The 46,303-nt window shown below is 44.0% G+C and carries 40 protein-coding genes and 1 tRNA gene; 9 read left to right on the top strand and 32 right to left on the bottom strand.

The genetic code is table 11. The annotated features are described in order from the left end of the window. Window positions 1-207 (top strand): hypothetical protein (locus tag AB4512_RS13125; RefSeq protein WP_206361182.1); only part of this gene is annotated, 207 nt, incomplete at its 5' end. A gap of 12 nt (window positions 208-219) precedes the next feature. On the opposite strand, the gene AB4512_RS13120 is transcribed toward AB4512_RS13125, so the two are convergent. The 7 genes from AB4512_RS13120 to dusA all read right to left on the bottom strand — a co-directional run bounded on the left by AB4512_RS13120 (window position 220) and on the right by dusA (window position 7,371). Further along, the gene (locus AB4512_RS13120) at window positions 220-996 is read right to left on the bottom strand and encodes a phosphoadenylyl-sulfate reductase (RefSeq protein WP_017059954.1); all 777 of its coding nucleotides are present in this window, start codon (window positions 994-996) and stop codon (window positions 220-222) included. Further along, the gene (gene cysI, locus AB4512_RS13115; protein WP_372175012.1) at window positions 989-2,716 is read right to left on the bottom strand and encodes an assimilatory sulfite reductase (NADPH) hemoprotein subunit; all 1,728 of its coding nucleotides are present in this window, start codon (window positions 2,714-2,716) and stop codon (window positions 989-991) included. The genes AB4512_RS13120 and cysI overlap by 8 nt, the downstream gene beginning before the upstream one ends. Then, window positions 2,716-4,581, bottom strand: a complete 1,866-nt coding sequence (locus tag AB4512_RS13110; RefSeq protein WP_136981990.1) for an assimilatory sulfite reductase (NADPH) flavoprotein subunit — start codon at window positions 4,579-4,581, stop codon at window positions 2,716-2,718. Before AB4512_RS13110 ends, cysI begins: the two co-directional genes overlap by 1 nt. Before the next feature lie 123 nt (window positions 4,582-4,704). Continuing rightward, window positions 4,705-4,935 (bottom strand): hypothetical protein, encoded by a 231-nt coding sequence (locus AB4512_RS13105; protein ID WP_004735813.1) that lies wholly within the window; start codon window positions 4,933-4,935, stop codon window positions 4,705-4,707. 202 nt (window positions 4,936-5,137) lie between these two features. After that, a complete protein-coding gene (locus tag AB4512_RS13100) occupies window positions 5,138-5,803 on the bottom strand; it encodes a TIGR04219 family outer membrane beta-barrel protein (protein ID WP_372110812.1) in 666 nt (221 codons plus the stop codon). 135 nt (window positions 5,804-5,938) lie between these two features. Continuing rightward, complete coding sequence (gene pspG / locus AB4512_RS13095; protein ID WP_017059950.1) at window positions 5,939-6,160, bottom strand: envelope stress response protein PspG; 222 nt, start codon at window positions 6,158-6,160, stop codon at window positions 5,939-5,941. A gap of 206 nt (window positions 6,161-6,366) precedes the next feature. Then, entirely contained in the window at window positions 6,367-7,371 is a 1,005-nt protein-coding gene (dusA, locus tag AB4512_RS13090) for a tRNA dihydrouridine(20/20a) synthase DusA (RefSeq protein WP_019822275.1), read from the bottom strand. Between the two features lie 104 nt (window positions 7,372-7,475). Here dusA and AB4512_RS13085 point away from each other — a divergent pair, with 104 nt between their 5' ends. Continuing rightward, window positions 7,476-8,558: a tyrosine-type recombinase/integrase gene (locus AB4512_RS13085; RefSeq protein WP_372175011.1), complete on the top strand. Its 1,083-nt coding sequence runs from the start codon at window positions 7,476-7,478 to the stop codon at window positions 8,556-8,558. An 11-nt stretch (window positions 8,559-8,569) separates the two neighbouring features. On the opposite strand, the gene AB4512_RS13080 is transcribed toward AB4512_RS13085, so the two are convergent. The 5 genes from AB4512_RS13080 to AB4512_RS13060 all read right to left on the bottom strand — a co-directional run bounded on the left by AB4512_RS13080 (window position 8,570) and on the right by AB4512_RS13060 (window position 16,085). Further along, window positions 8,570-10,141 carry a hypothetical protein gene (locus AB4512_RS13080; RefSeq protein ID WP_372175010.1) on the bottom strand — a complete coding sequence of 524 codons (1,572 nt, stop codon included), beginning with the start codon at window positions 10,139-10,141 and terminating at the stop codon, window positions 8,570-8,572. Between the two features lie 456 nt (window positions 10,142-10,597). Beyond that, on the bottom strand, window positions 10,598-12,961 hold the full coding sequence (locus AB4512_RS13075; RefSeq protein WP_102398012.1) for a hypothetical protein: 2,364 nt from the start codon (window positions 12,959-12,961) through the stop codon (window positions 10,598-10,600). Window positions 12,962-13,004: 43 nt separating this feature from the next. Then, a complete protein-coding gene (locus AB4512_RS13070) occupies window positions 13,005-14,480 on the bottom strand; it encodes a glycerophosphodiester phosphodiesterase (protein WP_017065767.1) in 1,476 nt (491 codons plus the stop codon). 216 nt (window positions 14,481-14,696) lie between these two features. Continuing rightward, window positions 14,697-15,851: a hypothetical protein gene (locus tag AB4512_RS13065; protein ID WP_017059943.1), complete on the bottom strand. Its 1,155-nt coding sequence runs from the start codon at window positions 15,849-15,851 to the stop codon at window positions 14,697-14,699. Window positions 15,852-15,875: 24 nt separating this feature from the next. Continuing rightward, on the bottom strand, window positions 15,876-16,085 hold the full coding sequence (locus tag AB4512_RS13060; RefSeq protein WP_372158703.1) for a hypothetical protein: 210 nt from the start codon (window positions 16,083-16,085) through the stop codon (window positions 15,876-15,878). Between the two features lie 433 nt (window positions 16,086-16,518). Between AB4512_RS13060 and zur the strand changes: the two genes are divergently transcribed. Together zur and AB4512_RS13050 are read left to right on the top strand one after the other, a co-directional pair. Further along, entirely contained in the window at window positions 16,519-16,977 is a 459-nt protein-coding gene (gene zur, locus AB4512_RS13055) for a zinc uptake transcriptional repressor Zur (protein WP_017059941.1), read from the top strand. Between the two features lie 17 nt (window positions 16,978-16,994). Continuing rightward, window positions 16,995-17,456, top strand: a complete 462-nt coding sequence (locus tag AB4512_RS13050; protein ID WP_017059940.1) for a chemotaxis protein CheX — start codon at window positions 16,995-16,997, stop codon at window positions 17,454-17,456. A 153-nt stretch (window positions 17,457-17,609) separates the two neighbouring features. On the opposite strand, the gene pgi is transcribed toward AB4512_RS13050, so the two are convergent. Next, entirely contained in the window at window positions 17,610-19,262 is a 1,653-nt protein-coding gene (pgi, locus tag AB4512_RS13045) for a glucose-6-phosphate isomerase (protein ID WP_017071572.1), read from the bottom strand. Between the two features lie 326 nt (window positions 19,263-19,588). Here pgi and AB4512_RS13040 point away from each other — a divergent pair, with 326 nt between their 5' ends. Beyond that, on the top strand, window positions 19,589-20,008 hold the full coding sequence (locus AB4512_RS13040; protein WP_372175009.1) for a secondary thiamine-phosphate synthase enzyme YjbQ: 420 nt from the start codon (window positions 19,589-19,591) through the stop codon (window positions 20,006-20,008). Window positions 20,009-20,125: 117 nt separating this feature from the next. Here AB4512_RS13040 and AB4512_RS13035 read toward each other — a convergent pair whose 3' ends face one another. From AB4512_RS13035 to AB4512_RS13025, 3 genes are read right to left on the bottom strand one after another with little or no spacing between them, the layout of a single operon-like run. Then, complete coding sequence (locus AB4512_RS13035; RefSeq protein WP_017063184.1) at window positions 20,126-21,331, bottom strand: BamA/TamA family outer membrane protein; 1,206 nt, start codon at window positions 21,329-21,331, stop codon at window positions 20,126-20,128. A gap of 23 nt (window positions 21,332-21,354) precedes the next feature. Then, window positions 21,355-22,440 carry an alanine racemase gene (gene alr, locus AB4512_RS13030; RefSeq protein ID WP_017063183.1) on the bottom strand — a complete coding sequence of 362 codons (1,086 nt, stop codon included), beginning with the start codon at window positions 22,438-22,440 and terminating at the stop codon, window positions 21,355-21,357. Window positions 22,441-22,446: 6 nt separating this feature from the next. Continuing rightward, a complete protein-coding gene (locus AB4512_RS13025; protein ID WP_016767560.1) occupies window positions 22,447-23,838 on the bottom strand; it encodes a replicative DNA helicase in 1,392 nt (463 codons plus the stop codon). Window positions 23,839-24,014: 176 nt separating this feature from the next. Here AB4512_RS13025 and AB4512_RS13020 point away from each other — a divergent pair, with 176 nt between their 5' ends. Continuing rightward, window positions 24,015-24,899 carry a DUF481 domain-containing protein gene (locus AB4512_RS13020; protein ID WP_372175008.1) on the top strand — a complete coding sequence of 295 codons (885 nt, stop codon included), beginning with the start codon at window positions 24,015-24,017 and terminating at the stop codon, window positions 24,897-24,899. 180 nt (window positions 24,900-25,079) lie between these two features. Here AB4512_RS13020 and rplI read toward each other — a convergent pair whose 3' ends face one another. The 5 genes from rplI to rnr all read right to left on the bottom strand — a co-directional run bounded on the left by rplI (window position 25,080) and on the right by rnr (window position 30,007). Further along, the gene (gene rplI, locus AB4512_RS13015; RefSeq protein WP_010434182.1) at window positions 25,080-25,532 is read right to left on the bottom strand and encodes a 50S ribosomal protein L9; all 453 of its coding nucleotides are present in this window, start codon (window positions 25,530-25,532) and stop codon (window positions 25,080-25,082) included. 38 nt (window positions 25,533-25,570) lie between these two features. After that, window positions 25,571-25,798, bottom strand: coding sequence for a 30S ribosomal protein S18 (gene rpsR / locus AB4512_RS13010; protein ID WP_000090472.1), 228 nt, complete (start codon window positions 25,796-25,798; stop codon window positions 25,571-25,573). 112 nt (window positions 25,799-25,910) lie between these two features. After that, complete coding sequence (rpsF, locus tag AB4512_RS13005; RefSeq protein WP_004741278.1) at window positions 25,911-26,300, bottom strand: 30S ribosomal protein S6; 390 nt, start codon at window positions 26,298-26,300, stop codon at window positions 25,911-25,913. Window positions 26,301-26,577: 277 nt separating this feature from the next. Beyond that, a complete protein-coding gene (gene rlmB, locus AB4512_RS13000) occupies window positions 26,578-27,318 on the bottom strand; it encodes a 23S rRNA (guanosine(2251)-2'-O)-methyltransferase RlmB (RefSeq protein WP_017063180.1) in 741 nt (246 codons plus the stop codon). 187 nt (window positions 27,319-27,505) lie between these two features. Next, entirely contained in the window at window positions 27,506-30,007 is a 2,502-nt protein-coding gene (gene rnr / locus AB4512_RS12995) for a ribonuclease R (protein ID WP_017063179.1), read from the bottom strand. A 247-nt stretch (window positions 30,008-30,254) separates the two neighbouring features. Here rnr and AB4512_RS12990 point away from each other — a divergent pair, with 247 nt between their 5' ends. Beyond that, the gene (locus tag AB4512_RS12990) at window positions 30,255-31,664 is read left to right on the top strand and encodes an amidohydrolase (protein WP_017063178.1); all 1,410 of its coding nucleotides are present in this window, start codon (window positions 30,255-30,257) and stop codon (window positions 31,662-31,664) included. 143 nt (window positions 31,665-31,807) lie between these two features. On the opposite strand, the gene motX is transcribed toward AB4512_RS12990, so the two are convergent. Both motX and AB4512_RS12980 read right to left on the bottom strand, forming a co-directional pair. Then, the gene (gene motX / locus AB4512_RS12985) at window positions 31,808-32,443 is read right to left on the bottom strand and encodes a flagellar protein MotX (RefSeq protein WP_017063177.1); all 636 of its coding nucleotides are present in this window, start codon (window positions 32,441-32,443) and stop codon (window positions 31,808-31,810) included. Between the two features lie 298 nt (window positions 32,444-32,741). Further along, window positions 32,742-34,058, bottom strand: a complete 1,317-nt coding sequence (locus AB4512_RS12980) for an adenylosuccinate synthase (protein WP_010434108.1) — start codon at window positions 34,056-34,058, stop codon at window positions 32,742-32,744. A 172-nt stretch (window positions 34,059-34,230) separates the two neighbouring features. Here AB4512_RS12980 and AB4512_RS12975 point away from each other — a divergent pair, with 172 nt between their 5' ends. Then, entirely contained in the window at window positions 34,231-34,419 is a 189-nt protein-coding gene (locus AB4512_RS12975; protein WP_010434105.1) for a DUF2065 domain-containing protein, read from the top strand. Window positions 34,420-34,609: 190 nt separating this feature from the next. Here AB4512_RS12975 and hflC read toward each other — a convergent pair whose 3' ends face one another. The 8 genes from hflC to tsaE form a co-directional block, all read right to left on the bottom strand. Next, the gene (hflC, locus tag AB4512_RS12970; protein ID WP_017059930.1) at window positions 34,610-35,587 is read right to left on the bottom strand and encodes a protease modulator HflC; all 978 of its coding nucleotides are present in this window, start codon (window positions 35,585-35,587) and stop codon (window positions 34,610-34,612) included. Window positions 35,588-35,589: 2 nt separating this feature from the next. Continuing rightward, on the bottom strand, window positions 35,590-36,792 hold the full coding sequence (gene hflK, locus AB4512_RS12965; protein WP_017063176.1) for an FtsH protease activity modulator HflK: 1,203 nt from the start codon (window positions 36,790-36,792) through the stop codon (window positions 35,590-35,592). Between the two features lie 27 nt (window positions 36,793-36,819). After that, entirely contained in the window at window positions 36,820-38,127 is a 1,308-nt protein-coding gene (hflX, locus tag AB4512_RS12960) for a ribosome rescue GTPase HflX (RefSeq protein WP_017059928.1), read from the bottom strand. 44 nt (window positions 38,128-38,171) lie between these two features. Then, window positions 38,172-38,435, bottom strand: a complete 264-nt coding sequence (hfq, locus tag AB4512_RS12955) for an RNA chaperone Hfq (protein WP_017059927.1) — start codon at window positions 38,433-38,435, stop codon at window positions 38,172-38,174. Between the two features lie 192 nt (window positions 38,436-38,627). Further along, a complete protein-coding gene (gene miaA / locus AB4512_RS12950; protein WP_017059926.1) occupies window positions 38,628-39,560 on the bottom strand; it encodes a tRNA (adenosine(37)-N6)-dimethylallyltransferase MiaA in 933 nt (310 codons plus the stop codon). 97 nt (window positions 39,561-39,657) lie between these two features. Next, window positions 39,658-41,862 carry a DNA mismatch repair endonuclease MutL gene (gene mutL, locus AB4512_RS12945; RefSeq protein WP_372175007.1) on the bottom strand — a complete coding sequence of 735 codons (2,205 nt, stop codon included), beginning with the start codon at window positions 41,860-41,862 and terminating at the stop codon, window positions 39,658-39,660. 102 nt (window positions 41,863-41,964) lie between these two features. Continuing rightward, on the bottom strand, window positions 41,965-43,680 hold the full coding sequence (locus tag AB4512_RS12940) for an N-acetylmuramoyl-L-alanine amidase (RefSeq protein WP_017063174.1): 1,716 nt from the start codon (window positions 43,678-43,680) through the stop codon (window positions 41,965-41,967). Further along, entirely contained in the window at window positions 43,674-44,138 is a 465-nt protein-coding gene (gene tsaE / locus AB4512_RS12935; RefSeq protein ID WP_017059923.1) for a tRNA (adenosine(37)-N6)-threonylcarbamoyltransferase complex ATPase subunit type 1 TsaE, read from the bottom strand. The genes AB4512_RS12940 and tsaE overlap by 7 nt, the downstream gene beginning before the upstream one ends. A gap of 240 nt (window positions 44,139-44,378) precedes the next feature. Between tsaE and queG the strand changes: the two genes are divergently transcribed. After that, window positions 44,379-45,557, top strand: coding sequence for a tRNA epoxyqueuosine(34) reductase QueG (gene queG / locus AB4512_RS12930; protein WP_017059922.1), 1,179 nt, complete (start codon window positions 44,379-44,381; stop codon window positions 45,555-45,557). A gap of 633 nt (window positions 45,558-46,190) precedes the next feature. Here the strand turns inward: queG and AB4512_RS12925 are convergent. Next, window positions 46,191-46,266, bottom strand: a tRNA-Gly gene (locus AB4512_RS12925). Window positions 46,267-46,303 lie beyond the last annotated feature (37 nt).

The raw sequence follows: 46,303 nt of genomic DNA, 5'->3' as shown, positions 1-46,303 counted from the left end.
AGGCGGCATTATAGAGATGTTCATCACATTGGCAAGTGTTTATTAAAGAAAGATGCAAAAATAACGATTACATGGCGAATAAACACTCAAAGCCTCATTTGTGCAAGTTTAACTACAGAGTACTTACAAAATAACCACAGACTTATCCACAATTGCTCTGATTTTCATCCTAGAAAACAAAAAAGCTGCCTCATGGCAGCTTTTTAAATGGCAACGAGTCTAAATCCCAGAACCATATTGCTCTCCATCATCTTCATGGAGACCACATTCGCGTTTCAACCCATTAAAACGAGTTTCCTCTTCAGTCATACCCGGTTCCCACTTCTTAGTTGTATGTGTATCTCCAACAGAAAGGTAACCCTGCTCTCGAAGCGGGTGATAACCGAGACCATGCTCTTCTAGGTAATAGTGAACATCTTTATTCGTCCAATCGATTACCGGCAAAAATTTAAACACACCATTTTGGATAGATAAGATTGGCAAATTTGCACGCGATTGAGATTGCTCTCTTCTTAAACCGGAAAACCATGTCCCAGCCTCGAGCTCATCCAACGCTCTTCTCATCGGTTCAACTTTATTAAGCTTGTTGTACTTCTCTATCCCTTCTATACCTTGATCCCAAAGTTTTCCATATTGCGCTTCTTGCCAATTAGGGCTCTGTTGGGCGCGAAAGACTTGAAGGTTTAGAGTCAACTTCTGACTTAACTCATCAATAAAGCGATAGGTCTCCGGAAATAGATACCCTGTGTCAGTCAAAATAACCGGAATATCTGGTTTTGCTTGGGTCACTAGGTGCAACATCAATGCTGCTTGGATTCCGAAACTAGAAGACACAACATGTGTCCCTTCTAAATTATCTAAAGCCCACTTAACTCTTTCTAATGCGGTTAGCTGCTCTAACTCTGCGTTGATTTGTCCAAGACGAAGTATTTGCTCCGTCTTAGTCAATGCGAGTAGCTCTGCTAACTTCAATTTTGAAGCGACAGAATTATGCATGCAGATCCCTCTTGGAAATGATCACCTCTTCGATGATGCCAGCTCGGATTGTAAAATCACCGAACCCTTCTTTGTCGTTGCGTTCTATAGCCCAACGTCCCACCAGCGCATCAATCTCTTCTAAGATCTGAGCTGATGTGATGTTCTCTTTATACATCTTAGGGATACGAGTTCCGGCCTTGTTGCCACCTAGGTGCATGTTGTAACGCCCCGGAGCCTTACCCACCAAACCAAGTTCAGCCAACATTGCACGACCACAACCGTTTGGACAACCTGTGATTCGAAGGATGATGTTATCTTCTTCTGGTAATCCATGTTTTTTCAGAATGTCTTCAACATCCGTTACAAACTCAGGAAGAAAGCGCTCAGCTTCTGCCATTGCTAAAGGACATGTTGGGAAAGCCACACACGCCATTGAGTTTTTACGTTGCTCTGAAACAGCATCATCCATCAAGCCATATTGACGCGCCAGTTTTTCAATCTTGGCCTTTTGACTCGTCGACACACCCGCAACAATTAGGTTTTGGTTTGCAGTCATGCGGAAGTCACCTTTGTGGATCTTCGCTATTTCAGCAACACCTGTTTTCAGAGCTTTACCCGGAAAATCAAGTAAACGACCATTCTCGATGAATAACGCCAAGTGGTGCTTACCATCAATGCCTTCCGCCCAACCAATGCGATCACCACGGCCAGTAAACTCATAAGGACGGCTTTCAGAAAATTCTACGCCTGCACGCTTTTCTACTTCTGCTTTGAATACATCAATACCAACACGGTCTAGTGTGTATTTGGTTTTTGCATTCTTACGGTTTGAACGGTTACCCCAGTCACGCTGAGTTGTTACCACCGCCGCTGCTACATCTAACGTTTTATCTAATGGCACAAAACCAAAGTCGTCAGCTTTACGTGCATAAGTAGAGGTATCACCATGTGTCATAGCAAGACCGCCACCGACTAACACATTAAAGCCCACCAGCTTTCCGTCTTCAGCAATAGCAACAAAGTTAAGATCGTTAGCATGGACGTCCACATCATTTTGCGGAGGAATGACAACCGTCGTCTTGAACTTACGCGGTAGGTAGTTGCTACCAAGGATAGGTTCTTCATCCGTTGTTTCTAGTTTTTCACCATCTAACCAGATTTCTGCATAAGCACGAGTCTTCGGTAATAGATGTTCACTGATCTTTTTCGCCCACTCGTAAGCTTCTTGATGAAGTTCAGATTCAACCGGGTTTGTCGTACATAGAACATTTCGGTTTACATCACCCGCTGTCGCAATTGAATCAATGCCAATGCTATTTAGCGTTTGGTGCATCAACTTAATGTTCGGCTTCAAGACACCGTGGAACTGAAACGTTTGACGAGTTGTTAGACGAATTGAACCGTAAGAGGTACTTTCGTCTGCGAACTTATCAATCGCCAACCACTGCTTAGGGGTAATGATGCCACCAGGCATACGAGCACGAAGCATGACGTTATGTAACGGTTCGAGCTTTTGTTTGGTACGTTCGTTACGAATATCACGGTCGTCTTGTTGATACATACCGTGGAAACGAATCAACTGAAAGTTATCAGCAGTAAAGCCACCTGTTATGCGGTCTTGGAGATCTTGTTCAATCGTACCGCGTAGGTTATTACTTTCACGCTTAAGACGCTCATTGTCAGCCAAAGGTCCAAGTACTTGACCTAGCACTTCTTGCTCTATTACTTGCTTGCTCATTAGTACACATCCCTTTGGTAACGTTTCGCTTTACGTAAATCATTAATATATTGTTCAGCTTGCTCGCGGCTCTGGTTGCCATGCTTTTCCGCTATCGAAACTAACGCTTCATGAACATCTTTAGCCATTCGAGTCGCATCGCCACAGACATAGAGGTACGCGCCCTCTTGCAGCCATTGCCACACCTGCTCTGCTTGTTCGATTAAACGGTCCTGAACATAAACCTTTTCTTTTTGGTCACGGCTAAAGGCAACATCGAGCTTAGTTAGCGCGCCAGACTTGAGGTACTTTTGCCATTCAACTTGGTATAAGAAATCTTGAGTAAAGGTACGGTCACCAAAGAACAACCAGCTTTTTCCTTCAGCATCATTGTTTTCACGCTCTTGAACAAAACTGCGGAACGGTGCGATACCGGTACCCGGGCCGACCATGATGATTGGTGTATTGTCGTCTTGTGGTAATTTGAAGTTATTGTTGTTCTCAACAAACACCTTCACTTCACCACCCTCTTCAAGACGTTGAGCTAAGAAGCTAGAAGCTCCGCCTAAACGAGACTCTTCGCCTTTTTGGTATTCAACCAAACCAACCGTCAAGTGAACTTCTTCATCTACTTCTGCTTGGCTTGATGCAATAGAATAGAGACGCGGTGTCAGCTTACGTAACAGGCCAATTAACTCATCAGCCGATAGCTTAGTTTTCTTCTCAGCTAAAACATCGACAACTTGAGTATTACCCGCGTATTCACGAAGCTTGTCTTTATCTTCCACCAGCTTGATTAACTTCTTGCTGCCCGATAACTCAGCAAACTTAGTCACAAGTTGAGGGTTTGAAGTGGTAATCTCAAATTTACTCACTAGCGCACTATGGATAGATAGATTCTCACCATCGACATCGACACTTTCGATACCCGATAACCCAACCTTAGAAAGAATCTGATTTGCGAGTTCTGAACTGTTTTCATACCATACGCCTAGCGCATCGCCGGGTTGGTAGGTAATGCCCGACTCATCAAGATCAATCTCGATATGACGAACATCTTTACCCGAGTCACGACCCGTGATCTTTTGACTGGTTAATAGTGTCGCTGTATATGGATTTTGTTTGGTGTATTGCGAATGACCGGCGGCCGCTTGACCGACTGGTAATTGAACCACATCGGCTTCAGTGCCTGTCGATAGCGTCTCTTTTACTTGCTCTAATGCTTTAGCGCGCCATTCCGTTGCTGATTCTTCGTAATCAACATCACAATCAAGACGGTCGACAAACGATTTAGCACCAAGCTTAGCGAGGAAGCTATCGAAGTCTTTAGCCGTTTGGCAGAAGAACTCATAGCTTGAGTCACCTAAACCAATCACACCGTATTGTAGGTTTGATAATTTTGGCGCTTTCTTCGATTGTAGGAATTCATGCAACTCAATAGCGTTATCAGGGGCTTCGCCCTCACCATTGGTTGAAGCCACAAAAATGACGTGTGTCTCTTTGGCTAGGTTCTTACCTTTATAATCACTTGCATCGAAAAGCTCGACAGCAATACCTAAGGCTTTTGCTTCTGCCTCGAGCGATTCAGCGACGCCTTTAGCATTACCGGTTTGAGAAGCGAAGATAATGCTGAGCTTACCCGCTGGCTTAGCCGCTACTGCAGCGGCCGCTTGAGCGATTGGCGCAGCAGCACCGACAGGCTGAGCTTGGCTCACTCCCCAAAGGTATCCACTGACCCATGCCAGTTGCTGTGAAGACAGTTCAGAAACAGTTTGCTGAAGATGACCTAATTGTTGGTCATTAAGTGGTGCTGCTAGCCCAGGTAACTCATTAGCCCCAGACTGTGCATTATTGTTTTGTGAAGACTCTTTCTTATTTAAAGACATGGTCACGACATCCCTAATCATTGCGTGACGATAGATTAACCACTCCTTTTAATAACAAGAAAGAATAGAAAAGTATGTTTTATAACTTTTTGGAAGTAAAAACCGATTGAAACGTAAATTGTCTTACTGGTTTTCAATGCGTACTTGCTGAAAGCCAACCGCCATTGCCGACTTAGATGCCAAGTCTAAATCCGCGTAATGACATTCTTCACCATGAACATCAGTAAGCAGAACGAAGCCACCACCCATATGACGAAACTCCACAACCCAAGACCCTTCTTGAATTGAGGGCTCTATGATGGCTTCAACTAACAGGTTTTCTCTATATAAATTTCTCAATTCATTGAGTGTCATATTCCATCCCTTGCTTTGACCTCACTACATAGACCTTATAAGAATAGACGCAAATTAGCTCTCTGTATTAAGGATGGTCGAAAGTGATGAATGTGCTAACTAATTCCAGAAAGATATATACTCAAGTAACCAATAGATATAAAAAAACGCCACTTAATAAAGTGGCGTTCTTAAAATTCGTTCTAAATTTGCTTTATATGGCCTAGAAGCGCACTTCAGCACCAGCAAACCAACCATCGACCATGACAAAGCTCTTGCCTAGTTCTGAGCTAAAGAACTCATCCGAATCTAAATCGATAACACGGTAACCACCACGCAGGGCAATCTCAGATTCTGCTACTGGAATTCGGTACTGAACACCCGCCATCAAGTCAGTGCTCTTAATACCACTGCTATCACCAAACTCGATGGTACCAATGATATCGAAGTTGGTGTCAGGAACGTTGATCTCTGCGTTACCGTAGAAGCTCCAAGTAAATTCATCAAAGGTTGCTTGAGTACTCGTTTTAGGCTCAATGTAGTTAGAGTTTGAGTACTGAGTGAACGTCACACCTGCATCAAAGTTCATCAGCTTGTGATCTAACAACGTGTAATAGAAGGTGTAATCGTACTTATCGAAAGCCAATGAATCTGCATCAACAGAAGTATAGCGAAAGCTAGCGTTTGGTAGCATCGGGGCATTATGCTCAAATGCGAAATACAACGAAGGTGAGTTAGAGTCATCATCTTGTCTAACTTCGTTTAGCTTTGTACTTCCCCACCACATATCGGCACCGACTTTAGCCGTGTAAGAAAACTCTTCTTCAGCAGACACTGCCGAGCTTAAAGATAGCATTCCCACTAAAGCAATTAATGGCATTTTATTCATTTGAGATAGCTCCAATTCCATATCGTTGTGCTAATTGTATGCACATTCATAGATTATTGGGGAAAATTCTATCACACATCTTAAATTCTCAAACGATAAACCGCTGACGATCAAAGATTTGACGACACCATGATCTTAGTAACGTCTTTGGTTAGAACTGTGTACAAAGTTTTTGAAAAACCACACACCGATTGCAATCACGATCAACCAAGGCAGTAACTTAAACACGACGCCCATCATACCTAAGACCAACATGACTAATAACGCCACTCCGGTTGCAGCCAATACCGTCATAAACGTGATACCAGTGACAAGTAGAGTCGCAACGAAAATAAGAACAAATATTAATTCAAACATAATGGTCTCCCTAATGAGTTAATGACCTATCTTTCCTACTTTCTAACATTGCAGCTTCCATACCAAGTGTGCCAAACCAATAAAACCCTTATTTATCAGATAAATAAAAAGCCACACATCTTCATGCGTGGCTTTTCAGAAACTTACAGTGGTAAATTTAGCCTCTAGTGGCGAATTTAACCTTAAGTTTTTAACTTAGAGGGAGCTTAAACATTTAGCTCTTTAGGGATCTTAGCCAATGCTGTTTGCATCACTTCAATACCTGCACCTTTCTTATGCGCATTCTCACTGATGTAACGACGCCATTGTCTTGCGCCCGGCATGCTTTGGAATAAACCAAGCATATGACGAGAGATGTGCCCTAGGCTTGCACCGTTTGAAAGTTCACGTTCGATGTACGGATACATCTCTTCAACTACTTGTGAGCGCTTCTTAATTGGCGTATCCAAACCAAAAATCTGTTGATCAACTTCAGCCAAGATAAACGGGCTATGATAAGCCTCACGACCGATCATCACACCATCAAGGTGTTGCAAGTGCTCTTTAGTTTGCTCAAGAGTAGTAATGCCACCATTCACAGCAATCACAAGATCAGAGAAGTCTTTCTTGATTTGGTATGCACGATCGTAATCTAGCGGTGGGATCTCGCGGTTCTCTTTCGGGCTAAGGCCACTCAACCATGCTTTACGAGCATGAATAGTAAATTGCTCACAGCCGCCTTTTTCAGAAACCGTCGAAACAAACTTAGTCAGAAACTCATAAGAGTCTTGGTCATCGATACCAATTCGCGTTTTCACAGTAATTGGAATATCAGTCACTTCTTTCATCGCCGATACGCAATCTGCCACCAGCTCAGGTTCAGCCATCAAGCATGCACCAAAACGACCATTCTGAACTCGGTCTGAAGGACAACCTACATTTAGGTTTACTTCATCATAGCCACGCTCACCAGCAAGCTTGGCACAAGCTGCTAAATCAACAGGGTTTGAGCCGCCAAGTTGAAGAGCAAGAGGATGTTCTTGCTCGTTATATTCTAGAAAGTCACCCTTACCATGTAAGATCGCACCTGTGGTTACCATTTCCGTGTACAGAAGCGTCTGCTGAGAAAGCAAACGGTGAAAGTAACGACAGTGGCGGTCAGTCCAATCGAGCATGGGTGCAACAGAAAGTCGGTTACTAGCGTATTTACTGGTTTTATTAGTGTTTGTCATGATTCAGTCTCAATTAATACTGTACAAACATACAGTGAATTACCTAGAATTAAACGGAATTACTTCCTGTAGTACCCCTCAAGTACCCCTTTAGGAGTTGGACAATGGCAAGTTATACCATCGAGACCAGAAAGCTAAAAAGCGGTGAACCAAGGTTCAAGGTAACAATCATCGTTAAAAAGAATTCGCGCATTATACACAGGGAAAGCAAAACTCTAAAAAAGAAAGCACTCGCTAAAGCTTTCGGTAAAAAAAGGGTAGCTGAACTAGAAGCTCAAGGGGTACTCAATCAGCCAAAAACTGTACCCCTTTCGGTACTCCTCGATTTGTTCATGGCAGAGCGTGACCTTTGGGACAATACAGGCCGAACAAAACGCTATGTGATCAAAATGCTTAGGGATTGCGACATCGCCCAAGTTGAGAGTAATCAGCTACGAACTAGCGACTTAATCGAGCACTGTAAAAACAGAAGAGGCGCAGGAGCAAAACCCGCAACGATTTATCATGATATTGCTTACCTGCGTTCTGTAATGAAAAAGTCTAAGCCTGTCTTCAACATCGACACCAATCACCAGATATTTGATGAAGCCGTACCCGTTCTTATTGATATGGGGTTAGTCGGTAAGAGTCAGAAACGAACACGTCGCCCTACTTCTGAAGAGCTGAAGCTTTTAAAGCTTGGATTAGAGCAACGTGAGTCTTTCAGACCAAACGGCAAAACTCGAATCCCATTCACTGACATTTTAGAGTTCAGCATTCTCACTTGTATGCGAATTGGTGAAGTCTGCAAACTGCGTTGGGAAGACCTCAACCAAGAACATAAAACGATACTCGTTAGAGATAGAAAAGACCCAAGAAAAAAAGAGGGTAATCACATGATTGTTCCGTTACTTGGTGAATCATTCGAGATCGCACTCAAGCAACCCAATAAAGGTGATCTGATTTTTCCGTACAATTCACGAAGTGTCAGCGCAGGCTTTCAGCGAGTACGAAACGAATTAGGTATTGAAGATTTGAGGTACCACGATTTGAGAAGAGAGGGAGCAAGTAGATTGTTTGAAAAGGGCTACTCAATTGAAGAAGTAGCCCAAGTAACTGGCCATCGGAATTTGAACATTCTGTGGCAAGTTTATACGCAGCTATTTCCGCATAAGCTGCACATGAAGAATACAGTTAAGTCGATATAAAAAACTTAAATTTAATTATCTGCAAGAGACAAACTTGAAACCACCTTTGAATCTTTATTTGGTACATAATTTAACTTTACTAGCTCGTCTTCAACTATCGCATCTAACTCCAAATCAAAATAGGTGCGTTCAAACTCTATCGACTTTAGGTCTAGCCCAAAACTTTCAGGAAGGAAGCCTCTCTTTGTGATTTTTACTTCATTGGGGCTACCATCTTTCAGGCTTTCCAATATTTTTTGGTACTCCTCCAAGCTGACATCATACTTGAAAGGTACAATATCGTTACCCAACACAATTTCTTCTCCATCAAGCAAGCTTGTAACGTAGGTCAACGTTTCATATTCATCAGCTGATAATTCAAAGTCACTGAAGATCGGCTGTGGAAGAGCGAATTTTTCTGATATTTTTTTATAGCAATCAAGAATATGAATAACGTCTCCGAATTCTCTGAAAAACTTTAAAAGGTCTTGTTTCTCGTCCCCAAGAGACATTGGTCCTATAGACTCACCACATCTAAGCTCTAACCCAATACTTAAAGCTCCACCCGATTGAAGAATCTCTTTGGCCATTAATAGCTTATTAAAAAACGGAATTCGATTAACACGTTTACCATTCCACAACGAAGTCTTAATGACATAATTGCATGTCACTTTAGGCTCTTGAGTATCTGAAAGGTCATAAAAACACGATATATGAATCAGCTTATTAAACGCAAAAGCTTCAAACTTTAAGCCGTTTTTCAATCGAAACTGCTTCCCTTTAAAGCTTCCAAGAAAGACTTGCTGTGATTGTGAAACAGCATAAAGGTCAACAGTAACCTTACTTGATGCAGGTTTTATAACTAGCTCTTTATCCCCACTGACATTATTACCTATTGTTTCAAACAGTTTCGAGCCGGTAAATTTAAAGCTTTCATTGGATAGCCTTACTGGTTTACCGGTTTCTCTCATCATATCCATATTAGATTCAAATTCTTCTCCATCAGACTTGCTCATTGATATTGAAAAACTTGCATCATGAGTTAGAGGCGTAATACGTCTAAGTGCTGTGCCATTGATTATATTAGTTTGAACTGAAAATCGATCGTCTAACTGGTTAAGGTGATCGTCAATAAAACCAACCATCTTTGATGGTACATCAGCAGAAAAGATGGTGTCCTTACCAGATACATAATCCAATGTGTTTTTTAGTGCTTTTGATTCAATTTCTTCTTTAGGGAGGAGTTGCTTACCAAGGCTATTTCTTGCAAAGATTAACGTTTGCTTCTTCCAATCACGTAAGAGCTCTTCAGAGTAAGAACCATCATCAACATCGATAAGCCTAGAACAAGTAGTGCATAACCAAATACCATTGTCATAATGCTTTCTTTCTGCTTCTGTTTGCTCTTTCTTATAACGAGGTCCTCCAGGTGCAGCTGCACAAATATGAGCTGCGACCCCCACGTTCGATAATGAACAGTTATCAATTTTAGACGCTAAGGTAAGAACTCTACAGTCGGGTTTTGAACATAAGTTCGCAACGTGCTCTCTTAACAAGCGTTTAGTCGATTCAAGAAAATCATGCCTTTTATGAATTGGAGCCATTCACTACAACCTATGAAGTTAACATTGAAGAAACAGCAACACTCTATCCCTTAACTGCATAAAACGACAAGGTATTATTGTGGATCCTTGTTTGTTTTCTCTAGCTCGATAACTCTTACTTTCAATTCGCCTAATCCAATTTTGAGCCAATCAATATCAACTCTAATCGCAGCGACTGTAGCCATACTTGAGACGCACCCTGTAGCAACCGCGACTATTAGTGTTTGATACTCAGCCATTTACTTAAACTCATTACGCAGGGTTTCCCATAGGCCAAATACTATGGGAGCACTTGCGCCAATAATGCCACCGAATTGAACACCGTCTGCCGATATGCTCGCGGTGATAAGTTCAGGGTGACCAGCTACTAAAGCAGCTCCCGCACCAAGTAACGCTAAACCCTTTTTAGTGGAAGGAGCAGATCATTTTCTTCTGTTCACTTTCTATGACGCGGACTTAAATAACCAACTTTTCAAGTTCGATTCGGTGAGAGGCTTTTCCTTTACTGTGCTTTACCCATAAACGCTTTGGTTGGTATCCATTGGCACGGACCTCAACATCATAATTACCCTCTGGCAATCGCATACCGGCTTGGTACCTAGGCTTAATATTCATTATTCGAACCTTAAAACCCGGTTGGTTCTGTGCATTTGAATTGATGTACATAGGAAACTCCGTTTGGGCTTCATTATTGTTTTTAGCTGAACTCACCGGTTCGCTCTCAGCACGCTGAGTTAAATAACGAGCAAAAACACCATCCAACTCCGCTACCGAATGCTCCAAAGAGGTAGAAAACCCATCAGTAATACGCATACTTTTGTCTATTTGAGCGCCAAGTGGATGAATCAACGGTTGAGTATGTATCACCCAACGAACGGCATAAGAAGCCGACGGAGATAGTGTGTCACTGACTTGCTCTAAGAAAAAGCCAATCGTTGAGTCCGTTTGAGTGTACTTGGATGAAAATACATTCACAGGCACAACAAGAATAACGAATATGACGATAAACGAGCTGCCTATATTCAGAGCCTTGCTCTTCAAGTTCGGTGCTGGCCGTGGTTTATGGTAATTCATCAACACGATAAATTTTCCTGGCAGCTTAAACACCGTTAGGACAACGAGAAATAGCGATAGTCCCATTGATATTGGCGGCACAATGATAGAACGCAATGCCGCTTTGCCTTGTTCAGCATAAGGGCCATCATCAGCAAACTGAGCGCGTGACGCCTCAATATAACCTAGCCAATAATCTCTCTCACGCCTCACATTTGGAACAATAACCTGTTGGTAAAATTGCTTATTATTCCACGTCGCCATCATGGGCTCGACGTAATAACGTTCGCCCATACGATTCTTTATTTGTTGCTGAACTTCGGCTACTTTTTGAAAATCATTCCAAGATAAGTTCGGTTCAATGTCGTAACCCCGCTGCTTTGCCTCGGCATGCCAACGAGCTTTGGTGTCCTTCATAACTTTGTTTCTGACTGCATTTTTAAACACGCTAATTTGGTTTATTTGCCAATTGGAGTCTAAATGGATCCCCTTTCGATGAACTTGAGTACGAACCTTACTTGCTGTTGTAGAGTGGGAGCGAAACTCCGACATAGAGTCGATTCCCATAGGATAACCGGTCTCTTTTAAGAACTGTTTTTGCCACACTGCCAGTATTCGTGGTGTGTAATGAGCGACACTATTGGTATACGTTTTATCTTGAATGGCTTCTCCAGCTTGCCCTGTCGCCTGCTCAATACCGGCTTGGATAACTGATAAGCCTAGAGAACCGAATGCTTCCCCCCAAGATGTTTCACCTTTCGTTCGTCGAAAGGTTTTCTCTAACCAATAATCCATCGGTTGGTGGGGAATCGAGTTATCTTTTAATAAGCGTTCATAGCGATCTTCAATGCGGCTGATACAATTGGCTCTTGAGCTTCCTTTGCGTTTATAACAGCGTTCTTTATCATCAAATAGGTCAAAAATAGGTTGTGCAACTCTTTGTGCTCTCGCCTCTGCTCTCGTTAAATAGGCCTTACTCGCCTGTTGATAATCACGATACCCCGTCGCGACGGTCGACTCGACCTCTTCCCACGCTTGATTGGCCTTTTGATGGCGAGACTCTACCGTCTGATTATACGCCCCAACATGTTTTTGATATTGATGCCACGATTGCTGAACTTCACTCCGTAATACTTTATAGTTCGCATAGTGCTCATCGAAATTGGCGTTTGCTCGATTTTGAATATAACGATCCAAAATTTGAACTTTCTTATCATCAATATGACTTAAGAATGCATCATTGCTGTAAACCAACCCACCGATCAAAGCGAGAAAAGTCATTTCTGACGACTCGGTACTCGCCTCTGAGTTATAAGGGATCCCTTCGATATTAATCGCATTCATCGCTAAACTAGATCGCAGTACAGAGGAAAAGAAAGCCTCCTGTCTCTGCTTTGCACTACTCGGTTCAATCAACCATTTATCTATGACTGCCTTTTGACCAAAAAACACCGTTGGCCAAACCAAAGCTGTAATCACGACCAACGATGAAATAGCGCGAAACTTCGTCGTGGTCAGCCATCCTTTAAGTAGAAAATCCGCAACAATTAAAGTCACCCCGATCCCTGAGATGGTTCGGCCAAATAGCTCCGTTTTATGTAATTGAGCATCACTAACATCGATTCCACCCGCAATTTCAACCAACTTGGCGTTGAAAGCGACTTCAGGAAAAAGATAAAGAAGTGAACAAAAAAACAACAAAATAGCCAACCATTTCGGCTTCTTATTATTTGTGGTTATTACGTCCTGGCTAGGAACTGGTTTCATCTTAACGCTTCCAAAATTTGTCTATCCCTGTTCTCATCAAACATCATTTTTCTGTCGGCATCGAAATGCTGATCGCATCGTTACTTAAATTTAAATCTTCATCTTGAATATCAAACAGCACTGCTGGCTTCGCGCTCTGCGTTGTTTGCGTTCTTTTTTTCACACCTTTCACGCTAGCAGGCTTGGAATATGACACACTCCTAATGAGACCTCGGTTAGTGATGTAATGGCCATCTTTGAGGTAATCTATTTGTTCATAGAGTCGGTGAAAATCAGCGTCATTGGGTAGGCCAGCAACGGTTTCGCCTGCTAACGTTGTGGGTTGGTAGCCATTTGATTGAACGACAAGCTGTGGAGCAAGCTGCTGACAAATAGAGAACTTACTGGTATCCATGATCGCCTCATCTGGCAGAGGTCGACCTGCCTTAGCTAACGAGACCAATTGATCTTGGTGGTAATCCGTTCCGTTAATCGTATAAGTCACCACCTTCATGCCTTGCGCTTTCGCACGGCTGTAAATTGTCGCATATTGTCGGTAACTTCTTATATCAACATGTAATCCACTATTGGGGCCAAGTATTCGTTTTACCGTTTTAGCGGAATGTTTGGGCTTATGCTTACGATAACGCCCCTCCATAGCAAAGGCGCGATCGATATTCTTTTTATTTTTCTGATAATAATCATCAGAACCCATGCCTCGTTTTGCATCCCGCTTAAACTGAGCAACCGACGCCGAATGAGGCTCCCATACATACCCAAGATAAACACTTGAATTGATTTCCCGCATTTTTTTCAGAACGTCCATATCCATTGATGAATAAAAATAGTTTCTATAGGGGAGACTTTGTCTGGCCATTTCGTCGAGTTTAAACAAATCTTCCATGGAGCCATCTGATGTTTTTATTTCAATATTAAGGGGTTGTTCAATCGTTGCGTAATGGTACCAATCATTCACGGCTTCATTGAAATAAGCGGGACGATACCCATCTAATGTTCCGTCAGGGCTCCTTCCACTCAGAGAGTTCCACTCACTACTCTTCATACGACTCACGCGATATCGCTTACCATCACTACGAGCGGTTGCTCTTCCTGTTTCTATGTCGTGATGTACAACCCAATCTTTATCACGCGTCAGCATCACATCAATTTCTGCTCCATCAAAACCACTTACCGCCGCCATTTGAATCGCATTACGAGAGTTTTCAGCATAATTAGAGCTGCCACGGTGGGCGATAACATCAATAGGGCACTGTCCTTTGATGTAAGAGATATCCCCTCCCATGGTTTGATAAAGATTGCGCGATTTTAACGCCAACTGCATATCACGAAACATTTCTCGCCCCTCTGCTGAGTTATGATTCGAGATTAGTTTTGCATCTGCAGGTAATCCAAGCCCTCGCTCCAAGGTTGGTTGTGGTGGTGTTACTTTATCTGTAGATGAACATCCCTGAATAAGAGCAATAGTAGTGACAAGCAGCCCTCTTGAAAGCGTGGTTACACGTGAAGGTGGTGAAAACATGAGATCCTTATCCGTTGGTAGCTTATATGTGACATAACTGGGTTTCACACGCTGAGCACGACAAAGTCGGCCTCCAAGCACGGAGACCGCAAAGTGCTAATATATGATGACTCCAACCATTGATTTCGATTGTTGATATGTTGTTGGAGTGGACGTATTTAATGGTTTAATTTGATTGAAAGCAAAGGCTCAAAAACTCATAAATACAAATCATGATTACATTATTTCATCAAATAATAATTGAATAAGCCCTTGTTCATCTGGGATGTCATACCCCTTTCGACATGGATAAGCCAAACCATCTGTGAAGTTCAAAAACGAAAAGCTATTGTCTATGCTTTCGCTCCCCTCTTCATCCTGCCATGGTTCAATAGTACTGTTCTGTTTAGTCACGATATAACCACACGAATTGACAGGCATCTCGGTCTTACGATTTAAGACTATTTTATGATTGGAATTATTGTAGTGATTTACTCGAATCTTACCGGCTAACGCTAGATATATCGCCCCTGCGGCGCCCAAAAGCAAAGTATGGCCGATAACTTTACCTGTCGCACTCGCTACGGCGATTCCAACATTAGCAGTCGCACTCGCGATGCTTTGACCTCGGTTTCCATAACGGTCTGTAGAATACACGTAATCCACGCTATGTTTTCTTTCAACGCGAGCACGTTGTCTGACAGGAGTATGGTTTATGTACTCTTGACCACCAAAAGCATCAAAGTTGTGTATTAATACCGGAACACAATGATAAGTTTCTCCATTCCAGTTCACTACACGAGCCTTCATTTGCCATGGATAATACTCTTCATCTAAATATTTCTTACATAAAGCTGGTAACAAATGGCTAAGTAACGCTGTGTTGTGATCGCTCTGCGCCATGTTGTACAGTTCTTGCGTTATTGATCGGGCTTGCTCTTGATCTCCTGATCTTGCGGCAACGATAAAGAGAATGACCTCGCCCCAAAAAGTATCGTTGATCAAGTAGTCAACCGGCAAATTATCGATTTCGATTAAAGCTCGTGGAACATCTTCATCGGACAAAGCCTCCAATACTGCAGACAAGTGATGCACGCGATCTTGAGGCTTTGCAATAGGTTCGTAATATGCGTCCCATCGTTCAACAAAGGTCTTCCAACGCATTATTTTTTTAAACTCCTCAGTTACTCCTTCCGTGGTGAGTAACTTAGGTTCAATATATTTTGCAATGTGCTTTTTATGACCGTCTCGCTTTTTCATCGCCTTTGTGTAAATTTTGCTATCAGACTTGAATAAGTGCAGTGCTAAACCATAGCTTTCATACCATTCACCAAGGTTAAGATGACTACTTTCTAATGAAGCTTTAGCCAAAGCGTCAAAATGCTTTTTCATTTTATTCCCTTCCAATTTGACGACTTAAATAAAGATAAAGGCGATGACTAAAATAATAGCTGCGGCTATAGCCAGTTTGATGTATCGCTCATTTTTTTTAACTCTTGGTTCTTCCACTTCTTCAAGCTTATCCCTCATGGCCTTAAAGTCATCCAAACGTTGTTGATAACGTTTTTCTCTTTGATTATAGATGGACAACAGTTTCAGAAATGATTCTTTGTTTACTTGCTCCACAGCTTAACTCCAAGCATTTGAAATTAAAGACTAAAACTACAATACACCATGACAAGCTCATGTTGACAGGAGGGGTCAATAGTCTTCTTCTAGTCTATATTAGGCATCGATCTTATCGAATAAGGAACAATATGCGATAAGAAATGTGATTTAAAACAGCACATTATTGTAAGAAAAATTAATTGAGCTAAATTGAACTCAAATGAAGATGTCATATCAACTTTACCTCATACTTTTTTATAAACCTATTCACCAGATCTCTAATTCAACCTCATTAATCAGTTATGCCTTGAGTCACACTGTCATTTTGAGTTACCTTGTCTTATTCAAAGTCGTGGGTCACAATACGCTCTGTACCTGACTTTAATAGAAATCATTGGCTCCCAAAACGTAGTAACCTAGAAATAAGGTTTGATTAGGGATGTCCGATTGAATGGTGAAAAATTTGGACCACACATTAATAGAGCAAGTTGAAGGGATATGCGCATCGCGAGGCGTTAGATTAACACCTCAAAGAAAGCGAGTGTTTGAGCTCATCCTCTCTAATAAAAAAGCCTCCAGTGCTTATGAATTATTAGAGCAGTTGAAAGTCAGTGAACCGCAAGCCAAGCCACCTACAGTATATCGCGCTTTGGATTTCTTGTTGGAGCAAGGTTTCATTCACAGAGTTGAGTCAACCAATAGCTTCATATGCTGCTGCTCTTGCAATGCCAACAAACATTTCTCCCAACTACTGATCTGCGATAAATGTGGCACTGTGATAGAACTGCAGGACGATGCGCTTGTCACCCTACTCGCCAGTAACGCTGAGAAGCATGGCTTTCAATTGACGAATCATGTCATTGAATCGCATGGCATTTGCCAATCTTGCTCCTCCGAGATGAAAGAATAAGATTATAGAAGAACATTATGCGCGCTGAATTTGTAAACCCGTTTTTAGCTTCTTTGATGAACGTATTAAAAACGATGGCTTCTCTAGAATTGAAGCCACAAAAACCGAGAGTTAAGAAAGATGAAATCGCTCGTGGTGATGTATCCGGCCTAATTGGTATGGTGGGTACACAATCTCGTGGCTCTATGTCGATCACCTTTGATGAAGGTCTCGCTCTCGAAATCATGGAAAACATGCTTGGTGAACGACCAAACGGCCTCAACGAAGAAGTGACCGATATGGTGGGTGAAATCACTAACATGGTGACTGGCGGTGCGAAACGTATTCTTGCGGAAAGCGGTTTTGACTTCGATATGGCAACACCAATCGTGGTTTCCGGTAAAGGTCATACGATTCGTCACAAGTGTGATGGGGCAATCATCATCATGCCTTTCTCATCTCAATGGGGTAATGCTTTCATCGAGATCTGTTTCGAATAACAGCTGTTTATTTCTAGCAGTACTGAGTATCAACTCAAAGAAGGTTGGCATCATGCCAGCCTTTTTTATTACCTGCGATTTAACCAATGCTTGCTATACAGATACAAAAGCGCCAACCCGAAGGTTGGCGTTTTTTTGGTGCTATCAACTCAATTAAGCTTTAAGCGCTTTAAATGCGTTGATTAGACCGTTAGTTGAGCTGTCGTGAGACGTTACTTGAGCATCGTCAGCAAGCTCTGGAAGAATTTGGTTTGCTAGTTGCTTACCAAGTTCTACACCCCATTGGTCGAAGCTGAAGATGTTCCAGATAACGCCTTGAACGAAGATCTTGTGCTCGTACATCGCGATTAGGTTACCTAAAGAGCGAGGGTTGATTTGCTTAACAAGAATAGAGTTCGTTGGACGGTTACCTTCAAATACTTTGAAAGGTACAAGCTCAGCCACTTCTTCAGCTGTTTTGCCAGCCGCTAGGAATTCAGCTTCCACTGTCTCTTTTGTCTTACCGAATGCTAGTGCTTCAGTTTGAGCAAAGAAATTAGACATCAACTTCTGGTGGTGATCAGATGCTGGGTTGTGGCTGATAGCTGGAGCAATAAAGTCTGATGGGATCAGCTTAGTGCCTTGGTGAATCAGTTGGTAGAAAGCGTGCTGACCGTTTGTACCTGGTTCACCCCAGATGATAGGACCAGTTTGGTATTCTACTGGATTGCCGTCACGGTCAACAAATTTACCATTCGATTCCATGTTGCCTTGTTGGAAGTAAGCCGCAAAACGGTGCATATATTGATCGTAAGGTAGAATTGCTTCTGACTCAGCGCCGTGGAAGTTGTTATACCAAATACCGATAAGCGCAAGGATTACTGGAATGTTGCTTTCAAACTCAGTTGAAGCAAAGTGGTTATCCATCTCGTGAGCACCTTCTAGTAGCTCAACGAAGTTATCGAAGCCAACAGATAGTGAGATAGAAAGACCGATTGCAGACCATAGTGAGTAACGACCACCAACCCAGTCCCAGAATTCGAACATGTTGTCAGTATCAATACCAAACTCAGCGACCGCAGTTGCGTTAGTTGATAGTGCTGCGAAGTGTTTAGCTACGTGTGCGTTGTCACCCGCTTCAGCCAAGAACCAATCACGTGCAGAGTGCGCGTTAGTCATTGTTTCTTGAGTCGTGAATGTTTTAGATGCCACTAAGAATAGCGTTGTTTCTGGGTTAAGAGGCTTAAGTGTCTCAACGATGTGAGTGCCATCTACGTTAGAAACGAAGTGCATGTTTAGGCGAGTTTTGTATGGCGTTAGTGCTTCAGTCACCATGTATGGACCAAGATCCGAACCGCCGATACCGATGTTTACAACATCAGTGATCTCTTTACCTGTGTAACCTTTCCACTCACCAGAAACGATGCGGTGTGTGAACAGTTCCATTTTTGCTAGTACAGCGTTAACTGCTGGCATTACGTCTTTGCCGTCAACCATTACTGGCTTGTCGCTACGGTTACGTAGAGCAGTGTGAAGTACTGAACGACCTTCAGTCTTGTTGATTGCATCACCACCGAACATTGCTTCGATTGCAGACTTAACTTCAGTCTCGTTCGCAAGAGCAAATAGGTGCTGCATAGTTTCAGCATCGATAAGGTTCTTAGAGTAATCCACTAAGATGTCAGAACCGAAACGAGTAGAAAAGCTCTCGAAACGCTTTGCATCTTGAGCAAACAGCTCTTTCATATCCATATCTTGAGCAGACTCAAAATGTGCCGTTAGAGCTTTCCACGCTTGTGTTTGCGTTGGGTTGATATTTTTCAACATGGTATCTATCCCGATGTTACTGTAGGTTTTATTCTAAACGTCACCTGGGTGATGAATAGAACCCCCGATTAGGCGAAAGTTTATATTTTTCTGTGATGACCAAACCGCGTCACCACTGAAAGATTCTTTGTAATTTTTTTTCACGACGTATTATGCCGCATATGAAGAGCTGTACCTTGAGATAAATCAGGATTAGATTTCCTGACAGAAGAATCGGTACAGACTCTAGCTCTAACATAATTAAATGTGAGCGATACCTGATAAATTCAAGTTCAAAAGATAGCGTTAAACCACTTTTTTTCCAAATACATTATAAAGGATGGCGTATGTGGATTCAGAAGACTATACACCTAAATGCACGAAAGCGTGGATTTCATCTCATTACTGATGAAATTGAACAACAGATACACGATATCAATTCTCTATCTGTTGGTTTATTACATCTTTTTATCCAACATACCTCTGCCAGCCTCACGCTAAACGAGAACGCTGATCATACCGTCCGTACCGATATGGAATCACACTTTAATAAGTTTGTCCCAGAGCGAGCGCCCTACTACAGACACACCTATGAAGGTGATGATGACATGCCTGCCCACATTAAAGCATCGACACTTGGCACCAGTGTGACAATACCAATTAGCAATGGTCGTTTAGCTTTAGGAACATGGCAGGGCATTTACTTAGGAGAGCACCGAGATTGTGGTGGAAGCCGAACTGTGATTGCTACGATGCAAGGTGAGTAGACTGCTTGAAAACAAGATCTCCTTAATAAAAACAATATCTTGTTAATAAAAAAGAGTGGTGTGTTTCCACGACCACTCTTATAAAAATAGTATTTGGCCTACTGTAGGCCGAAAGCTTTAGAAGGGCTGATTGATCATGACCCTAAAGGTCCCTTCATCACCACCTCGCGCCAACTCAGCACGAACAACAATGCCTTCCACTTGGAAACGCACCGCGCCACCTAAGCTCCATTTCATGTCCGAGTGCAGTGTTTTGATGTCGTACTCATCGGCAACGCGCCCTAATTCAGCAAACGCTACCCATTGCCACCAAGGCAAATCGTAGTAGTTTATCAGTGGGATATCGCCAAGTGGTTGCCAGTCAGGAAGTACTCGGTACTCAGCAGAATAATGAACTGCAGAGCGACCGTGATAACGACCTCCGGTATAACCTCGTAAACGATACAAGCCACCCAATCGAGCTTGCTCCGTTTCTGGTGGGCGAGCACAATCTTGCCCAGAGCAGTTATCCCACGTTGGCGTGTCAGCGGTATAGAAATCAAATGCTAAAACTTGTTGATCGAATAAGTCCCCTAAAGGACCTAAAGCAAAGTACTGGCTATTTTGGAAGGTCCACTTAAGCCACAAGTCATCGTTAGACCAACTCTCTGCGCCAGTGGTGAACTCAAGGTTAGTGTGAGAACCTCTGGTCGGGTTGCGTGTGCTATCACGGTTATCCCAATCAAACGCCAAACTAAAGCCTGTTGCCTCCTCGGTATTATTTAAACCTTCCAACTCACGAGCAGTATAAAAAGGCGTAAATAGAATCGAACTGACACCCGATTCGATTGGCGAAGCAAAGCTCACATCTTTGATTGGCTGAAAAGCACCGAGTAAACCGTGTTCTGCAACGTTGCCCCAAGGTAGCAAATACTTAAACTCAAACTGATAGTTTTGCTCTAAGCCATCAGCAATGGTTTTGTCATCGATAGATGAATCATTATCGCCTTGAGAACCAATGTAATACGGGTTGTCGTTGAAGCGCGCTTGATACATCTGAGTGCTAAACAATACGTTCTCAGACAAGGCATAGTTAAAAGCCGATAGAAAACCGACGTAACTGTCTTTGTCTGAATAGAGTGCCATACCAAACAGAGCGGCTTGAGGTTGCCAAACACCCTTTGCGACACCCGCAACCCCAAAGGTGTTACCCATGGTTTCGGTGCTGAAGTAGAAAGGAACAAAGGCTGAATCTTTTTCTTCACTCACAGCGGAAGAAGAAAAGCTGACACCGAGTAATGTCATTGCAGACATTAGCCAGCTTCGAGTCGTTCGCTTGAACATAATTTACTTATCAAGATCCATGATTACTTCACATATTCCATCGCAACACGCGAAGTCAGCTTAGTGACTAACTCGTAAGCGATAGTGCCGATATGTTCAGCCACTTCTTCTGAAGGTAAACCTTTACCCCACAGAGTCGCTTCATCGCCGACTTTATCTGCCGCATCAGGGCCTAGATCAACCGTTAGCATGTCCATTGATACACGTCCTGCGATCGGTACTTTTCGACCGTTAACGAACACTGGAGTACCGTTAGGTGCAGTACGAGGATAACCATCACCGTAACCAATCGCGATAACACCAACCTTGGTATCACGTTCACTGGTCCAGTTTCCGCCATAACCCACACTTTCACCGGCTTTCACATCGCGAACGGCAATTAGGTGTGAGGTCAGGGTCATCACAGGCAAAAATCCAAGCTCTTGCGCTGATTTATCAACAAATGGAGAGACACCGTAAGATATGATTCCCGGACGAACCCAATCAAGGTGGCTGTCTGGCCAAGCGAGTAAACCCGCAGAGGCAGCAAGTGAACGCTCCCCTTCACAACCTTCAGTAAGCGACAAGAAAAGCTCTGTCTGTTCAACGGTGGTTGCTCTATCCAGTTCATCAGCACAACCGAAGTGGCTCATGTAACGTAGAGGTTTGGCAACATTCGCACATTGATGCAAACGCTCAACAAAGTTTTGGTATTGCTCAGGGCGAACACCTAATCGGTGCATACCACTGTCGACTTTTAGCCATACCACAACGGGTGTTTCCAAATCCGCATTCTCTAGCGCGCTTAATTGCTCTTCACAATGCACCACCGTTTGAATGTTATTGGTCACCAAGATTGGCAAATCGCCCGAAGAGTAAAATCCTTCCAGCAACAAAATAGGTTTAACAATGCCACCAGCACGAAGTTGTAACGCTTCTTCAATACGCGCCACACCAAAAGCATCAGAGCTTTTTGAATGCTTGGCTATATGCAGTAAGCCGTGTCCGTAGCCATTGGCTTTCACAACAGACATGACCTTGCACTGAGGAGCCTTCGACTTTATCTGGTTCAGGTTATGTTCGAGCGCGTTTAAGTCAATGCTCGCCGTCGCCGCTTTCATGTAAGTCATTAGCGATTACTCATCATCAAATGCAGGGCCTGCATAGTTATCAAATCGGGAGTGTTGGCCTTGGAACGTAAGACGAACAGAACCGATCGGACCGTTACGTTGCTTACCAAGGATGATCTCAGCAATGCCTTTCAAGGAACTATCTGGGTTATAAACCTCATCACGATAGATGAACATGATCAAATCGGCATCTTGCTCAATCGAACCTGATTCACGCAAATCCGAGTTTACTGGGCGCTTATCAGCACGTTGCTCTAGGGAACGGTTAAGCTGAGAAAGTGCCACAACCGGAACGTTGAGCTCTTTTGCTAACGCTTTCAATGAGCGAGAAATCTCGGCGATTTCAAGAGTACGGTTATCAGATAACGAAGGTACACGCATTAATTGAAGGTAATCTATCATGATCATAGAGATACCATCGTGTTCACGAGCGATACGTCGAGCACGAGAACGCACTTCTGTTGGCGTTAGACCCGAGCTGTCATCGATATACATATTCTTCTTATCCATCAGAATACCCATACTCGACGAGATACGAGCCCAATCTTCATCATCTAGCTGACCAGTACGAATCTTGGTTTGGTCTACGCGAGAAAGTGACGCAAGCATACGCATCATCAGCTGTTCGGCTGGCATCTCTAGCGAGAAGATTAAAACCGGTTTGTCTTGCTTCATCGCCGCGTTTTCACACAAGTTCATCGCAAATGTGGTTTTACCCATCGATGGACGAGCAGCAACAATAATTAAGTCAGAGCCTTGTAGACCTGCTGTTTTCTTGTTGAGGTCGTTGAAGCCAGTATCGACACCTGTCACACCATCTTGCGGCGTTTTGTATAGGATCTCGATACGTTCTAGCGTCTTCTCTAGAATGCTATCAACGTTTTGTGGACCTTCGTTTTCACTTGCACGGCCTTCGGCAATCGCGAAGACTTTACTTTCAGCAAGATCAACCAGCTCTTCCGATGTACGACCTTGAGGGTCATAACCAGAATCAGCAATCTCATTCGCGACACCAATCAGGCTACGAACAAGTGCACGTTGCGCTACGATATCCGCATACGCATTGATGTTTGCGGCACTTGGTGTGTTTTTCGCTAAGTCAGCAAGGTAAGCAAAGCCACCCACTTCTTCAAGTTGCTCACGCAGCTCTAAATGTTCAGAGAGTGTAATAAGATCCAGAGGAGAACTTTCTTCAAGGATATCCTTTACCGCTTCAAAGATCAGACGGTGAGGACGGCTATAAAAGTCTTTGGCCACAACCTTTTCGGCAACTGTATCCCAGCGTTCGTTATCTAATAACAAACCGCCAATAACAGATTGCTCAGCTTCTAATGAATGTGGCGGGACCTTGATGGCGTCCACCTGATCGTTGGCTGATTTCTGACTTTTGGTATCCACTATGACTACACTCAATAACTAATAATGATCGTTCATTATACCCAAGAACATCCGTTTGTAATCCGATCCTATGAGTTTGTTTTATTCTTCAGGAAGAATTTACCTATTGCTGACGGAATTAACCAAGGGTAGCATTACGATCCTGCCATTCACTCACTGTATAACTAGAGGTATACGTGTCCAAATTATTGGCTCTGAGCTCTGGTCTTCTAAGCACTGGTCTCCTGAGCGCTCCGATGGCCTTAGCTGATGATGCTAAAGACTCTGTTGATGCAATCCTCGACTCTATAGTAGTTTCAGAACCTACTTCTGAGCCGATCGTCGTTGCACCGACACCTGAAGAAAAAGATATGGATATCGCACCGAGTGATACAAGTGATACAGAACTACCGAGCCCGCTAAAAACGGAAGTCGAATTTGGATATCAGTCGCATACTGGTAACTCTGATTCACGAGCGCTTAACGCACGCCTTAACGGTGAGTACACGGCTGGCCGTCATAGAACCAGTGGTGAATGGAAATACTACAACCTCTACAAAGATGGCGAAGAAGATAAAAGGCAATCGACTTACTCAGCTCAGAGTGACTACAAGTTAAGCCCTAAAACCTACCTTTACGGCAGTTTCAAAGGAGTCGACTCGAGATACAGTGCTTACTTTAAGGACTACACAATTTCGAGTGGTCTGGGTTACCAGTTTTCGAATACCGAAGAGTTTGTGTTGGAAGTCGAAGTGGGACCAGGTTTTCGTTACCAAGAACCGAACCTTGATGAGATTGATGATGATGACATCATCTTCCCAGAGATTGTTGAAGAGGCAATTTTCCGTGGCAACGTGAATACGTCATGGCAGGTGTTGAAGAATTTGCAGCTCAAGGCAGACGTGACGCTTGTCTCTGGTCACAGTAACCTAAAGTTTGATACTGAGTTAGAAGCCATCAACGATATTACTGACAATATCGCGCTGAAGATCGCTCACTCTCGCCAGTACCACGATAAAGTGCCTGAAGGCTTAAGCAAACAAGACTCTGTTCTATCGATCAACTTGCTCTTCCAGTTCTAATCTTAGGCCACCTCTAACCTTGAGAACAACTTGTTCAGCAATAACAGCTTATGGATCACCGTAAGCTTTTTACCTACTGTAGCCCTTCCTTGTACTTTCCTATATTCCAGACATAAAAAAACACCAGCCGAAGCTGGTGTTTAAAACTTTCAAAAGAAAGAATTCGTCTTGGTACTGAAATTACTCAGCTGCAACGATAGCGATTTTCGCAGTAGCAAAAACTTCAGAGTGAAGTTGGATGCTTACTTCGAATTCGCCGATGTTACGTAGAGCGCCTTCAGGTAGGCGTACTTCGCTCTTAGCTACTGCAACACCTGCCGCTGTAATAGCGTCAGCGATGTCACGAGTACCGATAGAACCGAATAGTTTACCTTCGTCACCAGCTTTAGAAGCGATTGTAACGCCTTCTAGAGTGTTAACGCTCTCTGCACGAGCTTCAGCAGCAGCTAGTTGCTCAGCAACTTTAGCTTCTAGTTCAGCACGACGAGTTTCGAACATAGCAACGTTGTCTTTAGTTGCCATAACTGCTTTACCCTGTGGGATAAGGAAGTTACGAGCGTAACCAGATTTAACGTTTACTTGGTCGCCAAGGCCACCTAGGTTACCGATCTTATCAAGTAGAATAACTTGCATTATCTTAGTCCTCTTAAACTATTATTAACTATTACCGATTACTGATGCTTGTCAGTGTACGGTAGTAGAGCTAGGTAACGAGAACGCTTGATAGCGCGAGCTAGTTGACGCTGGTACTTAGCGCTTGTACCAGTGATACGGCTAGGTACGATTTTACCAGCTTCAGTGATGTAGTTTTTAAGAGTTGCTACGTCTTTGTAGTCAATCTCTTGTACGCCTTCTGCAGTGAAACGGCAGAATTTACGACGACGGAAGAAACGAGCCATGGGCTATCTCCTGATCTTAAATTTAGTAAAGCGGTCTTTCACAATTATCGAAATAACTATCAATGACCTAAAACAAGTTGAGAATTTTTTAAGGCGTTAAGCCAAAAAAGAATTACTCAGCAGCTGCTTCTGGTTTAGCTTCTGTACGCTCTTCGCGACGAGGAGCACGCTCTGCACGCTCTTCTTTTTGCTTAAGCATAATAGATTGCTCAGTCACAGCGCCTTTAGTGCGCATGATCATGTTACGTAGAACTGCATCGTTGAAACGGAAAGCAGTTTCTAGCTCGTCAATCACTTCTTGACCAGCTTCAACGTTCATAAGAACGTAGTGAGCTTTGTGAAGCTTGTTGATTGGGTAAGCCATTTGACGACGACCCCAGTCTTCTAGACGGTGGATAGTACCGCCAGCTTCAGTGATAGAACCAGTGTAACGCTCGATCATGCCAGCAACTTGCTCGCTTTGATCAGGGTGAACCATGAATACGATTTCGTAATGACGCATTTGGTTGCTCCTTACGGATTATTAGCTTCCACGAGTGGCCCGGTCGTCCAGAGGAAGCAAGGAACTAAAGATAAATGACCGAGTTTTAAGGACGGCAAATGTTATAGAAAGAACCCGGTATTGGCAAGCGCTATTTGGTGAATAATGAAACAGTTTTTCTGTCGCCATCTAGCCATCCGACAAACCGATGGATTTTGCTATAACAGCCTAAAAAGAAACGCCCACCAGCAAGTGGTGAGCGCTAATAAATTCATAGACTTAAAGCAGCGTTAACGCATTACTGAGCTAAACGCTGTCTTACCGCTTCGAACAGGCAAATACCCGACGCCACAGAAACATTTAAGCTCGATACGCTACCTGCCATTGGAATCTTAATCAGATCATCGCAAGTTTCACGAGTTAAACGACGCATACCGTCACCTTCTGCACCCATAACTACCGCAAGAGGACCCGTTAGCTTCGCTTGATAGATATCATGCGTTGCTTCACCTGCCGTACCCACAAACCATACGCCCTGCTCTTGCAGTGCACGCATTGTGCGAGCTAGGTTGGTTACGCGCACGAGAGGAACCGTTTCAGCTGCGCCACATGCAACCTTGCTTACCGTTGCTGTTAACGGCGAAGAGCGATCTTTAGGTACGATAACAGCAGCGACACCTGCGGCATCCGCGTTACGTAGACAAGCGCCTAGGTTATGAGGGTCTGTTACGCCGTCTAGAACTAACAGCAAAGGCTGTTCGTGCTGCGCTAGGATATCGTCTAGGTGAGTTTCATTAAGCTGCTTAGCAGGCTTCACCTTAGCAATAAGACCTTGGTGATTCGCACCTTGTGCTTTTTCATCCAACGGCTTACGACCCATCTGTTGAATCGACACACCAAACTGTTGCAGTTGGTTCAGTAATGGAAGAAGACGCTCGTCTTGGCGACCTTTCAATACATACGCTTCGATAAAACGTGCAGGATCTTTTTCTAGTACGGCTTTCACCGCGTGAATACCGTAAATAAATTCGTTACTCATTGTCTCAACTTACTCTTATTGCTCAGAGATGAATGACATCAATGCCGATGTGTCCACCTCTGTGTTGTTCATTTCGAGAGTATGCGTCTTGTGCCTGATACTCTCGCATTAAAGTCATTTCACACTAAATCAGTAGGCGCTAAACCTGATTAGCAGAGCGCCTTATTAGCCTTAAGATTTATCAGTCTTAAGAGTTATCAGCCTTTGGCTTACGGCTTGCTGCACGCTTTTTCTTAGCGCGAGCTTTAGCAGCACCGGTTTTATTCGCTGGCTTTTTCTTCTTAGCAGGGCCTTCGCTGCTTCCGTCAGGTCGCTTAGTTGGCTCAACCATAGGCTTCGCTGATACACCTGGTTTATTACTCTTCACTGCTGAGCGCTTCTTGCTTTTCGCCTTTTTCATCGCTTCGGCTGCACGCTTCTTGGCTGTTTTGCCTTTGCCACGCGGCTGACGATCAGTGTCTTCTAAGTCAAAGTCGATTTGGCGAGTTTCTAAATTAACCGCAGAAACCTTCACTTTAACCGAATCACCCAAGCGGTAGATATTACCTGAGCTTTCACCCACTAGACGCTGACCAACAGCATCAAATTGGTAGTAATCATTCGCTAGCGCTGAGATGTGTACCAAGCCATCAATGTGCAGTTCAGTTAGACGAACAAAGAAGCCAAAACCAGTCACGTTGGCAATCACACCATCCATCACCTCACCGACATGGTCTTGCATGTATTCACACTTCAACCAGTCGTTTACTTCACGCGTTGCGTCATCAGCACGACGTTCAGTCATTGAACACTGCTCGCCGTAGAAGTCCATATCATCGAAAGTGTAGTGGTAACCACCAGTTGGCGTCCAACGTTCGCTGTTACGACCTTCTTCTTTCGCAATAAGGTACTTAATCGCACGGTGCAATAGCAAATCTGGGTAACGACGAATTGGCGAGGTAAAGTGAGCATAGCGTTTAAGAGCTAAACCAAAGTGACCCGCGTTATCCGCGTTGTATACCGCTTGCTTCATTGAGCGTAGCAGCATAGTTTGGATTAATTCACGATCTTCACGTTCATTAATCTGTTGCATCAGTTGTGCATAGTCTACTGGTGATGGCGACAGACCACCTTCCAGTGTTAAACCTAATTCACTTAAAAAGCTCTTGAAGCCCATTAAGCGCTCTTCGCCCGGAGTTTCGTGAACACGGTACAGCGCAGGCTCTTTCGCTTTTTCTACGTAAGATGCCGATGCGATATTCGCAAGAATCATACATTCTTCGATGATCTTGTGTGCATCGTTACGAATTACTGGCTCAATACGGTCAATCTTACGATCCGCATTGAAGATAAACTTAGTTTCTACCGTTTCAAATTCAATCGCACCACGTTCGTCACGCGTTTTCTTAAGCACCTTATACATCTTATGAAGCTCTTCAAGATGTGGTACTTCAGGTTCGTAACGCTCACGTAATTCTTCATTGCCATCTAAGATCGCGCCTACTTTGTTATAAGTAAGACGAGCATGAGAATTCATTACCGCTTCGTAGTGCTTGTAGCCTGACAGTTTACCTTTGTCTGAGATAGTCATCTCACACACCATACATAAACGGTCTACCTGAGGGTTCAATGAACACAAACCATTTGAAAGCACTTCTGGCAGCATTGGCACGACTTGTGACGGGAAGTATACCGAGTTACCACGGTTAATCGCTTCTTTGTCTAGCGCTGTATCTGGGCGAACGTAGTAACTTACGTCAGCAATCGCTACCCATAGACGCCAGCCGCCGCCTTTCTTCGCTTCACAGTAAACCGCATCATCGAAGTCACGCGCATCTTCACCATCAATGGTAACCAATGGCAGTTTACGCAGGTCTACACGTCCTTCTTTTGCTTCTTCAGGAACATGCTCACCTAGGTTTTCGATTTGCTTATCTACCGCTTCAGGCCACTCTTGTGGGATCTGGTGAGTACGGATCGCAATCTGCGTTTCCATACCCGGCGCCATGTTTTCACCAAGAACTTCGGTTACTTTCCCCATCATGTTACGAGAACGACCACCGCGATCCGTAATTTCAATCACAACCACATTACCCATTCGAGCACCGCCTTTATGCTCAGTAGGGATCTGGATGTCGTGACTAATACGCGAATCATCAGCAACAACGTAAGAATGGCCGTACTCTAGGAAGAAGCGACCAACAAGTGGCGTTTTACGCTCTTCAAGCACACGAACCAAGCGACCTTCACGACGGCCACGCTTACTGTTGTCAGTAGGCTGAACCAATACGTAATCACCGTGCATGATGGTTTTCATCTGATGATGCGGCAGCACGATATCATTGTCTTTACCCACACTGCCGTCTGGGCGAACCCAACCATGACCGTCTTTATGACCAATCACATAGCCTTTGATCAGTTCCATCTTCTCAGGCAATGCGTAGCACTGACGACGAGTAAAGATAAGCTGTCCATCACGCTCCATTGCACGCAAACGACGACGCAGCCCTTCATATTGTTCCTCTCCAGCAAGACCCAAAGCTTCGAATAGATCGTTGCGGTTCATCGGAATATTCGCGTCTGTTAGAAACGAAATAATGAACTCTCGGCTTGGTACTGGGTTATCGTAATTTTTCGACTCTCGGTCGGCAAAAGGATCAACAGTGGTTGTCGCTGTCGTATTTTCTGACGTTGGTGTGTTTTTTGACATAGGCGGGCCTGCTTAAGCAAGGAAGGTATATACCCCTAGTATATCTGATGCTAGGGGTAAGCTACAGATATGCTTTAGAAAACACTCAAATAACCTCAGATTGATACATATCTTCACTTTGTGAAACATCGCTTCATAGACGTGGATTATCATCAAAATTTCAAGCAAACGATAAAACAAACGTTTGCGCCATGAATGAAATACACTATTATCCACGCACTTTACCAACTCCTGTTCTGGGTATGATATGAAACTAAAACGCACTTTATTGGCTTCAGCTATGGCGAGCCTAGCGCTGTTCCCATTCGCAAGTTCGGCAATGGAAAAGGCTGACCTGATGATTACCGATGCGATGGTTCTAACCATGAACCAAGACAAAACGGTTTATGAAAGCGGTACTGTTGTCGTCAAAGACAACAAAATCATTGCGGTTGGAGATGCTTCACTAGAGAAGCAGTACCAAGCTAAGCAAGTGTTAGACGTGGATGGCGATATCGTTATGCCAGGTCTCATCAATACCCATACTCATGTATCAATGACAGTTTTCCGTTCGTTAGCCGATGATGTGCCAGATCGCCTGCACCGTTACATCTTTCCGCTAGAGAAGAAGCTAGTATCGCGAGACATGGTACGCATTGGTGCGAACCTAGGTAACGTTGAAATGGTGAAAGGCGGTGTGACCACTTACGCCGACATGTACTACTTCGAAGATGAAGTCGCAAAAACCGTCGATAAGATCGGTATGCGTGCCATCCTAGGTGAAACGGTGATTAAGTTCCCAGTCGCCGATGCGGCCAACGCCGAAGAAGGCATTAAGTACGCGTTGAACTTCATTGAAGAATACAAAGATCACCCGCGAATCACACCAGCGTTTGCCCCGCATGCGCCTTACACCAACACCACAGAGATCCTGCAGAAAATATCTAAGCTCTCCCTAGAGTTAGATGTTCCAGTAATGATTCACCTTGCAGAATCACACCGTGAAGAAGAGAAAATCGCAGAGCGTTCTGATGGATTGTCCCCGGTTCAATACATGGACAGCATTGGCGCACTCAACAAGAACTTGGTGGGTGCACACATGATCCTTGTTGACGATCATGATATCGAACTGGTGAAGAAATCGGATATGGGCGTGGCTCATAACATGAGTGCTAACATCAAGTCAGCAAAAGGCGTATCACCTGCGCTTAAGATGTATGACGAAAACGTGCGTATCGGTTTAGGTACTGATGGCCCAATGTCTGGTAATACACTGAGCACCATTGATGAATTCAACCAAGTCGCTAAGGTTCACAAGTTAGTTAACAAAGATCGTGCTGCGATGCCGCCGATCAAAGTGATCGACATGGCGACCATGGGCGCAGCAAAAGCGCTGCACATGGAAGATAAGATCGGCTCTCTTGAAGCAGGCAAACTGGCTGACATCATAGTGATCGATACTAAGGCGCCAAATATGGTTCCAGTCTACAACCCATACTCAGCACTGGTGTACTCAGCTAACTCAGGCAATGTTCGTCACTCCATCGTTGATGGCAAGATCATCATGCAAGATCGCGACATGCTAACGGTAGACGAAGATAAGATTCGTCAAGAAGCACTCGATTTCACCAAGGTTGTTCGTGAAACGGTGATTGAGTCTGGTGAGGTGGTTCAATAACGCTACCGAATTAGATAAACGGTTTTCCGTTCAGATCAAAAAAGGCCTCGCTGATGAATCTCAGCGAGGCCTTTTTAATACGAGTTTTTTAGATGATTAACGAGTGCAGTCATTAATCATCATTGCTCATTCAATAATCTGTCTTACCAGAACACGTCTCGACGCTTTGCTCGAGCAATAATATTGTCTGGCATTCTCTGTTCCAGACCGCTACGAAGCACAGTGATACGTCTGTGTTGTCTTTGATCTGCGGTTACCGAGTTATACAACCAACGGTAAGCATCTTCATAATCCAATGGGCTACCGTAGTCACGTAACAAGAGTTCCGCTAAGTGAATGCTCGCACTTAAGTTGCCCATAGAGGCCGCTTCACGTAGATACGGAATCGCACGCTCTTGATCTTGTTGTACCAAAGTACCACGAGAGTAATAACGACCTAACTGCTCTAATGCAGCGGGTAAACCTTGATGTGCCGCGTTTTCCATATAGTAAAGGCCAAGCTCTACATCTTGTGGAACACACACACCCCAAGCCAACATATCACCGTATAAAAACTCATAAGAAGGCAAGCTAATACGCGTTGCACGAGCAACGATATCTTCAACTAACTGGCACTTATCAGCTTTCACTCGCTCTAGATGTTGATTATTTTCGATTAAATTAATCAGTTCAGCTTCTGTATATATTGGAACGGGCTCTCCCACATCAGCCAAATTAGCATGACTCAAGGGTGAGCTCAGCGCCATTATTAATGAAGCTGCCACAATTCGTAGCTTCATACCTGCACTCTATTATCTGTCGCTAAAGTTATCTATTGAGGGGTGCAGAGGATTTCTACACGCACAAAACAGGGTGAACTTCACTTTCCATGATATCTGTATCGGCAATAACCCCGGCGGCTTTAGACAAAACTTGCCGCTAATGGGCAATATTTTGCCTGATGACGCTTAAAAGATCACCATCAAAGAGTGAACGGCTAAATTGCAGGTATTAAAAAGCCGACTTAATAAAGTCGGCTTTTAGAAAACTATTTTATTATCAAAGCACTGTTCGTGCCTGGTAATCACTCAGCAGGCATTATGCGCCGTATGGGTGAACCTTGATGATAGTTTCGTTACGATCTGGGCCAGTTGATACGATATCAATTGGAACGCCAGTTAGGTCTTCGATACGCTTGATGTAATCTAGAGCAGCTTGTGGAAGCGCGTCGATAGATTTAGCACCAAATGTGTTTTCAGACCAACCAGGCATTGTTTCGTAGATTGGCGTCGCTTCTTCGAATGACTCAGCAGCCATTGGAGAAACTTCTAGGATAGAACCATCTTTCATCTTGTAACCAGTACAGATTTTTAGTTCTTCTAGGCCATCTAGAACGTCTAGTTTAGTTAGACACATACCAGATAGAGAGTTGATTTGGATTGCACGACGCATAGCAACAGCATCGAACCAACCAGTACGACGTAGACGACCAGTTGTTGCGCCAAACTCGTGACCAACATCGCCTAGGTGTTTACCAACTGGGTCTTGCTTCTCAAGGCCATCGTATAGCTCAGTAGGGAATGGACCTGAACCAACACGAGTACAGTAAGCCTTAGTAATACCAAGGATGTAACCGATGTGACGAGGACCGAAACCAGAACCTGCAGCAACACCACCAGCAGTCGTGTTAGAAGACGTTACGTATGGGTAAGTACCGTGGTCGATATCTAGTAGCGTACCTTGAGCACCTTCGAACATGATCTTGTCGCCGCGCTTACGTGCTGCGTCTAGTTCGTCAGTTACGTCGATAACCATCGCAGTTAACATGTCTGCGTAGCTCATCGCTTGCTCAAGAACTTCTTCGTAGCTTACTGTTTCAGCTTTGTAGAAGTGCTCTAGTTGGAAGTTGTGGAATTCCATCACTTCTTTTAGCTTCTCAGCAAATGCTTCTTTATCGAAAAGGTCGCCAACGCGTAGACCGCGACGAGCAACTTTATCTTCGTAAGCAGGACCGATACCACGACCCGTTGTACCGATAGCTTTAGCGCCACGAGCGATTTCACGCGCGTTGTCGATTGCAATGTGGTACGGAAGAATTAGAGGACAAGCTTCAGAGATGAAAAGACGTTCACGTACTGGAATACCGCGATCTTCAAGAGGCTTCATTTCTTTTAGAAGTGCGTCAGGCGATAATACTACACCGTTACCAATAACACATTTAACGTTATTACGTAGGATGCCTGATGGAATTAAGTGAAGAACGGTTTTTTCACCGTCAATTACAAGTGTGTGACCTGCATTGTGACCGCCTTGGTAGCGAACCACGTATTTTGCATCTTCAGTTAAAAGGTCAACGATTTTACCTTTACCTTCATCACCCCATTGGGTGCCTAGAACGACTACGTTATTTCCCATCTTTCCAATTTCTGTTGCTAATTAAAAATGGATTCTAGCACTGAATCACACTTCTTGCAGTCACTTTTTGTTCATAAACGTTAACGCTGTACAAAAATAAACCAGCTATAACTGGGGGCAGATGTGTAAAGATACTGATATCATTGCTTTTTTACAGACAAAAGGCAGAACCATGTCTCAATCAATTTGGCTCGCTATTGGGCTCGTACTTATTGTGGAAGGGCTCGGCCCCTTGATTGCACCCAATGGCTGGAGAAACATGGTCGCGCAACTGAGCGAGCAACCAGACACGCAACTGCGCCGCATTGGAGGCTGTCTTGTGGTGGCTGGAGCGGTTATCGCTTTCATGACCTACCGCTAGGTTTCTATAAGTACTAATCTGTTTATAAGTACCACTCTGTTAAGCGCCTTCCCTCGCGCCCCAATAGTGAATCCACAAACATGTCTCCTCCTGAAAGAAGTCATAGAAAACAAAAAGGCTCCCACAATGGGAGCCTTTTAAGTTTTAACGTATTTTGCTTATTAAGCTAAGCATTCGCTAACGCATCAGCTTATTTTGCTGGAGCGCCGCTTGCTTGATTCATGTATTGGAAGAAGTCAGTCTTCGGATCCAGTACTAGAATGTCGCTCTTATCGCTAAATGATGTCTCATAAGCTTGCAATGAACGCATGAAGCCGTAGAACTCAGGATCTTTGCTGAACGCATCAGAGTAGATCTTCGCTGCTTCTGCATCCGCATCACCACGAGTGATTCGAGCTGTACGGTCAGCTTCAGCAAGAACTGTTGCCACTTCTAGCTCAGCTTGAGCACGGATAACTTCCGCTTTCTCACGACCTTGAGAACGGTGTCTACGAGCAACCGATTCACGTTCTGCACGCATACGGCGGTAGATAGATTCACTGATTTCGTCAGGAAGGTTAATCTTCTTCATACGAAAATCAACAACTTCAACACCTAAATCAGCCATCGCACTTTCTGCCGTTCCAGACAAAACGTTTTCCATGATCTTATCGCGTTCGCCATCAACTTCTAGTGCTTCTGCAGCCGCTACCGTTGTGACGACTTCGCTATCAGCAGAGTCTGGCAGGATGTCCTTGTTACGAGGGCCTGACACGATCTGCTTAATTTCACGAGAACCAATTTCAGAACGAAGAACATCTGTCACTTTACGCTCAAGAAGTGCTTCTGCCGTCATGATATTACCGCCACCGGTACTCAGATAGAAACGTCCAAAATCAGCAATACGCCATTTTGCGTAAGTATCAATTAGAACGTCTTTTTTCTCTGATGTTACGAAACGGTCAGAACGGCCATCCATCGTTTGAATACGAGCATCAAGTACTTTTACGCGATCAAACATCGGTAGTTTAAAGTGCAGACCTGGTTCATAGATTCGTGATACGCCGTTGTCATCGAGAACTCGACCAAAACGAATTACCATGCCACGCTCACCTTCTTGAATCACAAACACTGACATCAATAGAAGGGCAATCGTCACAACTAATACAGGGATCATTAATTTACGCATTATTAGTATCTCCCTTGGCGTGAACTGTCTGAACGAGTTTGAGTGCTAGGCTTTGGATCCGCTTGAGTTTCTAACTCAATTTGATCGTAAGTTGATGATGCTTTTGCAGGGCGAGAGCCCGACTGAGAACCACCTTGTGCGCCTAGCTTATCAATTGGTAGGTATAGCAAGTTACCGCTTGATTCAGAATCAATCAGGACTTTCGATGTGCTTGAGTACACTTTTTCCATTGTATCTAGGTACATACGGTTACGTGTTACTTCAGGAGCAGCTTGGTATTCAGGTAGCAGTTTCTCGAATTGAGCAACTTGACCTAGAGCACCATTAACTGTGCGCTCTGAGTAACCCACCGCTTCTTTCTTCAAACGCTCAGCACGACCTGTTGCTTTTGGAAGAATGTCATTTCGGTAAGCTTCAGCTTCACGCTCGAAACGCTCTTCATCCTCACGAGCCGCGATAGCATCATCAAATGCATCTTTCACTTGCTCAGGTGGACGTGCTGACTGGAAGTTCACATCAACAATCAGAATACCCATATCGTAGCTATCAATAATACGGTTCAACGTTTCTTGAGTGCTTTGACGAATCTGCTGACGACCACTTGTCAGGATACTATCCATTAGTGAGTCACCAATTACCGCACGAAGCGCAGAATCGGTTGCTTGGCGTAAACTGTCGTCTGCATTCGTTACACGATACAAGTACTTGTATGGGTCAGAAACACGGTATTGAACACCCATTTCAACGGTCACAACGTTTTCATCTTTCGTTAGCATCGTGCCAGCAGCACGTAGAGAACGAATCGCTTGAACGTTTACTAGTTGCTCATCACTGATTTCATCGATGAAGCGTGGGTGCCAGTTAAGACCAGGTTCTTCGATACGGTCGAACTGACCCAGTCGAAGTACTACTGCTCTTTCTGCTTCGCCAACAGTGTAGAAACCAGCGAAGAACCAGATAGCAATCGCAATAACGGCAATGACACCAAAGCCAATTGCACCGCCACCACCAATAGATGGCCCGTTACCGTTGCCACCCTTTTTACCAAACTTGCCACCTAACTTTTGACTTAGTTTATTAAACACTTCGTCTAGATCTGGCGGTCCTTGATCTCGGCCGCCGCGATTATTTTTATTACCCCAAGGGTCATTATCGCGGCCGTTATTATCGCCGTTGTTGTTATTTCCAGGCTCATTCCACGCCATTAGAAAGCTCCATCATTTGATATGACGTTATACTGTAGCAGTCTCTTTGGTAACGATAAAGTCACCTAAGAGCGCCCCTTCTCTTTTTTCAAGTTTAGACCAATCTATTTGTTGCATTCGGATATCTATCAACAAGTTACCATTTTCATCATACTCTTCCTGTTGAATACATTTCATCTCGAAGAATAAGCTGCGAATGCGACCCTGATGTTGATGTGGAATACACAACCGGAATTGAACCATCTGGCTAGCTAAACGCTCAGTTAAAGCTTCAAACAGTAGCTCAATACCTTCTCCTTCCATTGCAGAAACCCAAACAGCGCGAGGTGCGCCCTCTTCGTCTCTTTCAATTCGAGGTTTTTGGTCTTCCATGCAGTCAATTTTGTTCATGACTACAAGGGTTGGCACTTCATGAGCATCGATTTCTTCTAATACTTCATGAACAGCCTGAATGTTCTCACGAAAACGGTCATCACTGGCATCAACAACATGTAACAAAATGTCAGCTTCCTGCGTCTCTTGTAATGTTGCCTTGAACGCAGCGACCAAGTCGTGTGGTAGATGACGGATAAAACCTACGGTATCTGCGAGAATTGCAGGCCCGACATCTGCCAAATCAATCTTACGTAGTGTTGGGTCTAGGGTTGCAAACAGTTGGTCTGCCGCATAAACACCAGCACTTGTGATGCGATTGAAAAGTGTTGATTTCCCTGCGTTGGTATAACCAACCAAAGAAATTGTTGGGATTTCAGCTCGATTACGAGCACGTCGTCCTTGTTCACGCTGTTTAGCAACTTTCGCTAAACGACGTAGTATTGCCTTTATACGGTCACGCAACAAACGTCGATCGGTTTCCAGTTGAGTTTCACCTGGACCACGAAGACCAATACCACCTTTCTGCCTTTCAAGGTGAGTCCAACCACGAATCAATCGGGTAGAGATATGACGAAGCTGAGCGAGCTCAACTTGTAGCTTACCTTCATGAGTTCGCGCACGTTGTGCAAAAATATCTAAGATCAAACCCGTGCGATCAATCACACGACATTTACACAATTGCTCGAGGTTGCGCTCTTGGGCAGGAGAGAGGGAGTGGTTAAAAATCACAATTTCAGCACCGGTCAGCTGAACAGCTTGTGCGATTTCTAGGGCTTTACCTTCTCCAACGTAGTATTTAGGGAGTGGGGATTGTCGGCTACCAGTAATCACTTGTAGCGTTTCTACCCCCGCTGAGGAGACCAGCATTTCACATTCGCTTAGATCTTCCCATTCTCCCTCTTGCGTGAAGTTGATATGAACAAGTACGGCTCGCTCGCCGGATTCATAACGGTCAAACAAGCAACCAACTCCTTATTACAGCGCAAGCTGTACAAATTGAACGATTAATCTTCAGTCTTCTCTGGACGATCAGATGGCGTGCGTTGCTCGCCGCTGTGGTGACTAACTGCGCGAGCAGGTACCACAGTAGAAATCGCATGCTTGTAAACCATTTGGTTTACTGTGTTCTTCAATAAGATCACGAATTGATCGAAAGACTCGATCTGACCTTGCAGCTTAATGCCGTTAACAAGATAGATAGAGACTGGAATGCGCTCACGACGGAGTGCATTTAGGAATGGGTCTTGTAGCGATTGCCCCTTAGCCATTTTATTTTCCTTATTTGTATTTTGTTGTAATTATTTAGCTAGTGGTGCACAAAAAGGTGCGGCCTTTGCATCTGAGCTAAATGAATAAAAAAACTCCGTTGTTATTGAAAGGCTGTGATTTTTAAAAGCCTCAATAACGGATCCTTTCCAGAGTATATTCACGCAAAAGCGATCACATTATACACAGCAATACTAATCAGATGCTATTGCATCTGAAAGAGTTTCTAACGCTTGATCAATGTTTTCGCTATCTAACCAAGTTAAATCATCCCAACTGCGCAACCAGGTGATTTGTCGCTTGGCCAACTGACGGGTTGCACAGACACCACGGAAAACCGCTTCGTCTAAATCACAATTACCGTCTAAATAATCCCACATCTGCCTATAACCAACGCATCGGATCGATGGCAGTTCAGGGTGAAGATCTTCTCTGGCGTACAACGCCTTCATTTCATCTTCAAACCCAGCTTCTATCATCTTCTCGAAACGCAGCTCAATGCGGCGATGGAGTTCAGTCCTTTCCTTGGGAGCTATTGCAAATTGTTTTACACGAAATGGCAGGCTATCGCCTTTCGTTTGAGTTAGCTCTGTTAATGTTTTACCCGAAATTCGGTAAACTTCCAATGCCCTTGAAAGCCTTTGTGGATCATTTGGGTGTATTCTTTCAGCGGATACGGGATCTATCTCTCTTAATTGATCGTGCAATGCCTGCCAACCTTGTTCGATAGATTCCGCTTCAATCTGCTTACGAATCTCTTGATCCGCGGCTGGTAATGGCGATAAACCTTCCAACAATGCTTTGTAGTACAGCATTGTGCCACCAACAAGTAACGGGATTTTGCCTTCCGCTACAATCTTATTCATTTCATTGATCGCATCACGACGAAAATCTGCCGCAGAATACGCTTCGCTTGGATCCAAAATATCAATCAAGCGATGAGGCGCGAGCTCAAGCTCTTCCGCATCCGGTTTAGCGGTACCAATATCCATGTCTTTGTAGATCAATGCCGAATCGACGCTGATGATCTCTACAGGGTATTTCTGACGTAAGCGGATAGCTAAATCTGTTTTTCCTGACGCCGTTGGGCCCATTAAAAACAACGCTAAAGGTAATTTTTCAGTCATGATATTTTGTATTTGCTTCTCTGTTTTAGCGCTTTTTAGCAAAGGGCTTTGTGTCGCGACGTATTCAGCTAAAAAGACAAAGGTCGTCGCGAAAAAATTAAACCGTAAACGCGGCTATAGTCGCTGAAAAGTCGATAGGATTAACAAACTCTGGATCATCTAATGGAAGTAGACCATGCCAAAGTTGTTCTAGTTCCCCAACTAGTTGAACCGCTTCAGATAAAGTGTAGTCGCTTTTTACTTGTGCGGTTTGAATCCCGATCCAGTTAACCAAAGCTGACAACATGTCATTAGGTTGCTTCACTGCACCCTGGGCATTTATTGAAGCCGCGTAAGATAACAGATCTGGGATCAAAATTTGTAAGTTTTGCTGCCTTAAAGGAGAAGGCACGCCCATCACCATTACCGCCTCGCTGTTTCGGGCCTTAAGCTCAATCCCCAGTAATGCCAGAGTTTGACTCAGCGCCTTAGCAACTTCGACAAGTTCACTACCCAGCTTAATCGATAAAGGCACCAATAGTGGTTGGCTTTTTAACGCACCACCTCGAGTATCAAGCTGACCAACAACACGCAATAACTCAGCCTTAGCCAAGGAAACCAGCACACTGCCGTTCTTATTGCCCATTACCAGATACTGACGTTCCACAATCGAGACCGCTTTGCCCAAGTCCGTTACAGGTGCTCTTGGCTTTAAATGAACAGGATTCTGTTGAGCAGGCTTAGCTTCTTTATTTTCTTTATTTTCTAAGTTGTCTCTGGTTTCTACTGGTGCCACATGCTCTTGAGAAAGTGAAGGCTGTACAACTTGCTCATCAAAATCTGGCGTTTTCAGAAGCTCTTTATAGGCTTTCACTTCTCGCTTAGATGGCGCGGGTTCACCATGATGTTGGTGTGGCTCTTTCTCTTTTTTAGGTTCAGGTCGAGACTCTATCCACTCTTGGCGAGAGGAACCGGTAAAACTGCTGTCACTAGTAGCCGAGCTTCGGCCAGCTAATGAACTTGGACTGGTTGATGAGCTTGGGCTAATTGATGAAACATAATGTCGCCCACCATCATTAACGCTGTGTTGAGGCTTATCAAAAGCGTGCTCTGATTCTGCTTTTCTCGGGTAGGCAGGCGTTTGCTCAATAGCGTGTCGCACCCTATCCGAAACTTGGGTTTGATCCGAACTGCTAGGCATTACGCTTTCTGGCTCAGCGAAACTTGCAACACCATCAACTGCAGAGCTCGTACTATCTTGCTGATGATGAATCACTTCTGACTGATGAAAAGCCGACTGATTTATTGGTGCAGCATCGATCTGCTTGCTCTGCGCTAAACCATCGCTCAATGCTTGGTAAATAAAGTCATGCACAAGGCGCGCTTGATGAAAACGCACTTCATGTTTTGCAGGGTGGACATTCACGTCCACCTGATGTGGGTCGAGTTCAATGAACAACACATACGTCGCGAATTGGTCTGGACGCAGGCTGGTTTCGTAGCTTTGACGAATCGCATGGTTGATCAGCTTGTCACGCATCATACGACCATTCACATAGCAGTATTGCAGGTCGCTTTGTTGTCTTGCTCCTTCTGGCGTGGTGATCCAGCCATGAAGTTTTAGGCCTTGATGCTCAAGTTCGATCTTAAGCATATGACGAACAAAAGGATTGCCACATACCGCAGCGATTCGCTTTTCTGCTTGAACTTGTGTTTTTGCAGCGCGGTACTGACGAATCATCTTGCCGTTATGACGAAGGTTGATCGTCACATCAAAACGACTTAATGCAATACGCTTGAGCAACTCATCAATATGGGTGAATTCAGTTTTCTCGGTGCGTAAGAATTTGCGGCGTGCTGGCGTATTAAAGAACAGGTCCAACACCTCAACCGAAGTGCCAATAGGATGCGCCGCAGGCTGCAGTTTCACCTGCATATCACGGCCTTCACTGTGTGCTGCCCAAGCTTGATCTTGAGTGGCAGGGCGTGACGTCATGGTTAAGCGCGCAACCGAGCTAATACTCGCCAGCGCTTCACCACGAAAACCAAGGCTGACGATCGCCTCAAGGTCATCAAGAGTGTGGATTTTGGAGGTAGCATGACGACTCAGTGCCAAGGCAAGCTCATCTTTTACGATGCCTTTACCATTGTCACGAACGCGGATCATCTTGGCGCCACCTTTCTCGATATCAATATCGATACGTGTCGCACCCGAATCCAAACTGTTCTCAACCAACTCTTTTACAACAGAAGCGGGTCTTTCTACCACCTCACCCGCTGCGATTTGGTTAGCTAACCGAGCTGGCAGTATTTTGATCGTCATATTTATAGCTACCTTACTGCCATTGATGGAAACGCTGCTACGTTTGCACTAGTTCTTATTTTTTATCATTGATATACCTGAAGCTGTTTAGCATTCCCAAGACTACTTGTGAGGAATAATCAACACTTGGCCGATAGCTAGACTGTCAGATCTTAGCTTATTCGCTTGGCGAATGCTGTTGACGCTCACGCCGTATTTCGAAGCTATCTTGCCAAGGTAATCACCTCTTGCAACTTTGTGTTTGCGCAGAGGAACATCTTTAACTTCAACCGTAATACGTAACTTTTGGCCTACTCTCACCGTCTCTGATTTCAAACGGTTCTCACGTTTAATATCAGCCACCGACACTTTATAGCGGCTGGCGATCTTACCTAGGTACTCTCCAGACTTAACCGTGTGAGTGATGGTCTTCGTTTTAACCGCACTGCTTGATGATGAAGTTGAAGCACTGCCTGGAATCTTAAGTACTTGGCCAATTGCTAGGCTGCTCGATTTCAGATTGTTGAACTTCATCAACGTCTGTGTCGACGTACCATACTTGCTCGCAATCACAGACAAAGACTCACCACGAGAGACTTTATGTTGGCTCACGCTGCCCGTTGATGACGTTGCGTTAGACAAGATAATCCCTTCAGGCGGGTTAGCCTTCAAATACTTAACCACCGCTTTAGTCACTGCTCGTGCCAATTTATCTTGGTGCGAACGTTGGAAAAGAAGCTTCTCTTCCGTCGGATTCGAAATAAAACCTGTCTCTACCAGTACTGATGGGATCTGTGGTGAACGTAATACTGCTAAGCTGGTGTTAATCGGCTTGCTATTGTGCAGTTTCGCAACCTTACCCATTTCAGACAGAATTGCCGTTGCCAGTTTGTAGCCCTCTTTTTGAGAGTGGCTAAACTGCAAATCAAGCAGGGTTTGGTTTACGTTCTTATCATCAATATTGCTTGTGAACGCTGCACCGCTACCACCAAGCAATTCAGACTGTTTCTCTTTATTCTCAATCCAACGAGAGATCTCGGTGTTAGCGCGTCGAGTGTTCAATACAAACACTGAACCACCTCTTGGTTGAGGCGTCGTAAAGGCGTCGGCGTGAATAGAGATCAACAGGTGAGCTTCATTCTCTCGAGCAATCGCAACACGTCGATTCAGGTTCACAAAGTAATCAGCATTACGAGTCATACGAGTTTTGATCCCCGGGACCGCATTCAGTTGAGCTGCTAACTTCTTAGAAATACTCAGAGTCGCGTTTTTTTCGTATTTACGCGTAGGACCAATCGAACCTGGGTCTTCACCACCGTGGCCAGGATCAATCACAATTAGAATATCTTTCTGGCGCTTAACCTGATTAATGTTCTTACTTACCGTTGGCTTACTCGGTGTCGATGTCGCTTTACTTGCCGCACCATGAGGTAAGTCGATCACCAAACGGTGTCCATACTGACCACCTGGGGTCGGGCTCAGTTTGAATAATTCTGCTTTAGACGACTTCTTTAACTCAAAAACCAAGCGATAGGTGTTTTTGTCTGGCGGTGAGCTCTTACGAATCTTAGATAGAACAGGGCTGTCTTTCACCTCGACCGGTAACTTAGTCGCAAGACTGGTATTTTTTAAATCAACCACTAAGCGACTCGGGCTACTCAGGGTGAAATAGCTAAAGTCCGCTTCTGATTTTAAGTCGATAACCACACGAGTTTCTTCTGGAGAAGGCCAAACCCTTAAACTTTTCAGTGAGTTTGCAGAAACAAGTGAAGAAAACAGTATAGAAAAAACAGCAGCCATCATGGCCACTGTTGAAATAAGGCGTTTAGAAATCAACATAACTCCAACTGACTAAGTAAGCGCTGTCCGTATTCACTATTAGCGGTTAAAGAAACAACACGGTGATCGTCTTGGTAACGAATATCAATATCCAAATCGGCTTCTGGTAGCATCCCATAACCTTTCTCAGGCCACTCAACCAAACAGATAGCATCCGGCGTAAAATAGTCACGAATTCCCATAAACTCTAACTCTTCAGGATCGGCTAGGCGATAAAGGTCAAAGTGGTACACCTGCCAATCTGCAAGTTGATAAGGTTCAACTAGAGTATACGTTGGGCTTTTTACATTTCCTTGATGGCCAAGTGCTTTTACAAAGCCACGACTGAAAGTCGTTTTACCTGCGCCAAGATCACCATGCAGATAAATAGTCGTCTGCTGTGAGCAAAGATTAGAAAGCTCCGTTCCTAGTTGAATCGTTGCTTGTTCATCTTTCAAAGTAAATTGTTTCGTGCTCATGAATACGTTCTCTAAAAATCGATCGTTGACTATATAAAAATCAAAAGAACAAGAATAGTAAACCGTGATGCTTTTGGGAGACAAGCACTCAAGTGTAAGTTCTATGAAAAATACTGCTCAAAACGCGTCTGTTCTGGTCAACACCACTAAGATCCGTTAAGATCCGCCCCCATTTTTGCCGAACCTAATTTTAATTAGCCTTATCTCTAATTGTAAAACAGAGAAAATAAGAAATAAGCCATGAATCTAGACCATCTTGCTGAAAAAATTAAAATCTGGGGAAAAGAGCTGGGCTTTCAAAAAGTTGGCATCTGCGATGTTGATTTAAGTGAACACGAAGCCCCTCTTCAAGCATGGCTAGATGCTGGCAACCACGGCGAAATGGATTGGATGGCTCGACATGGGATGATGCGTGCACGTCCTGATGAACTTCACCCAGGCACAATTCGAGTGATCAGCGCTCGAATGAACTACCTACCACCAGAAGCTCAGTTCGCCTCTAACCTAAGCGATACCACTCAAGGCTACATCAGCCGCTATTCTTTAGGCCGCGACTATCACAAATTGTTCCGTAACCAGTTGAAAAAGCTAGGACAAAGAATTGAAAAAGAGGTCGAGGGTTTAGACTCACGCCCTTTCGTCGATTCAGCGCCCATTTTGGAAAGACCACTCGCTCAAAAAGCAGGGTTGGGCTGGACAGGTAAACACTCATTAATTCTTGATAAAGACGCTGGCTCTTGGTTCTTTCTAGGGGAGCTGTTAGTTAACATCCCTCTTCCCACGGATGAACCCAGTGTTGATGAGTGCGGCAAATGCACCGCATGTATCACTTCTTGCCCAACGGGTGCCATTATTGCTGATGGCGTGGTTGATGCGCGCAAATGTATTTCGTACTTAACCATTGAATATGATGGTGTGATCCCTGAAGAGTATAGAGATGCCATTGGTAACCGTATCTACGGTTGCGATGATTGTCAGTTAGTTTGCCCATGGAACCGTCATGCCGAACTTACAGAACAAACCGACTTTCACCGCAGAGAAGATTTCCAAGAAGCCGATCTGGTTTCACTTTCAAGTTGGGACGAAGCAACCTTCCTAAAGAAAATGGAAGGCTCAGCAATCAGACGTATCGGCCACACCCAGTGGTTACGCAATATCTTTGTTGCGATGGGCAATGCACCATTTCAACAACGCATTATTGAAACCCTGGAGTCTCATCAAGGCAAAAACGAAATGCTTGATGTGCATATTGAGTGGGCTTTGAATAAACAACTACAGCAGTTACCCAACGCTAGCAGTGTGCAAGAAGATAGCTCTACGCAGAAAAATAGCTGTGTGCAAAAAAGTAACAGCAAAATCTCCACCAAAAAGCACAGACTGATACGTATAGTAGAGAAAGGACTACCAAGAGACGCCTAGCCCTTTTGGTATCAACGATTGACAGCGACACCCACATCGATAGTCCAATATTTAAGACAACTCGTTGCACATAATTTTAGAACAATGTTTGACCTTGTTCTCAATTCTAACAATGTGGAAAAAATTCAGAACTCTCGTAAACTTCCGACACCCGAGCAAAGTTAAACACAGTACCGATAAATGATTAAGATCAAAAAACAACAAGTTAACGATCTTTTATTAAATCCAAGATAGGCATCCAACTTGATAAAAAACAACAAGTTACGATCGCTGCAATTCATCTAATATATTGAAAACAAGAAAGATCTTTTAGGGATAGGTAAAGAATTAAGCCTGAAACAACTTTATCAACCAAGTTATCCACACCTAACATTTTGTGGATAAGTCTGTTTATAGATGTGAAAAACCTCAAGTGTCTGCTTCAGAGACCTGATATTTACTAGCATTTCAGTTGCTAAGAAAAATTTAAGACAAAAAAATATCCACCATGATGGAGGATTATTTGCTTTTTTGGGGGATTATGCTTCGCAGCATTAAAGAAAGAGCGTGACCTTTGTGGTCGCCTTTAAACTCTGTGATCTAAAGAAAAACACGGTGGTTTAAAGAGTCTTAATAGCTTTTTTAGAAGAAAGCTGGAGCGATACATCGGGTTCGAACCGATGACCTCAACCTTGGCAAGGTTGCGCTCTACCAACTGAGCTAGTATCGCATAAGTTAACCGCTATCGCGTTTAACTGTAATGTGGT

The sequence above is a fragment of the Vibrio sp. 10N.222.52.B7 genome (assembly GCF_041474275.1).
In the GTDB taxonomy this organism is placed as follows: domain Bacteria; phylum Pseudomonadota; class Gammaproteobacteria; order Enterobacterales; family Vibrionaceae; genus Vibrio; species Vibrio crassostreae_C.
Note: the sequence above shows the minus strand (reverse complement) of the source record. Positions and strands in the feature narration are given on the sequence as shown.

What these genes read in the sequence shown, in the direction of transcription:
- AB4512_RS13120 (WP_017059954.1), bottom strand. Translation starts at nt 996, where the DNA reads ATGCATAATTCTGTCGCTTCAAAATTGAAGTTAGCAGAGCTACTCGCA.
- cysI (WP_372175012.1), bottom strand. Translation starts at nt 2,716, where the DNA reads ATGAGCAAGCAAGTAATAGAGCAAGAAGTGCTAGGTCAAGTACTTGGA.
- AB4512_RS13110 (WP_136981990.1), bottom strand. Translation starts at nt 4,581, where the DNA reads ATGTCTTTAAATAAGAAAGAGTCTTCACAAAACAATAATGCACAGTCT.
- AB4512_RS13105 (WP_004735813.1), bottom strand. Translation starts at nt 4,935, where the DNA reads ATGACACTCAATGAATTGAGAAATTTATATAGAGAAAACCTGTTAGTT.
- AB4512_RS13100 (WP_372110812.1), bottom strand. Translation starts at nt 5,803, where the DNA reads ATGAATAAAATGCCATTAATTGCTTTAGTGGGAATGCTATCTTTAAGC.
- pspG (WP_017059950.1), bottom strand. Translation starts at nt 6,160, where the DNA reads ATGTTTGAATTAATATTTGTTCTTATTTTCGTTGCGACTCTACTTGTC.
- dusA (WP_019822275.1), bottom strand. Translation starts at nt 7,371, where the DNA reads ATGACAAACACTAATAAAACCAGTAAATACGCTAGTAACCGACTTTCT.
- AB4512_RS13085 (WP_372175011.1), top strand. Translation starts at nt 7,476, where the DNA reads ATGGCAAGTTATACCATCGAGACCAGAAAGCTAAAAAGCGGTGAACCA.
- AB4512_RS13080 (WP_372175010.1), bottom strand. Translation starts at nt 10,141, where the DNA reads ATGGCTCCAATTCATAAAAGGCATGATTTTCTTGAATCGACTAAACGC.
- AB4512_RS13075 (WP_102398012.1), bottom strand. Translation starts at nt 12,961, where the DNA reads ATGAAACCAGTTCCTAGCCAGGACGTAATAACCACAAATAATAAGAAG.
- AB4512_RS13070 (WP_017065767.1), bottom strand. Translation starts at nt 14,480, where the DNA reads ATGTTTTCACCACCTTCACGTGTAACCACGCTTTCAAGAGGGCTGCTT.
- AB4512_RS13065 (WP_017059943.1), bottom strand. Translation starts at nt 15,851, where the DNA reads ATGAAAAAGCATTTTGACGCTTTGGCTAAAGCTTCATTAGAAAGTAGT.
- zur (WP_017059941.1), top strand. Translation starts at nt 16,519, where the DNA reads ATGGTGAAAAATTTGGACCACACATTAATAGAGCAAGTTGAAGGGATA.
- AB4512_RS13050 (WP_017059940.1), top strand. Translation starts at nt 16,995, where the DNA reads ATGCGCGCTGAATTTGTAAACCCGTTTTTAGCTTCTTTGATGAACGTA.
- pgi (WP_017071572.1), bottom strand. Translation starts at nt 19,262, where the DNA reads ATGTTGAAAAATATCAACCCAACGCAAACACAAGCGTGGAAAGCTCTA.
- AB4512_RS13040 (WP_372175009.1), top strand. Translation starts at nt 19,589, where the DNA reads ATGTGGATTCAGAAGACTATACACCTAAATGCACGAAAGCGTGGATTT.
- AB4512_RS13035 (WP_017063184.1), bottom strand. Translation starts at nt 21,331, where the DNA reads ATGTTCAAGCGAACGACTCGAAGCTGGCTAATGTCTGCAATGACATTA.
- alr (WP_017063183.1), bottom strand. Translation starts at nt 22,440, where the DNA reads ATGACTTACATGAAAGCGGCGACGGCGAGCATTGACTTAAACGCGCTC.
- rplI (WP_010434182.1), bottom strand. Translation starts at nt 25,532, where the DNA reads ATGCAAGTTATTCTACTTGATAAGATCGGTAACCTAGGTGGCCTTGGC.
- rpsR (WP_000090472.1), bottom strand. Translation starts at nt 25,798, where the DNA reads ATGGCTCGTTTCTTCCGTCGTCGTAAATTCTGCCGTTTCACTGCAGAA.
- rpsF (WP_004741278.1), bottom strand. Translation starts at nt 26,300, where the DNA reads ATGCGTCATTACGAAATCGTATTCATGGTTCACCCTGATCAAAGCGAG.
- rlmB (WP_017063180.1), bottom strand. Translation starts at nt 27,318, where the DNA reads ATGAGTAACGAATTTATTTACGGTATTCACGCGGTGAAAGCCGTACTA.
- rnr (WP_017063179.1), bottom strand. Translation starts at nt 30,007, where the DNA reads ATGTCAAAAAACACACCAACGTCAGAAAATACGACAGCGACAACCACT.
- AB4512_RS12990 (WP_017063178.1), top strand. Translation starts at nt 30,255, where the DNA reads ATGAAACTAAAACGCACTTTATTGGCTTCAGCTATGGCGAGCCTAGCG.
- motX (WP_017063177.1), bottom strand. Translation starts at nt 32,443, where the DNA reads ATGAAGCTACGAATTGTGGCAGCTTCATTAATAATGGCGCTGAGCTCA.
- AB4512_RS12980 (WP_010434108.1), bottom strand. Translation starts at nt 34,058, where the DNA reads ATGGGAAATAACGTAGTCGTTCTAGGCACCCAATGGGGTGATGAAGGT.
- AB4512_RS12975 (WP_010434105.1), top strand. Translation starts at nt 34,231, where the DNA reads ATGTCTCAATCAATTTGGCTCGCTATTGGGCTCGTACTTATTGTGGAA.
- hflC (WP_017059930.1), bottom strand. Translation starts at nt 35,587, where the DNA reads ATGCGTAAATTAATGATCCCTGTATTAGTTGTGACGATTGCCCTTCTA.
- hflK (WP_017063176.1), bottom strand. Translation starts at nt 36,792, where the DNA reads ATGGCGTGGAATGAGCCTGGAAATAACAACAACGGCGATAATAACGGC.
- hfq (WP_017059927.1), bottom strand. Translation starts at nt 38,435, where the DNA reads ATGGCTAAGGGGCAATCGCTACAAGACCCATTCCTAAATGCACTCCGT.
- miaA (WP_017059926.1), bottom strand. Translation starts at nt 39,560, where the DNA reads ATGACTGAAAAATTACCTTTAGCGTTGTTTTTAATGGGCCCAACGGCG.
- mutL (WP_372175007.1), bottom strand. Translation starts at nt 41,862, where the DNA reads ATGACGATCAAAATACTGCCAGCTCGGTTAGCTAACCAAATCGCAGCG.
- AB4512_RS12940 (WP_017063174.1), bottom strand. Translation starts at nt 43,680, where the DNA reads ATGTTGATTTCTAAACGCCTTATTTCAACAGTGGCCATGATGGCTGCT.
- tsaE (WP_017059923.1), bottom strand. Translation starts at nt 44,138, where the DNA reads ATGAGCACGAAACAATTTACTTTGAAAGATGAACAAGCAACGATTCAA.
- queG (WP_017059922.1), top strand. Translation starts at nt 44,379, where the DNA reads ATGAATCTAGACCATCTTGCTGAAAAAATTAAAATCTGGGGAAAAGAG.